The 55,439-nt window shown below is 72.2% G+C and carries 51 protein-coding genes (1 of these 51 running past the window's edge); 26 read left to right on the top strand and 25 right to left on the bottom strand.

The window, feature by feature from the left end:
• Positions 1-130: 130 nt before the first annotated feature.
• Together ACFY6U_RS21320 and ACFY6U_RS21315 are read right to left on the bottom strand one after the other, a co-directional pair.
• Complete coding sequence (locus ACFY6U_RS21320; RefSeq protein WP_390040334.1) at positions 131-1,405, bottom strand: deoxyguanosinetriphosphate triphosphohydrolase; 1,275 nt, start codon at positions 1,403-1,405, stop codon at positions 131-133.
• A gap of 211 nt (positions 1,406-1,616) precedes the next feature.
• On the bottom strand, positions 1,617-2,351 hold the full coding sequence (locus ACFY6U_RS21315; protein ID WP_390040332.1) for a sirohydrochlorin chelatase: 735 nt from the start codon (positions 2,349-2,351) through the stop codon (positions 1,617-1,619).
• A gap of 164 nt (positions 2,352-2,515) precedes the next feature.
• Between ACFY6U_RS21315 and ACFY6U_RS21310 the strand changes: the two genes are divergently transcribed.
• Positions 2,516-3,196: a vancomycin high temperature exclusion protein gene (locus ACFY6U_RS21310; RefSeq protein ID WP_390040330.1), complete on the top strand. Its 681-nt coding sequence runs from the start codon at positions 2,516-2,518 to the stop codon at positions 3,194-3,196.
• A 195-nt stretch (positions 3,197-3,391) separates the two neighbouring features.
• Here the strand turns inward: ACFY6U_RS21310 and ACFY6U_RS21305 are convergent, their stop codons facing one another.
• Both ACFY6U_RS21305 and ACFY6U_RS21300 read right to left on the bottom strand, forming a co-directional pair.
• Positions 3,392-4,687 carry an AMP-binding protein gene (locus ACFY6U_RS21305; RefSeq protein WP_390040328.1) on the bottom strand — a complete coding sequence of 432 codons (1,296 nt, stop codon included), beginning with the start codon at positions 4,685-4,687 and terminating at the stop codon, positions 3,392-3,394.
• A gap of 502 nt (positions 4,688-5,189) precedes the next feature.
• Complete coding sequence (locus ACFY6U_RS21300) at positions 5,190-5,624, bottom strand: gamma-glutamylcyclotransferase family protein (protein ID WP_390040326.1); 435 nt, start codon at positions 5,622-5,624, stop codon at positions 5,190-5,192.
• A 138-nt stretch (positions 5,625-5,762) separates the two neighbouring features.
• On the opposite strand from ACFY6U_RS21300, the gene ACFY6U_RS21295 reads away from it, so the two are divergent.
• The 7 genes from ACFY6U_RS21295 (at position 5,763) to nirD (ending at position 13,585) form a co-directional block, all read left to right on the top strand.
• On the top strand, positions 5,763-7,406 hold the full coding sequence (locus ACFY6U_RS21295; RefSeq protein ID WP_390040325.1) for a M4 family metallopeptidase: 1,644 nt from the start codon (positions 5,763-5,765) through the stop codon (positions 7,404-7,406).
• A gap of 254 nt (positions 7,407-7,660) precedes the next feature.
• Positions 7,661-8,326, top strand: a complete 666-nt coding sequence (locus ACFY6U_RS21290) for a YceI family protein (protein WP_390040323.1) — start codon at positions 7,661-7,663, stop codon at positions 8,324-8,326.
• Positions 8,327-8,642: 316 nt separating this feature from the next.
• A complete protein-coding gene (locus tag ACFY6U_RS21285; protein WP_390040321.1) occupies positions 8,643-9,167 on the top strand; it encodes a hypothetical protein in 525 nt (174 codons plus the stop codon).
• Between the two features lie 118 nt (positions 9,168-9,285).
• Positions 9,286-9,909, top strand: coding sequence for a class F sortase (locus ACFY6U_RS21280; RefSeq protein WP_390040319.1), 624 nt, complete (start codon positions 9,286-9,288; stop codon positions 9,907-9,909).
• A gap of 372 nt (positions 9,910-10,281) precedes the next feature.
• Positions 10,282-10,611, top strand: a complete 330-nt coding sequence (locus tag ACFY6U_RS21275) for a hypothetical protein (protein ID WP_390040317.1) — start codon at positions 10,282-10,284, stop codon at positions 10,609-10,611.
• A complete protein-coding gene (gene nirB, locus ACFY6U_RS21270; protein ID WP_390040315.1) occupies positions 10,611-13,238 on the top strand; it encodes a nitrite reductase large subunit NirB in 2,628 nt (875 codons plus the stop codon). Before ACFY6U_RS21275 ends, nirB begins: the two co-directional genes overlap by 1 nt.
• Entirely contained in the window at positions 13,235-13,585 is a 351-nt protein-coding gene (nirD, locus tag ACFY6U_RS21265; protein WP_390040313.1) for a nitrite reductase small subunit NirD, read from the top strand. Before nirB ends, nirD begins: the two co-directional genes overlap by 4 nt.
• A gap of 12 nt (positions 13,586-13,597) precedes the next feature.
• Here nirD and ACFY6U_RS21260 read toward each other — a convergent pair whose 3' ends face one another.
• Positions 13,598-14,536 carry an oxidoreductase gene (locus tag ACFY6U_RS21260; protein WP_390040311.1) on the bottom strand — a complete coding sequence of 313 codons (939 nt, stop codon included), beginning with the start codon at positions 14,534-14,536 and terminating at the stop codon, positions 13,598-13,600.
• Between the two features lie 120 nt (positions 14,537-14,656).
• Between ACFY6U_RS21260 and ACFY6U_RS21255 the strand changes: the two genes are divergently transcribed.
• Positions 14,657-15,589 carry an aminoglycoside phosphotransferase family protein gene (locus ACFY6U_RS21255; RefSeq protein WP_390040309.1) on the top strand — a complete coding sequence of 311 codons (933 nt, stop codon included), beginning with the start codon at positions 14,657-14,659 and terminating at the stop codon, positions 15,587-15,589.
• Positions 15,590-15,622: 33 nt separating this feature from the next.
• Here ACFY6U_RS21255 and ACFY6U_RS21250 read toward each other — a convergent pair whose 3' ends face one another.
• Entirely contained in the window at positions 15,623-16,198 is a 576-nt protein-coding gene (locus tag ACFY6U_RS21250) for a YciI family protein (protein WP_390040307.1), read from the bottom strand.
• 73 nt (positions 16,199-16,271) lie between these two features.
• Positions 16,272-16,856: a TetR/AcrR family transcriptional regulator gene (locus ACFY6U_RS21245; RefSeq protein ID WP_390040305.1), complete on the bottom strand. Its 585-nt coding sequence runs from the start codon at positions 16,854-16,856 to the stop codon at positions 16,272-16,274.
• Positions 16,857-17,021: 165 nt separating this feature from the next.
• Between ACFY6U_RS21245 and ACFY6U_RS21240 the strand changes: the two genes are divergently transcribed.
• Positions 17,022-17,978: an SDR family NAD(P)-dependent oxidoreductase gene (locus ACFY6U_RS21240; RefSeq protein WP_390040303.1), complete on the top strand. Its 957-nt coding sequence runs from the start codon at positions 17,022-17,024 to the stop codon at positions 17,976-17,978.
• 13 nt (positions 17,979-17,991) lie between these two features.
• Here ACFY6U_RS21240 and ACFY6U_RS21235 read toward each other — a convergent pair whose 3' ends face one another.
• Complete coding sequence (locus tag ACFY6U_RS21235) at positions 17,992-18,558, bottom strand: TetR/AcrR family transcriptional regulator (protein WP_390040301.1); 567 nt, start codon at positions 18,556-18,558, stop codon at positions 17,992-17,994.
• A gap of 99 nt (positions 18,559-18,657) precedes the next feature.
• Positions 18,658-19,818 carry a lactate 2-monooxygenase gene (locus ACFY6U_RS21230; RefSeq protein ID WP_390040466.1) on the bottom strand — a complete coding sequence of 387 codons (1,161 nt, stop codon included), beginning with the start codon at positions 19,816-19,818 and terminating at the stop codon, positions 18,658-18,660.
• 63 nt (positions 19,819-19,881) lie between these two features.
• On the opposite strand from ACFY6U_RS21230, the gene ACFY6U_RS21225 reads away from it, so the two are divergent.
• From ACFY6U_RS21225 to ACFY6U_RS21215, 3 genes are all read left to right on the top strand, one after another.
• The gene (locus ACFY6U_RS21225) at positions 19,882-20,988 is read left to right on the top strand and encodes an Lrp/AsnC family transcriptional regulator (RefSeq protein WP_390040299.1); all 1,107 of its coding nucleotides are present in this window, start codon (positions 19,882-19,884) and stop codon (positions 20,986-20,988) included.
• A gap of 81 nt (positions 20,989-21,069) precedes the next feature.
• A complete protein-coding gene (locus ACFY6U_RS21220) occupies positions 21,070-21,813 on the top strand; it encodes a rhomboid family intramembrane serine protease (RefSeq protein ID WP_390040297.1) in 744 nt (247 codons plus the stop codon).
• Between the two features lie 28 nt (positions 21,814-21,841).
• Positions 21,842-22,285, top strand: a complete 444-nt coding sequence (locus ACFY6U_RS21215; RefSeq protein WP_390040295.1) for a nuclear transport factor 2 family protein — start codon at positions 21,842-21,844, stop codon at positions 22,283-22,285.
• On the opposite strand, the gene ACFY6U_RS21210 is transcribed toward ACFY6U_RS21215, so the two are convergent.
• The 3 genes from ACFY6U_RS21210 to ACFY6U_RS21200 all read right to left on the bottom strand — a co-directional run bounded on the left by ACFY6U_RS21210 (position 22,262) and on the right by ACFY6U_RS21200 (position 27,341).
• On the bottom strand, positions 22,262-22,813 hold the full coding sequence (locus ACFY6U_RS21210; protein ID WP_390040293.1) for a GNAT family N-acetyltransferase: 552 nt from the start codon (positions 22,811-22,813) through the stop codon (positions 22,262-22,264). The genes ACFY6U_RS21215 and ACFY6U_RS21210 overlap by 24 nt on opposite strands.
• A 166-nt stretch (positions 22,814-22,979) precedes the next feature.
• A complete protein-coding gene (ppdK, locus tag ACFY6U_RS21205; protein ID WP_390040291.1) occupies positions 22,980-25,700 on the bottom strand; it encodes a pyruvate, phosphate dikinase in 2,721 nt (906 codons plus the stop codon).
• Between the two features lie 420 nt (positions 25,701-26,120).
• Positions 26,121-27,341 carry an ROK family protein gene (locus ACFY6U_RS21200; RefSeq protein WP_390040289.1) on the bottom strand — a complete coding sequence of 407 codons (1,221 nt, stop codon included), beginning with the start codon at positions 27,339-27,341 and terminating at the stop codon, positions 26,121-26,123.
• A 120-nt stretch (positions 27,342-27,461) separates the two neighbouring features.
• On the opposite strand from ACFY6U_RS21200, the gene ACFY6U_RS21195 reads away from it, so the two are divergent.
• The 3 genes from ACFY6U_RS21195 to ACFY6U_RS21185 all read left to right on the top strand — a co-directional run bounded on the left by ACFY6U_RS21195 (position 27,462) and on the right by ACFY6U_RS21185 (position 33,451).
• Positions 27,462-28,916, top strand: coding sequence for a hypothetical protein (locus ACFY6U_RS21195; protein ID WP_390040287.1), 1,455 nt, complete (start codon positions 27,462-27,464; stop codon positions 28,914-28,916).
• A gap of 64 nt (positions 28,917-28,980) precedes the next feature.
• On the top strand, positions 28,981-30,918 hold the full coding sequence (locus ACFY6U_RS21190; RefSeq protein ID WP_390040285.1) for a glycogen debranching N-terminal domain-containing protein: 1,938 nt from the start codon (positions 28,981-28,983) through the stop codon (positions 30,916-30,918).
• Between the two features lie 961 nt (positions 30,919-31,879).
• Positions 31,880-33,451 (top strand): sulfatase-like hydrolase/transferase, encoded by a 1,572-nt coding sequence (locus ACFY6U_RS21185; RefSeq protein WP_390040464.1) that lies wholly within the window; start codon positions 31,880-31,882, stop codon positions 33,449-33,451.
• A 52-nt stretch (positions 33,452-33,503) separates the two neighbouring features.
• On the opposite strand, the gene dusB is transcribed toward ACFY6U_RS21185, so the two are convergent.
• Positions 33,504-34,646 (bottom strand): tRNA dihydrouridine synthase DusB, encoded by a 1,143-nt coding sequence (gene dusB / locus ACFY6U_RS21180; RefSeq protein WP_390040283.1) that lies wholly within the window; start codon positions 34,644-34,646, stop codon positions 33,504-33,506.
• A gap of 132 nt (positions 34,647-34,778) precedes the next feature.
• On the opposite strand from dusB, the gene ACFY6U_RS21175 reads away from it, so the two are divergent.
• Entirely contained in the window at positions 34,779-36,230 is a 1,452-nt protein-coding gene (locus ACFY6U_RS21175) for an MFS transporter (protein WP_351495146.1), read from the top strand.
• 1 nt (position 36,231) lies between these two features.
• Here ACFY6U_RS21175 and ACFY6U_RS21170 read toward each other — a convergent pair whose 3' ends face one another.
• Positions 36,232-36,573 carry an SCO4225 family membrane protein gene (locus ACFY6U_RS21170; RefSeq protein WP_351495147.1) on the bottom strand — a complete coding sequence of 114 codons (342 nt, stop codon included), beginning with the start codon at positions 36,571-36,573 and terminating at the stop codon, positions 36,232-36,234.
• Positions 36,574-36,701: 128 nt separating this feature from the next.
• The gene (locus ACFY6U_RS21165) at positions 36,702-37,589 is read right to left on the bottom strand and encodes a helix-turn-helix transcriptional regulator (protein WP_390040280.1); all 888 of its coding nucleotides are present in this window, start codon (positions 37,587-37,589) and stop codon (positions 36,702-36,704) included.
• A gap of 100 nt (positions 37,590-37,689) precedes the next feature.
• Here ACFY6U_RS21165 and ACFY6U_RS21160 point away from each other — a divergent pair, with 100 nt between their 5' ends.
• Positions 37,690-39,117, top strand: a complete 1,428-nt coding sequence (locus ACFY6U_RS21160; RefSeq protein ID WP_390040278.1) for an MFS transporter — start codon at positions 37,690-37,692, stop codon at positions 39,115-39,117.
• Between the two features lie 129 nt (positions 39,118-39,246).
• Here ACFY6U_RS21160 and ACFY6U_RS21155 read toward each other — a convergent pair whose 3' ends face one another.
• On the bottom strand, positions 39,247-41,496 hold the full coding sequence (locus tag ACFY6U_RS21155; protein ID WP_390040276.1) for a SpoIIE family protein phosphatase: 2,250 nt from the start codon (positions 41,494-41,496) through the stop codon (positions 39,247-39,249).
• A 330-nt stretch (positions 41,497-41,826) separates the two neighbouring features.
• Here ACFY6U_RS21155 and ACFY6U_RS21150 point away from each other — a divergent pair, with 330 nt between their 5' ends.
• The 3 genes from ACFY6U_RS21150 (at position 41,827) to ACFY6U_RS21140 (ending at position 43,866) form a co-directional block, all read left to right on the top strand.
• A complete protein-coding gene (locus ACFY6U_RS21150; RefSeq protein ID WP_390040274.1) occupies positions 41,827-42,045 on the top strand; it encodes a hypothetical protein in 219 nt (72 codons plus the stop codon).
• Positions 42,046-42,103: 58 nt separating this feature from the next.
• Positions 42,104-43,252 carry a serine hydrolase domain-containing protein gene (locus ACFY6U_RS21145; protein ID WP_390040272.1) on the top strand — a complete coding sequence of 383 codons (1,149 nt, stop codon included), beginning with the start codon at positions 42,104-42,106 and terminating at the stop codon, positions 43,250-43,252.
• Between the two features lie 176 nt (positions 43,253-43,428).
• Positions 43,429-43,866 (top strand): hypothetical protein, encoded by a 438-nt coding sequence (locus ACFY6U_RS21140; RefSeq protein ID WP_390040270.1) that lies wholly within the window; start codon positions 43,429-43,431, stop codon positions 43,864-43,866.
• On the opposite strand, the gene ACFY6U_RS21135 is transcribed toward ACFY6U_RS21140, so the two are convergent.
• Together ACFY6U_RS21135 and ACFY6U_RS21130 are read right to left on the bottom strand one after the other, a co-directional pair.
• A complete protein-coding gene (locus ACFY6U_RS21135) occupies positions 43,853-44,455 on the bottom strand; it encodes a TetR family transcriptional regulator (protein WP_390040268.1) in 603 nt (200 codons plus the stop codon). The two genes, ACFY6U_RS21140 and ACFY6U_RS21135, sit on opposite strands and share 14 nt — an antisense overlap.
• A gap of 26 nt (positions 44,456-44,481) precedes the next feature.
• On the bottom strand, positions 44,482-45,492 hold the full coding sequence (locus tag ACFY6U_RS21130) for an aldo/keto reductase (protein ID WP_390040266.1): 1,011 nt from the start codon (positions 45,490-45,492) through the stop codon (positions 44,482-44,484).
• A 167-nt stretch (positions 45,493-45,659) separates the two neighbouring features.
• Between ACFY6U_RS21130 and ACFY6U_RS21125 the strand changes: the two genes are divergently transcribed.
• Positions 45,660-46,706 (top strand): chitinase, encoded by a 1,047-nt coding sequence (locus ACFY6U_RS21125; RefSeq protein ID WP_390040264.1) that lies wholly within the window; start codon positions 45,660-45,662, stop codon positions 46,704-46,706.
• A gap of 192 nt (positions 46,707-46,898) precedes the next feature.
• Here ACFY6U_RS21125 and ACFY6U_RS21120 read toward each other — a convergent pair whose 3' ends face one another.
• Complete coding sequence (locus ACFY6U_RS21120) at positions 46,899-48,281, bottom strand: glycine--tRNA ligase (protein ID WP_351490488.1); 1,383 nt, start codon at positions 48,279-48,281, stop codon at positions 46,899-46,901.
• A gap of 151 nt (positions 48,282-48,432) precedes the next feature.
• On the opposite strand from ACFY6U_RS21120, the gene ACFY6U_RS21115 reads away from it, so the two are divergent.
• From ACFY6U_RS21115 to ACFY6U_RS21100, 4 genes are all read left to right on the top strand, one after another.
• Entirely contained in the window at positions 48,433-49,389 is a 957-nt protein-coding gene (locus ACFY6U_RS21115; RefSeq protein WP_390040262.1) for a metal ABC transporter substrate-binding protein, read from the top strand.
• A 26-nt stretch (positions 49,390-49,415) separates the two neighbouring features.
• The gene (locus ACFY6U_RS21110; protein ID WP_390040260.1) at positions 49,416-50,180 is read left to right on the top strand and encodes a metal ABC transporter ATP-binding protein; all 765 of its coding nucleotides are present in this window, start codon (positions 49,416-49,418) and stop codon (positions 50,178-50,180) included.
• A complete protein-coding gene (locus ACFY6U_RS21105) occupies positions 50,180-51,082 on the top strand; it encodes a metal ABC transporter permease (protein WP_390040258.1) in 903 nt (300 codons plus the stop codon). The genes ACFY6U_RS21110 and ACFY6U_RS21105 overlap by 1 nt, the downstream gene beginning before the upstream one ends.
• Before the next feature lie 61 nt (positions 51,083-51,143).
• Positions 51,144-51,569, top strand: coding sequence for a Fur family transcriptional regulator (locus ACFY6U_RS21100; RefSeq protein WP_390040256.1), 426 nt, complete (start codon positions 51,144-51,146; stop codon positions 51,567-51,569).
• Between the two features lies 1 nt (position 51,570).
• On the opposite strand, the gene ACFY6U_RS21095 is transcribed toward ACFY6U_RS21100, so the two are convergent.
• From ACFY6U_RS21095 to ACFY6U_RS21070, 6 genes are all read right to left on the bottom strand, one after another.
• Positions 51,571-52,107 (bottom strand): YcxB family protein, encoded by a 537-nt coding sequence (locus ACFY6U_RS21095; RefSeq protein WP_390040254.1) that lies wholly within the window; start codon positions 52,105-52,107, stop codon positions 51,571-51,573.
• 23 nt (positions 52,108-52,130) lie between these two features.
• Entirely contained in the window at positions 52,131-53,483 is a 1,353-nt protein-coding gene (locus tag ACFY6U_RS21090) for a histidine-type phosphatase (RefSeq protein WP_390040252.1), read from the bottom strand.
• Between the two features lie 89 nt (positions 53,484-53,572).
• Entirely contained in the window at positions 53,573-54,424 is an 852-nt protein-coding gene (locus tag ACFY6U_RS21085) for an isoprenyl transferase (RefSeq protein WP_390040250.1), read from the bottom strand.
• Positions 54,425-54,467: 43 nt separating this feature from the next.
• On the bottom strand, positions 54,468-55,217 hold the full coding sequence (gene recO / locus ACFY6U_RS21080) for a DNA repair protein RecO (protein ID WP_390040248.1): 750 nt from the start codon (positions 55,215-55,217) through the stop codon (positions 54,468-54,470).
• Complete coding sequence (locus tag ACFY6U_RS21075) at positions 55,214-55,363, bottom strand: hypothetical protein (protein ID WP_390040246.1); 150 nt, start codon at positions 55,361-55,363, stop codon at positions 55,214-55,216. The genes recO and ACFY6U_RS21075 overlap by 4 nt, the downstream gene beginning before the upstream one ends.
• A 49-nt stretch (positions 55,364-55,412) precedes the next feature.
• Positions 55,413-55,439 carry the final stretch of a hypothetical protein gene (locus ACFY6U_RS21070; RefSeq protein WP_351490511.1) on the bottom strand. 189 nt of this gene lie beyond the right edge of the window, so only the last 27 of its 216 coding nucleotides appear in the window; its start codon lies beyond the right edge, outside the window; the stop codon is at positions 55,413-55,415.

Here is a 55,439-nt window from a genome sequence, read left to right as displayed (position 1 = left end):
CATATGCCACCCACATGCGCCGCACTGTGAGCCTCCCGCACGCAGCGTGATGCGGGAAGAGGGAGTGACCCCCGCTGACGCGATCTTGCCCCGATCAGGCCAGAGGGAGTCGCAGAGAGTCACAAAGTGTTCACATACGTCCCGTCAGTCGCGCGTGCAGCGACCGCGCGGAGGCGTCGGTGAGCGACGCGATCTGATCGACGATCACCCGCTTGCGGGCGTGGTCGTCGCCGGCCGCGTCGAACAGCGCCCGGAACTGCAGGTCGAGTCCGTCGGGCGCGCGGGCGGTGAGCGCCTCGGCGAGTTCCGCGACGACGACCCGCTGGTCGGCGCGGAGCCGCTCCTGCTCGGCGCGCTGCATGACGTACCGGTGGGCGATGGCCTTGAGCACCGCACACTCCATTCTGGTCTCGCGCGGTACGACGAGTTCCGCGCCGTACCGGGTGAGCCGCCCGCCGCCGTACGCCTCGCGGGTGGCGCCCTCCGCGGCCAGGCAGAACCGGCCGATGAGCTGGCTGGTGGCGTCCTTGAGGCGGGCCTGGGCGACCGCGGTGCCGTCGTAGCCGTGCGGCCACCACTCCTCGTCCTGGAGCCGGTCGAGGGCGGCGGCGAGTTCGGCGGGGTCGGTGCCGGCGGGCACGTACAGGCGGACGGCGACGGCGAACACCTCCTGCCGTTCCGGTTCCGCGTGCAGGCAGCCGGGGTCGACATGACCGGCGTGCAGGCCGTCCTCGACGTCGTGCACGGAGTAGGCGACGTCGTCCGACCAGTCCATGACCTGGGCCTCGAAGCAGGTGCGGGTGCCGGGGGCCTCCTTGCGGACCCAGTCGAAGACCGGCCGGTCGTCCTCGTACACGCCGAACTTGGGGGACGCCGGGTCGGTGGGGTGCGCGCCGCGCGGCCACGGGTACTTGGTGGCCGCGTCCAGGGCGGCGCGGGTGAGGTTGAGGCCGACGGAGCCCTCGGGGGTGAACCGCTTGGGCTCGATGCGGGTGAGGAGCCGCAGGGACTGGGCGTTGCCCTCGAAGCCGCCGCAGTCGTCCGCGAACTCGTTCAGCGCCTGCTCGCCGTTGTGCCCGAAGGGCGGGTGGCCGAGGTCGTGGGAGAGGCAGGCGGCCTCCACGAGGTCGGGGTCGCAGCCGAGGGCCGCGCCCAGCTCCCGGCCGACCTGGGCGCATTCGAGGGAGTGGGTGAGGCGGGTGCGGGGGCTGGCGTCCCACGCCTGGGTGGAGGTGCCGGGGGTGACGACCTGGGTCTTGCCGGCGAGCCTTCTGAGGGCGGCGGAGTGCAGGATGCGGGCGCGGTCGCGCTGGAAGGCGGTGCGGCCGGGGCGTTTGTCGGGTTCGGGAGCCCAGCGGTCGGCTGACGCCGGGTCGTAGGCCGAAGACGGTGCGGGGGCTGCCATGGTTCGACAGTACGGGTTGATGGTGACGAAACGGCGGTTGTGGGGCGCCTACTCGTCTGCCGGGTCGGGGTGCGTCTGCGGCTGCGGGTGCGTGGGGGCTCGTCGCGCAGTTCCCCGCGCCCCCAAGAAGGTGGGTCCGGTGGGCCGACCTGAAAGGGGCGCGGGGCACTGCGCGATCGACCACGACGCACCCGCAGCCGCAAGCGCACCCCTAGGCGGCTGCCGTCACCGGCGTTCCCTGGGCCCGCTCGTACCGGTGGAGGATCAGCTCGGCCATCGCGTCGTGGGCTCCCAGGGGGGCCGACGCGATCCACGGGGCGTTCGCCGCGCACTCCGTGGCGAAGCGGCCGGGGGCCGTGAAGTAGGAGGCGATGGCGATGTGGCGGCGGCCCCTCGCCCGCAGGGCGGTGATCGCCTCCGGGACCGTCGGGGCCGCTGCCGAGGCGTAGGCCGGGAGGACCGGGACGCCCAGGCGGGCGGCGAGCAGGTCGGCCATGCGGCTGGTGTCGACCCTGGCGTCGGGGTCACGGGAACCCGCCGCCGCCAGGACCACGGCGCTCGCGGGCCTCGGGCGCCAGCCCGCCTCCCGCAGGCGGGCCTGCAGCGTGTCGGCCAGCAGGGGGTGCGGGCCCAGCGGGGCGGCGACGCGCGTGCGGGCGCAGGCGGCGGCCGCCATCTCCGGGATGTCCTGCTTGACGTGGTAGCCGCGGCCGAGGAGGAGCGGGACGAGGACGGCCTCGGTCTCCCCGAGCGCGGCGAGGGTGTCCGGGAGCAGCGGCTCGTTCAGTTCGATGTGACCGAGGTGCACGGGCAGGCCGGGGCGCAGCGCGCGCACCCGGTCCATGAGCGCCCGCACGGTGCTGAGCGCGCGCGGGTCGCGGCTGCCGTGGGCCACCAGGACCAGGGCGGGCGGGCCGGAGCGCGGGGAGAGGTCGGTCACCGTCATGCGAAGATCCTCGCCGGGCGAGGTTGCACGCCCGTTGCCTGACCGTCACGAGTCTTTTCCGGCGCTTCACGGTAGGAACCCGCACGCTGTGAGCGAACCGGAACCTCCTGCGCTGCGTCCTCCATGGTCGAAGCCCACGGGGCGCCCAAGGGGGGAACGAGCGTATGAGGATCCGCCGACCGCGACTGCCGCAGACCCGCACCGGCCGGCGGCGCCTGCTGCAGGGCGTGATGGCCGCGTGCGTGCTGGCGCTGCTGCCCGCCACCTGGCTGTACGTCTCGACGGCCGGCCGGCTGCGCACGGTGGCGGACGTGCCGCGCGCCGACGTCGCGGTCGTCTTCGGTGCCGGCCTGTGGGACGGCGAGCCCTCGCCGTACCTCGCCAACCGCCTGAACGCGGCGGCGACGCTGTACAAGGAGGGCCGCGTCAAGGTCGTCCTCGTCACCGGCGACAACAGCCGGAAGGACTACGACGAGCCGGACGCCATGCGCACCTACCTGACCGCGCACGGTGTGCCCGGCAAACGCATCGTCAGCGACTACGCCGGGTTCGACACCTGGGACTCCTGCGTCCGGGCGAGGAAGATCTTCGGCGTGGACCGGGCCGTACTGATCAGCCAGGGCTTCCACATCCGGCGGGCGGTGGCGCTGTGCGAGGCCGCGGGGGTCGAGTCGTACGGGGTCGGGGTCGACGCCAAGCACGACGTGACCTGGTACTACGGCGGGACGCGGGAGGTCTTCGCGGCGGGGAAGGCGGCTCTCGACGTGCTCTTCGAGCCGAACCCCCGGTTCCTGGGGAAGAAGGAACCGGGGGTGGCCCGGGCCCTGGCCGCGGCGCCGCACTGAGCGCGTCCGTCGACGGCAGCGCCCCGTAAGGGGGCGCTGGGGGTCCCCCCGCCGAAGGCCGGGGGAGGAACTGCGCGACCAGCCACGACGGCGCCGCAGACGGCAGACGGCAGACGGCAGACGGCAGACGGCAGACGGCAGACGGCAGATCGCGGCACTTCCGGCGGAGCTCTCGGGAGCATCCCGCCGTCGTCCTCAGCGGGTGACCGCGACCGTGCCCGCCGTGCGTTCCCCGGCGAGCCGCAGCAGTGGCCGTTCGCCGGGCGGGCCGAGCCGGTCGGCGGGGCGGCCGAGGTGTTCGAGGTCGCCGTCGGCTGTCCAGCGGCCGAGGTCGCGGGTGCGGAACATGGCCCGGCCCGCGCCGAGGAACGGGTCGGGGGCGTACCGCTCGGCGTTCAGGGTGTCGTCGCCCAGGTAGCCGGCCGAGACGCAGTCGCCGCCCGCCCACACCTCGCCGGTCTCGCCGATGGGCAGCGCACGGCGGTCGGCGCCGAGGACGTACAGCGTGCTGTTGGGAAGGGGCCGCCCGGCGCTCCGGGTGTGGCGGCTCACGGTGGTGGCGAGGGTCGCCTCGGCCGGGCCGCGGCAGTGGAAGAAGGCGGCCCGGCGCGACCAGCGGTCGGCGAGCGGGCGCGGGCAGGGTTCCCCGGCGACGGCGACCGTGCGCAGGCGCGGGCAGTCGGCCGGGTCGATGCCGGACAGCACCGCAGCGGTGGCGATCAGGACGGTCGCGGTGCGGGCCGCGGCACCGGGGTCCTCGCCGCGGACGGCCAGGGTGGCGCCGTGGGTGAGGCAGCCGAGGATCTCCCAGGCGGCCGGGCCGGAGGCGATGCCGAGGAGTTGGGCGACCCGGTCGCCGGGGCGGATGCCGAGCCCGCCGGGTTCGGTGAGCAGCAGGTTGGCGATGTTGCGGTGGGTGAGCTTCACGGCGTGGGTGCGGCGGCCGGCGGTCCCGGGGACGAAGAGGACGCAGCAGCCGTCGTCGGGATGCGGCGGCAGCAGCGGCACGGGCCCGGGATCGTACGGCGCCGGGTCGTCGAGGGCGATCAGCCGGTGGCCGCCGGGGAGGGGGACGCGCGGGACGTGTTCCTTCTGGGTGAGGATCACCCGGGTGCCGGCGGTGCGGATGACGTCGGCGAGCTGGGCCGGGGAGGTGCGGCCGATGTCCTGGGGGACGTAGGCGGCGCCCGCCTTGAGGACGGCGAACAGGCCGACCAGCATCGGAATGGAGCGCCTGGCGAACAGGCCGACGTGGTCACCGGGTCGGACACCCTCGCGGGCCAGCCGGGCGGCGAGGGCACCGGCGTAGCGGTCGAGTTCGCCGTAGGTGAGGGTCGCGCCGTGGTGTTCGGCGGCGACGGCGTGGGGGTGGACGATGGCATGCCGTTCGATGGCCCGGTGGACGAGCGGTTCGTGGACGGGTGTGTCGGCGCCGCGGCCGTACTGCCAGAAGAGGTGCTGGTCGCGGGGGGTGAGGTGACGCAGAGGCATGGCTCGGAGACCTCCTGGCTGGCTCTTTCGAGTGGGGGAGGCCGAGTCCGGGAGCGGCGGGGGCCCGGTCAGGGCGGGGGTCGAGCGCCGTGCGGGTCTTACGCGGGGTGGGGGACGGCGGTGGCAGACGACGACTGTAGTCGGGTCCCTTGGAGACTCAACGGGGTGGGACCGGCCAACAGGGGTGGGGAACGAGCCACTTGCGGGGGCTCCGTGCCCCAGGGACGGCGGCGGACCAGGCACCCGTCGGCCCCGGGTGGGGCGGTGCCGACGCCGGCGGCCCGGTATCGGTTCTCACGATGGCAGGGATACCGGGGGGAGTTGACCGTTTCGGCGTGGCAACACGGGTCCGTCACGGGACGTAACACACCGGACGCACGCTGGTCGACGTGGAGGCCGCCTCGACGCCCGCCCGCCGCCCGTACCGCGCCCCGCGGTTCGGGGTGGCCCTGTCGCCCCTGCCAACCGGGCGGGCGTCGAGGTCTCCGGGGGCAGCCCCCGGTCAGCCGTGGCCCAGCCAGTCGCCGCCGTCGATGCGCCGCCCGTCGGTGCGCAGTCTCTCGGCCACGGCGGGCCCGGCGACGTACACCCAGGCCCGGACCGCGGCCCCGTCCCGCAGCCGTACGACGTCCCGCGCGACGCGTACGTACAGGCTCGCCGGGTCCTGCGGCACGCACTCCTCCAACTCGTCGAGTTCGAGAAGGAGCCGGTCGTACGACTCCGGGCGCGCGGTGACGAGTTCGCCGCGCACCGCCGCCGGTCCGGGCTCCTCGACGACGTAGGGGTAGCCGGGCCCGTCGTAGAGCACCGCGCCGTCGAGGCGGCCGGGTTCCTCGGTCCTTGTCCGTCCCCGCAGGTACGCGTCGTGGTTGACCTCGCCCGGGCGGAGCGTGCCGTAGACGAAGAACGGGAGGCGGTGGGGGTTCCGGGCGGTCACAGAAAGGATTCTGCACCCTCCCGACCTCCACACACATCTCCATGGAGGCGCTATGGACATGACATGTCATGGCCTCTTGAATCTCAGTCGTCATCAGCGCCACCCCCACGCCTTCGAGGCGCATCTCCAAGGAGACCGATGAGCCGGACACGGAACACCCGAGCCTCCCGTCTCGCCACGGCCGGCGTCGCCGCCACCACCGCGACCCTGCTGGCCGCCGCGCTCTCCCCCGCCGCCCACGCGGACGCCAGACCGACCCGGGCCACCGCGCTCGCCAACGCGGCACAGGCACTCGTCCAGCACGCCGCCGCCCTCGGCCTCACGTCCGCCGAGGGCACCTCGGTCCGCGACGTGATCGTGGACGGGAACGGCACACAGCACGTCCGTTACGACCGCACGTACCGCCGACTCCCCGTCCTGGGCGGCGACTTCGTCGTCCACCTCAAGTCGGACGGCGCCTACCGCAGCGCCGACCGGGCGACCCGGAGCCGGATATCCCTGGCGTCGATCGTCCCGGACGTCTCCGCCCCGAAGGCCGCCGACCTCGCGGTGAACGCGCTGCGGGCGGCGAACCTCGGCGACGCGCTGAAGCAGGTGCAGGCCAAGCCGCAGCTGGTCGTCGACGCCCTGCACGGCACCCCGAGGCTGGCCTGGCGCACCAACGCCGTCGGCAAGGACTCGCTCGGCAACCCGGTCGCCCGCACGGTGCTGACGGACGCCCGCACCGGCGCCCAGATCGACGCCTGGGACAGCATCGAGACGGCGACCGGCGACGGCAAGTCGCTGTACAGCGGCACGGTCCCGCTGGAGACGACGCAGTCCGGCTCGACGTACAACCTCACGGACCCGACGCGCGGCAACACGTACACGGGCGACGCGGCGAACAAGACGGACCTGTGCATCTTCGGCATCTGCATCAGCCGGGCGCCGTCGACGGTGTTCACGGACGCCGACAACCACTGGGGCACGGGCGCCACGTCGGACCGCTCCTCGGCCGCGGTCGACGCCCAGTACGGCACCAACGAGACCTGGGACTACTACAAGAACGTCCACGGCCGCAACGGCATCGCCGGCGACGGCAAGGGCTCGTACAACCGCGTCCACTACGGCAACAGCTACAACAACGCCTTCTGGGACGACAGTTGCTTCTGCATGACGTACGGCGACGGTGACGGGACGACCTTCGGCCCGCTGGTGGCGCTGGACGTGGCGGGCCACGAGATGACGCACGGCGTCACCAGCAAGACGGCCGCGCTGACGTACTCCGGCGAGTCCGGCGGCCTGAACGAGGCGACCTCCGACATCCTCGGCACGCTGGTGGAGTGGTACGCCGACAACTCCTCCGACCCCGGCGACTACCTGATCGGCGAGAAGATCGTCCGCTCCGGCTTCGGGAAGACGGCACTGCGGTACATGGACCAGCCGTCGAAGGACGGGAGTTCGGCGGACTACTGGAGTTCGTCGGTGGGCAATCTGGACGTCCACTACTCCTCCGGTGTCGCGAACCACTTCGCCTACCTGCTCGCAGAGGGCAGCGGCGCGAAGACCATCAACGGCGTGAGCTACAACTCCCCGACGTACAACGGCTCGACGGTGACGGGGATCGGGAGGGACAAGCTGGGGGCCATCTGGTACCGCGCCCTGACGGTCTACATGACGTCCTCGACGAACTACGCGGGCGCCCGCACGGCAACCCTCAACGCGGCGAAGGACCTGTACGGCAACGGCAGCACGGAGTACAACGCGGTGGCGGCGGCGTGGAGCGCGGTGAACGTGAACTGAGGCACGGCGCATCGAGGTGAGGCGTCCGCCCCGGCGAACGAACCGGGGCGGCCGTCACATACACCCCAGACAACGGGGAACAGCGCAATTCAAGGAATCACGGAATTCCGGAATGCCGGACCCTCTCACAATGCTCCCCGAGTGGATCCGATGGCGATGATGTGCAGTTTCGGTGACGCACCGCCGGTTTTCCGAACTCCATTGCCCGGAAGGCCACTTGCGGCAATTCCCCGAGTCGACTAACTAGATAAATCATGAACTTGTTCAGCCGCCCCCACACCTCCCGGCGCACCCCCACGCTCCCCCCACGTCCGGCTGCGACCCCCACCGCGGCCCCCACCCTCCTGGACCCCGCCCTCGCCGCCCTCACCGGCGAGTGGATCATCGACCCGGCCCACAGCAGAATCGGTTTCTCGGTCCGGCACGCGATGGTGACGACGGTCCGCGGGGCCTTCACCGAGTACAAGAGCCGCCTCTACTTCGACGGCCGCGACCCCTCCCGCTCCCAGGCGGAGATCATCCTGTCCACGGCGAGCGTCGACACGGGCGTGGAGCAACGGGACGCCCATTTGGTCGGCCGCGACTTCCTGGACGCCGCGACCCACCCGCGGATGCGTTTCCAGAGCACGGCGGTACGCCTGAAAGCGCCGGACGTCTACGTCATGACCGGCGACCTGACCATCAAGAGCACGACCCGCCCGGTGGACCTGGAACTCACCTACATCGGCAACGTCACGGACCCCTTCGGCTACCAGCGCGTCGGCTTCGACGGCACCACCACCATCAACCGCATGGACTGGGGACTGGCCTACAACTCCCGCCTGGCGGAGGGCGGGGCGATGGTGAGCGAGACGGTGCGGCTGCAGTTCGACATCGCGGCGATCCGGACGGTGCCGGAGGGCGGGCAGGGGATGCCGTAGCGCCGCGGATACGGCCCGGACGTCAGACTCACTCGCCTTCGGGCATGCATCCGACATTCGGGCGCCCGGCCCGGCCGCCCGCCCCCGGAGAGGGTCACCCGTTCACTCCCCCCACCCCCCACCATTCGTGTGTTCTTCATACCGGCACCCGCTCAACCCCCTTGACCTGCCCGAATTCCCCCTCAACGGGGCTCCCGACCCCCCGCCGTGACACCCGTTCATCCCAAAACTGACGGCGCCTCAGGGAGCGCGGCCGGGCGGTTGGCTTTTACCTCGGTAGAGCAAGGGAGTGGACGACCTCGACCGAGGGAGCACCATGCGACGCACCGCCCGTCTGGTGACCGGGACCGCGCTGGCCGCGGCCACGGCCGGACTCGCCGTCGCGCCGGCGTACGGTGGCGGCACCGGCAGCCTCGACGTGTACCCGTCGACCGCGGCGGCAGGCGCCCAGGTCACCGTGAACACGGCTGCCTGCGGTGAGAAGGGAACGGCGGTCGGGGACGCCGGCTCGGTCGGCGCCGGCACGTTCACCCTTGCGCCGAGCACGCACGAAGGCGAGGCGATCGGGCAGTTCCAGGTGCCGCCGAGCGCGCAACCGGGGACGTACGAGATCGTCGCGAAGTGCGCCGAGGGGAACCGGCAGGTGACCGGGGACCTGGTGGTGGCACTGGCGCCGGCCGCGGGGCAGCAGGTGCAGCCCCACGGCAGTGTGAAGACGGGGGTCGGTGGTGCCCTTGGCTCCGACCCCGTGCAGACCGCGGCAGGCGTGGCGGCTCTGGCCGTCGCCGCCGCGGGCGGTACCTGGCTCCTGCATCGCCGGGCGAGAGGCGATGTGATCTGACGGACACCCTCCGCTGTCCGTCCGCCGGTACCGCACATCCCACCCCCTCCGGGTCCGACGCCCCTCGCGGCCCGGAGGGGGAGGGGGTCACGTTCGTCCCTCAGGGAGAGGGGTTCGCATGCGCAGGATCGGGGACACCGCGATAGCCGCCGTGACCGTCATAGCCCTCGGCTCCGGCGTCTGGCTGATGGGCCCCGGCATCGGACCGCACACCGCGCCGCCCCAGCCGTCCGCCGCCGAGGGCCGCCCCGACCCCGGCGAGGAAGCCCTCGAAGCCCCCGCGCTGCCGCCCTCCCCGGCCACCCGCATCCGCATCCCCGCCATCCGTGTGAACGCCCCCCTCATGGGCCTCGCCCTCACCCCCTCGGGCAGCCTCGACGTCCCGCCCGCCGGGAACAAGAACCTCGCCGGCTGGTACGAGGCCGGAACCACCCCCGGCGAGACCGGCACCGCCATCGTCGCCGGGCACGTCGACAACACCGAGGGCCCCGCCGTCTTCTACGACCTCGGCGCCCTCAGGCGCGGCGCGACCATCGAGGTGGACCGGCAGGACAGGAGCGTCGCCGTGTTCAGCGTCGACGCGGTCGAGGTCTACCAGGCCCGCGACTTCCCCGACGAGAAGGTGTACGGCGCCGCGAAACGCCCCGAACTCCGGGTCATCACCTGCGGCGGCGGCTACTCGCGCACCACCGGGTACCAGGGGAACGTCGTCGTCTTCGCCCACCTGACGAGCAGCCGGTGACGGGCAGCCGATGACGGGCAACCGCTGACCGGCAGCCGTTCACCTGCAGTCGGTGACGGACAGCCGCCGGCCGGCAGTCGGTGACGGGCGGGCGGTGACCGACCGCGGTCCGGGGACGACGTACACAACCTCTGCCCCGCGAAACCGGCCCCGTCGCCACCCCACCGCCCCACCAGCGCACCGCCGCCGCCCCCACCACCGCCCACCTGCGGCGCAGGCCGACCGCCGCCCCGCGTTTCCGCCACCTCACAGTCCCCGCCGTCCCTCCCCCGGACCCCTCACACCCACCTCCCGCCCCCGAAGAGGGCAGCGTTCCTCACGGGAAACAGCGGTGATGCGGCCGGGTAACGTCGGCGCCGCACGCTCCTGGGTATGACCTCGAATACGCGTGTGGTGGTGATCGGCGCCGGCCGCACGGGCGCCCGTCCCGCCCGGTGGCCCGGCGAGCTCGGCGCCCCCGTGACGCCCGGGTCGCCCCGCCGCGCTTCCGAGGTGACCGCCCGCCCCACCTGCGGCGGCCCGGCCGAGGCCCAGGTGCCCGGCTCCGTCCGCGCCGCCCGGACCGCCGGCCGCGCGGACGGCACCGCGATCGCATACGACATGTCGGACCACGTGCAGCCGGAAGGCGTGCTGCGGACGGGCGTGCCCTCCGAGCGCGGTCGCCCCCTGCTCCACCCGCTCCCCAACGACGGAGGCTCCTGATGACCACCACCCCCGGGGCCACCCCCACGATCGTGCTCGTCGGCCACGGCATGGTCGGTCAGCGTTTCCTCGAGGCGCTCGCCGAGCGCGGCCTGACCGCCACGCACCGCGTGGTCGTGCTGTGCGAGGAGCCGCGCCCCGCCTACGACCGCGTCGCCCTCACCTCGTACTTCTCGGGCCGGACCCCCGACGAACTCTCCATGACCGACATGGAGTTCATCGACGCACACGGCATCGAGCTGTACGTGGGCGACCCGGCGGAGACGATCGACCGCACGGCGAGGACCGTGACGGCCGGGTCCGGCAGGACCTTTACGTACGACACGCTCGTACTCGCCACCGGCTCCTACCCGTTCGTGCCTCCTGTCCCCCACAAGGACGCGACGGGCTGCTTCGTCTACCGCACCATCGAGGACCTGCTCGCGATCGAGGAGTACGCGAAGTCGAGGGCGACCGTGGGCGCGGTGGTCGGCGGCGGGCTGCTGGGGCTGGAGGCGGCCGGGGCGCTGAAGGGGCTCGGACTCACCTCCCACATCGTGGAGTTCGCGCCGCGGCTGATGCCGGTGCAGGTGGACGAGGGCGGTGGCGCGGCCCTGCTGCGCACCATCGAGGAGATGGGTCTGACGGTCCACACCGGCGTCGGCACGCAGGAGATCGTGGTCGACTCCGCGGGTGCCGTGACCGGGATGAGGCTGTCCGACGGTTCCGAACTCGCCACCGACCTGGTGGTGTTCAGCGCCGGTGTCCGGCCGCGGGACCAACTCGCCCGCGACTGCGGTCTGACGGTCGGCGAGCGCGGCGGCATCACGGTCGACGAGCAGTGCCGTACCGTCGGCGACCCGCACGTGTTCGCGATCGGCGAGTGCGCGCTGGCGGCGGACGGCCGGGTGTACGGGCTGGTGGCGCCGGGCTACGAGCAGGCCGAGACCGCGGCGGCGGCCCTCGCCGCCGACGAGGCCGAGCAGCTGACCTTCACCGGCGCCGACCTGTCCACCAAGCTGAAGCTGCTCGGCGTGGACGTGGCCTCCTTCGGCGACGCGCACGGCACGGCCGAGGACTGCCTGGACGTCGTGTACTCCGACTCCCGTTCGGGCCTGTACAAGAAGCTGGTCATCGGCCGGGACGGCACCCTGCTCGGCGGCATCCTGGTCGGAGACGCGGACGCGTACGGCACCCTGAAGGCCTTCACCGGTTCGGTACCGCCGGTCCCGCCCGAGTCCCTGGTGCTGCCGGCCGGTGCCGGTGAGTCCGTCCGGCTCGGCCCGGCCGCGCTGCCCGACGACGCGGTCATCTGCTCCTGCAACAACGTCCGCAAGGTCACGATCCGCGGCGCGGTCACGGAGCACGGCTGCAGCACCGTGCCCGAGGTGAAGAAGTGCACCAAGGCCGGTACGACGTGCGGCAGTTGCGTCAAGGTCCTCGGTCAGCTGGTCACCGCCGAGCTGGAGGCGTCCGGCGTCGAGGTCGACAAGGGCCTGTGCGGCTGTTTCGCGCAGACCCGCGAGGAGCTGTACGAGATCGTCCTGGCACTGCGCATCAACACCTACCAGGACCTGCTCGACCGGTACGGCCGGGAGGGTGCCCGGGGCGGCGACGGCTGCGAGGTCTGCAAGCCGGCGGTGGCGTCGGTCATCGCGTCCCTCGCCCCGACGATCGGTGCGAGCGGTTACGTCCTGGACGGCGAGCAGGCGGCGCTCCAGGACAGCAACGACCACTTCCTCGCCAACCTCCAGAAGAACGGGTCCTATTCGGTCGTCCCGCGCATCCCCGGCGGCGAGATCACCCCCGAGGGCCTGATCACGATCGGCGAGATCGCCCGCGACTTCGGCCTCTACACGAAGATCACCGGCGGCCAGCGGATCGACATGTTCGGCGCGCGCGTTGAGCAACTCCCGCTGATCTGGACGCGGTTGGTGGACGCCGGTTTCGAGTCGGGCCACGCGTACGGAAAGGCGCTGCGGACCGTCAAGTCCTGTGTGGGGTCGACCTGGTGCCGTTACGGCGTCCAGGACTCGGTCCGGATGGCGATCGACCTGGAGCTGCGCTACCGGGGGCTCAGGTCGCCGCACAAGCTCAAGTCCGCCGTCTCCGGCTGCGCCCGCGAGTGCGCGGAGGCCCAGTCGAAGGACTTCGGCGTCATCGCCACCGCCAACGGCTGGAACCTGTACGTCGGCGGCAACGGCGGCGCCACCCCACGCCACGCGGACCTGCTCGCCCAGGACCTCACCGACGCCGAACTGGTCCGGCTGATCGACCGTTTCCTGATGTTCTACATCCGTACGGCCGACCGCCTGGAGCGCACGTCGACCTGGCTGGAGCGGATCCCGGGCGGCCTGGACCACGTCCGTGACGTGGTGGTCGAGGACTCCCTGGGCATCTGCGAGGAGCTGGAGTCCCTGATGGCGGCACACGTGTCCGGCTACGCGGACGAGTGGGCGACCACCATCGACAACCCGGAGAAGCTCGCCCGGTTCGTGTCCTTCGTCAACGCCCCCGACACCCCCGACCCGGTCGTCGGCTTCGTGCCCGAGCGGGACCAGATGAAGCCCGACCTGCCCCTGCTGTCCATCGGCCTGCGCCGCGCGGACGGCACGGCGACCGTTCTGGAAGGAAGCGCCCAGCGATGACCCTGGCCCCCGAGACCACCGACCTGAAGGTCCAGCTCCAGCTGGCCGACGCCTGGCTCACGGTCTGCGACCTGAGCCTGCTCACGCCCGGCCGGGGCGTGGCCGTACTCCTCCCGGACGGCCACCAGGCCGCCGTCTTCCGCGACCGCGCCGGCCGCCTCTACGCCATCGACAACCGCGACCCGTTCGGCGGCGCGGCGGTCCTCTCCCGCGGCCTGACCGGCACCCACCAGGGCCGCCCGTTCGTGGCCTCCCCGCTCCTCAAGCAGCGGTTCGACCTGGAGACCGGCGCGTGCCTGGACGACGAGACGGTACGGGTGACGGCGTACGAGGTACGGGCCGCGTAGGTCCCGCCCCGCTCACGCCCCCTTCAGGACGGCGTCGTAGGACACCCCGGTGAGCCGCTCCGAGGCGTCCCAGAGCCGCCTGGCCATGGTGTCGTCGCGGGTCCAGGGCGCCCGCCAGGAGGGGGCCGGCGCCCCGCGCCACATCGCGACGGCCGGACCGGTGAAGGAGTCGGACCGTACGCCGGGGGCGGTGGCCGCGTACAGCGTGGGCAGGGCCCCGGCCTCGGCGGACTGGGCGAACACGAGGTTCGCGGCCGTCATCGCCCGCTCGGCGGCGCGCCGCCCCTCGGCGCGGGGTCCGGCGGTCTGCAGGTTGGTGGCGGCGTAGCCGGGGTGCGCGGCGGCGGCGACCAGGCCGGGGCCGCGGGCGGCGTCGGCGCGCCGGGCGAGTTCGTGGACGAAGAGCAGGTTGGCGCTCTTGGACCGCCCGTACGCGACCCAGCGCCGGTAGCGCCGCCGGCTGTCGAGGTCGCCGAGGTCCACGTTGGCCAGGACGTGCATCATGCTGGAGACGGTGACGACACGGGCGCCGGGGGTGCGCAGCAGGACGGGCAGGAGCAGTCCGGTGAGCGCGAAGTGCCCGAGGTGGTTGACGCCGAACTGCGTCTCGAACCCGTCCGCGGTGGTCCCGTACGGCGGTGCCATCACCCCGGCGTTGTTGACGAGGAGATCGAGCCGGTCGTACCGGAACGAGGCGGCGAAGTCCCGTACGGACGCCAGATCCCCGAGATCGAGCCGCCCGAACTCGATGTGGGCGTCGGGTACTTCGGTGGCCATCCGGTCCCCCGCCGCGTTCCCCCGCCGCTCGTTCCGGCAGGCGAGCACGACCCGCGCGCCCTTGCGCGCCAGCTCCCGGGCGGTGACGTACCCGAGCCCGCTGTTGGCCCCGGTGACGACGGCGACGCGCCCGGCGAGGTCCGGGATGTCGCCGCTGCTCCAGCCGCTGCTCATGGGGGCGCCCTTCACAGGTGGGGTCCGTGGTGCTGCCAGCCTACGAGCGCGGGGCGCGGGACGGCACCGGACGCGGCCGTACGCCGCACGCCGTACCCCTGGGCCGCGTAGGGTGCCAGGATGATCGGCATTCCGGAGGCACTGGTACGGGGCACGATCGACCGCGAGGGTGACCGCGGAGCGGCCTGGATCGCCGGACTCCCGGAGACGGTCGAGGACCTGCTGCGGCGCTGGGACTGCGTGCCCGACGGCGAGGTGACGCACGGCGGTGTGGGCGTGATCGTCCCGGTCCGCCTGCGGTCCTCGGGCCGCCCCTGCGTCGTCAAGGTGTCCTTCCCCCACCCCGGCAACGTCCACGAGCCGGACGCGTTCGAGGCGTGGGCGGGCCGTGGCGCGGTCCTCCTCCACCGGCGCGACGACGCCCGCTTCGCCCTCCTCCTGGAGCGGGCCCACGTGTCGACGCTGGCGGCGCTGGAGCCCGACGACGAGACGGTGATGACGATCGCGGGCCGCCTGAACCACCGCCTCGCCGTCCCGGCACCACCGGGCCTGCCCCGGCTGCGGGACCGCGCCGACGGATGGGCGGCGGAGCTGCGCGAGAACGCCGCCGAACTGCCCCACGCACTGCCGCCCCGCGCGCTGGAGGCGGCCGTCGCCACCACCCGCGAACTGGGCCGGGCCCAGCCGGACACCCTCGTCCACGGCGACCTGCACGCACGCAACATCCTGCGGGCGGACCGGGAACCGTGGCTGGCGGTCGACCCGAAGGGCTGTGCGGGGGACCCGGCGTACGACGGCGGCACCCTCCTCAAGTCCCGCGCGCTGAACCTCATGCAGTCCGACGACCTCCCGAAGACCGCGCGCCGCCTCCTGGACGTGTTCGCCGAGGCCGCGGAGCTCGACCGCGAACGCGTGCGCCGCTGGGCCCAGTTGCACGCCGTCCAGGCGGCGTTCTGGGGCCGCCGGCACGGCTTCCGCATCGCACGGTCGGGCCCCCGGCTCGACCGCATCACCCAGTGCGCCGACAGACTGGCGGAGGCACTGGCCGTCTAGCCGGAGGCGGTCGCCCCTCGGCTCGCTCTCCCGTCACCGCCGCCCGCCGAACTCCCAGTCGTGCACCTCGACGTCCGCGTACCGCACCGGCGCCAGCACCCCCAGCGCCTCGTCCCGGTCCGTGGCCCGGACCAGCGCCGCCGTGCCGATCCAGGTGGTGCCGTCGTCGGACAGCAGCGGGCCGAAGGCGATCAGGTCGTCGTGGCCGGTGCCGGCCGGCAGGCCGCCGGGGCCGGGGAGGGTGCCGTCGGTGCCGTCGTGCGCCGGGCCCAGGCCGAGCACCAGGTACCGGTTGCCGTCGCTCCGGCCGCCGGGGAACTCCCACATGGTGCGCCCCAGCAGGTTGCGCCACCGCCGCAGCAGCACGTCCCGGTACACGCCGGCCTGGTAGTTGGGCTCGTCGAAGGCGAACGCGCGGGCGGCGGCGGGTCCGGGCAGGTCGACGACGTGCACACTCCCGCTCGGCACCTCGGCGTCGGCCGCGAACGTCGGCCCCCGGGCGATCAGCCCGGCCGCGTAGCCGTCCATGTACGCCCAGTGGTCCTCCACCAGCTCCGTACGCAACGCGACAGAGCCGGCACGGTCACGGTGGTAACAGAAGAACTCCATGACCGCGGAGCCTTCCGCAGGACGGCCCGGCCCCTCAACACGGTTTCCCCGGCCTTGCCCGAGGCGGGCGCCGTCAACCCCTCACGACCCCGCGCAACAGCAGGTCGATGAGCCGGAGGGCCAGTTCGCGCTGTCCCTCGTGCGCCGCCATCAGGCTGATACCCCCGAGCGCCATCAGCACATCACGCGCGTCCACCCCCGGCCGCGCCACCGGCGTCCCCTCCGCCGCGCCCAGCAGGCGGGCGATCGCATCGACCAGGAGCGTCCGGGTGTGCAGTTTCTCGCTCTCGTCGGTCAGGATCACCCGCAACGCGTCGGCCATCCCCTGCTTCGCCGCCATGAAGTCGATGAAGCGCTCCATCCACGTCCGCAGCGCCTCCACCGCCGGCAGCGCGGCCGCCAGTTCGTCCGCCGCCTCGCACAGGCGCTGCACCTCGTGCCGGTAGACCGCCTCGATGAGCAGCTCCTTCGACGGGAACCGGCGATAGAGCGTGCCGACGCCGACGCCCGCCCGGCCGGCGATGTCCTTGACCGAGGCGCCCGCCCCCTCCCGGGCGAACGCCGCTGCCGCCGCCTCCAGCAGCCGGTCCTCGTTGCGCTGCGCGTCCGCGCGCAACGGCCTGCGGGACGCCGCCGCGACCCCGTCGGTGCCGCTCAACCCAGACCCCTCCTCGTCACCGCCGCTTGCAACCGGAACCAGTTCCGCTTACCGTCGAAGCGCGAACCGGAACCAGTTCCGGATACGAGGGTACGACGGCCCCTGCCCACACGCCACCGGCCGCGCCCGCACGAGTCCCCTCCCACCACCCGCCTGGAGAACCTCATGTCCCGCCCCCTCTTCACCACCCCCTTCGGAGCCCTGAGCACCGCCGCCGAGGTGCTCTCGGGCGTCGACCTCAGCGGCAGGCGTGCCGTCGTCACCGGCGGCGCCTCCGGCATCGGACGCGAGACCGCCCGCGTCCTCGGTGCCGCCGGCGCCGAGGTCACCATCGGCGTCCGCGACCTGGCGGCAGGCATCCGGGCCGCCGAGGAGATCGCCCCTGCGAGCGGACCGGGCAGCGTACGCGCCGCCCTCCTCGACCTCGCCGACCAGCGCTCCGTGCGCGCCTTCACCGACGCCTGGCAGGGCCCGCTGCACATCCTCGTGCTCAACGCCGGGGTCATGGCCACGCCGCTGCAGCGGACGCGGGAGGGCTGGGAGATGCAGTTCGCCACCAACCACCTCGGCCACTTCGCCCTCGCCACCGGCTTGCACGGGGCCCTCGCCTCGGCCCACGGCGCGCGCGTCGTCGCGGTCAGCTCGGTCGGCCACGTCAACGGCGACATCGACTTCGACGACATCGGCTTCGAGCGGCGCCCCTACGACCCGTGGGCGGCCTACAGCCAGTCCAAGACGGCGAACGTCCTGTTCACCGTCGAAGCGGCCCGCCGCTGGGCCCCGGACCTGATCACCGTCAACGCCCTCAACCCCGGCCGTATCACCAGCACCCGGCTCGGCCGCCACATCGGGGACATCTCCAACAGCCCGGCCTCGTTCGGCGCCACCAGCACCGACGTGTCGTGGAAGGACATCGAGCAGGGCGCCGCCACGTCGGTGCTGCTCGCCGCCTCCCCCCTGGTCGAGGGCGTGACCGGCCGGTACTTCGAGGACTGCGACGAGGCCGGCCCCCACCGGCCCGGCGTCCGCCGGGGGGTCGCCGCCCACGCCCTGGATCCCGACCACGCGGCCCTCCTGTGGCGGCTCTCCGCCGACCTGCTCACCGCTCCGGCCGCCGCCTGAGGCCCAGGCGGCCCTACGGCCGCAACGCCACCCCCACCGCCACGCCCAGCCTGCGCACGAACTCCGTGCGGTCGGCGACCCGGTGTTTCCAGCCCTCTCCGGCCGCCTGCAGGACCTCGGCGATCTGCCGCGGTGTGACGGTGCCGGGGACGGGCCGGCCGGAGTCGGCGATCGCCTTCGCGAGCGTGTCGAGGAAGGCGTCCCGGTGGTCGTCGTAGAGGTCGTGGAGCTGCGCGGTCCCGTGCTCCAGCAGGTCGTCGACGCCCTCGTTGAGGTGCGTGCCGACGTACCGGCCGAGGCTCGCGTCGAGCGCGGCCACCAGACGGGTGTCGAGGTCGGCGCCGGGTGCGTCCAGTGCCGTGCGGACGTCCGCCAGCGCCCGGTCCAGCTCCTGCCGCACGGTCTCGCGGAACAGCTCCTCCTTGCCGGAGAAGAGGAAGTACAGGCCGGGGCGGGAGATGTCGGCGGCCCGGGCCACCGCGTCCATCGACGTCCTGCGATAGCCGAACGTGGCGAAAACGGTCAGCGCCGCCGCGAGCACCTGCTCGCGGCGGCGGGTGTCCCCTCGGGGCGCGGTCATCTGCGCACCCTACCTAAGGGGCATGGTGTACACGTTTCATTGATTCTGTTCATCGCAGGGCCGGCTGCCGACGGCCTGTCGTAGCGGCCGCGGTGCCGGTCAGACGACGCGCCGCAGCGCCTTGGGGGTGAGGTCGGCGAGGGTCGGGTAGCCGTCGACGGCCATGATCAGGTCGGCCTCGGCGAGCAGCGCCCGCAGGACGTGGACGAGGCCGGGCTCACCGCCGCCTGCGAGGCCGTACGCGTAGGGACGGCCGACGCCCACGGCGGTGGCGCCCAGCGCGACCGCCTTGACGATGTCGGCACCCGTGCGGACACCGGAGTCGAACAGGACGGGCAGGCCGTCGGCGGCCTCGACCACCTCCGGCAGCACGTCGAGGGCGGGCAGGCCGCCGTTGGCCTGGCGGCCGCCGTGGTTGGAGCAGTAGACGCCGTCCACGCCGGCGTCCCTGGCCCGGCGGACGTCCTCGGGATGGCAGAGGCCCTTGAGGATCAGCGGCAGATCGGTGATCGACCGCAGCCAGGGCAGGTCGTCCCAGGTGAGCGGGTTGCCGAAGATCCCCGCCCAGAGCGCGACGGCGGCCTGCGGGTCGTCCTCGGGGTTCTTGCCGAGGCGGGCGCGGAAGACGGGGTCGCCCGTGTAGTTGGCCAGGCAGTTCCCGCGCAGCTGCGGGAAGTTGCTGGTGCTCAGGTCGCGGGGCCGCCAGCCCGTGATCCAGGTGTCGAGGGTGACCACGATCCCCTTGAAGCCGGCCTTCTCGGCCCGGTGCACCAGACTCTCGGCCAGTTCGCGGTCGGTGGGGGTGTAGAGCTGGAAGAACCCCGGGGTGTCACCGAACTCGGCGGCCACCTGCTCCATCGGGTCGACGGTCAGCGTGGAGGCGACCATCGGTACGCCGGTACGGGCCGCGGCGCGGGCGACGGCGAGGTCACCGTGACCGTCCTGCGCGCACAGCCCGATCACCCCGACCGGGGCCATGAACAGCGGCGAGGGCAGCCGCATCCCGAACAGCTCGACGGACAGGTCCCGCTCCGTGGCCCCCACCAGCATGCGCGGCACCAGCCCCCAGCGGTCGAACGCGCCGACGTTGGCCCGCTGCGTCCGCTCGTCACCGGCGCCGCCTGCGACGTACGACCGCACCGCAGGGGGCATCGCGGCCAGGGCCAGCGGCTCCAGATCGTCGTACGACATCGGGAACCGCGGCACCACTCCGCGCAGCCCGTCGAGGTAGATCTCGTTCTGGTAGTCGGCGAACGCCATGTTCCCGCCCTTCTTCACGACTGCGCCCGCGGGGTACGGGTCCCTGGGGTCCATCATGGGAGAGTGGCGCACACCGGCTTCGAAACGCAGGATTCCGGCTCGGACGACGAGAGAGCGCAGGATACTGCCACCAGTGCGGGCGTACCGGCCCTGCTGAGCGAGGACGAGCTGGCGCTGATCAACGCGCTGCAGCTGAGCCCGCGCGCCTCCTGGACCGAACTGGGACACGCCCTGGGCGTCGACCCGGTCACGGTGGCCCGCCGCTTCCACCGCCTGTCCGCGCAGGGCACGGCCTGGGTCGGGTTCTCGCCCGGCCCGCGCCTGCTGGAGCAGATCTGTGTGGCGTACGTCGTGATCGACTGCGCTCCGGGAACCACGGCGCGGGTCGCCGGGGCCCTGGGCGCCCACCCGCACATGGTGACGATCGAGCGGACGGCTTCGGGCCACGACATCCTCGCCACGGTCGCCACCCGCGACCTGCCGGCCCTGTCCCGCTACACCCTCGACCTGCTGCCCCGGCTGCCGGGCATCACCGCCGTACGGTCCCGGATCGTCACCCACATGTTCACCGAGGGCGGCCACTGGCGCATCGCCGCCCTGGCCCCGGCCCAGCGCGCCCGGCTGACGGCGCGGACACCCGCTCCCGCCGCGCGGCAGACAGCCCACCGGCAGCTCACCTCCTTCGACCGCGCCCTCGCCCTCCGCCTCGCCCACGACGGCCGCGCGCCCTACCAGTCCCTGGCACGGGACCTCGGCGTCAGTCTCTCCACCGCCAAACGCCGCGTCGAGGCCCTCATCCGCCGCGGCCTGCTCCGCTTCCGCTGCGACTTCGCCCGCCCCCTCGGCGGCTGGCCGGTCGCCGTCACCTTCTGGGCCAGGGTGCCGCCCGCCGACCTCCCCGGGGTCGGCCAGTCCCTCATCCGCCTCCCCGAGACCCGCAACTGCGCCGCCGTCAGCGGCCCGCAGAACCTCGTCCTCCAGGCCAGCCTGCACTCGGTCAGCGACATCCTCCGCCTGGAGACCCAGTTGGCGACGGCCCACCCGACCCTCGACATCGCGGACCGGGTCGTCACCCTGCGCCAGGACAAGCTCCTCGGCCGCCTCCTGGACGCGCACGGCCGCTCCGTGGGCGTGGTACCGGCGGACCTGTGGGCGGAACCGCCCGGGTAGCCGGGCCTCGGCGCCCGTCGGCGGGCTGTCGTAGAGTTCGCCGTGGTGGGGACGCGACGGCGTTCGAGGGGGGAGCCTGCCGTGGGCACGCCGAAGAAGGACCCGAAGAGGGACCGGCCGGTACCGGTACCGATGAGCCCCGAGCAGATGATCGCGGAGGCGCGGAAGGCGTTCTTCGTGATGTTCGGCCTGCTCGCGGTCGTCTGGCTGGTGCAACTGGCCAACTTCTCCGACCACTACGCCCTCTCCCGGGACTACGCGGTGGTCTCCGGCGACGTCGGCACCCTGCCCGACATCCTGGTCGCGCCGCTGCTGCACTGGAGCTGGGCGCACATCGAGAGCAACTCCGGCCCCCTGTTCGTCTTCGGCTTCCTCGCCGCCTACCGGGGAGTGGCGCGGTTCCTCGGCCTCACCCTGCTGATCGCGCTGAGCAGCGGCCTGGTGGTCTGGTTCTTCGAGCACGGGGACGTGGCGACGGTCGGCGCCAGCGGCCTGATCTTCGGGTACTTCGGCTACGTCGTCGTACGGGGACTCTTCGACCGGCACCTGATCGACACGCTGGTCGGGATCGTCATGGGCGCGTCCTTCGCCTACCTCCTCACCGTGGCCGTACCCGGCACCCCCGGCGTGAGCTGGCTCGGCCACCTCGGCGGGCTGCTCGGGGGCCTGCTGGGAGCCTGGCTCTTCCGCGACCGCCGCGCACCACGGGCGGCCACCGGCGGCATCACGCCCCGGACGCCGGCCGGCGGCAACGCCCCACAACCCGGCCCCGGTTCCCCGCGCTCCGACCTGTACAAGGAACTCGACGACCTCGGGCTGCTCTGACCGCCCGCGCATTCCTCACGGAGGTCCTGTGACACCGAGTCCGCGCGACGTCTTCCTCCGGCTTGTCCACGGCGTCGCCGACGGGAACGTCGAAGAGCTGCCCGGCCTGTACGCCGAGGCCACCGACGTCCGGCATCCGATGGCGACGCCGGAGTCCGAGCCGTTGTCGAGCCGGCGTGCGCTCCAGGAGCACTTCACGCCGCCGCCGGGGGGCCGGGAGTCGCTGCCGAGGCGACGGGTCGTCGACGTCGTCGTCCACGAGACCGCCGATCCCGAGGTGATCGTGGCGGAGTTCGCCTACGAGTTCACCAGGCCGGACGGCGCCACGAGCAAGGTGCCCTGCGTCTTCGTCATGCGGGTCCGGGACGGCCGGATCGTCGAGTCACGCGACTGCATCGACCCGATCCGTACGTACACGGCACGCGGGGACCTCGGCCTCCTCATCACGTCACTGCGAAAGGACGCCTCCTGACGCGACCGGGGACCGCATGCCGAGCCACTGCTCGGCGCCCCAGGCCTCGAACCGCTCCACCTCGGTGAATCCGAGCCTCGCCGCGAGACGCATCGAGGCGACGTTGGCGGTCTGGGTGTGGAGCACCACCGGCTCTCCGGGAAGCGCGCCGGCGAGCCAGCCGAGGGCCGCCGCGCACGCCTCCGCGGCGTACCCGCGTCCCCACGCCCGCGGCAGGAACAGGTAGCCGAGATCGGCCTTGCCCGCGGCAGCCGGGCGGCCGTGTCCCGGCACCCTCCTGAGCAGGATCTGGCCGATCATCGCCCCGTCGAGCTCGACGACGAAGCTCCCGGACCGCCGCTCGGGCACCCCGGACATCTCGCGCTCGACCTCGTCCCGCGGCCGCGGCCCGCCGAGGTAGGTGTGCACCTCGGGCGAGGCGAACAGCTCGACGAACGCCGCACGGTCCCGGGCCTCGGACTCACGAAGCACCAGCCGCTCGGTCCGGATCGGCTCGGGCGGCCACGCCACGGGGTTCAGATCTTCCATCCGCGCACGCTAACAGGTCGTCAAACCCCCTTGCCACACGCCCGAAGGGGCGGCACCCCCGCACAGGGTGCCGCCCCTCTTCTTGCGTGCCGGGGCCGCCGTCCATCGGTCTCGAGGGTCGGGGACGGACGGCGGACCCGGGGTTCGCGGGAGGCCTGTGAGGGCCTCAGCGGTGGTCGCTGCCCGCCGACTCGGTCGCCGCGCGGCCCGCCTCCAGGCGGGCCACCGGGATGCGGAAGGGGCTGCAGGAGACGTAGTCCAGGCCCACCTCGTGGAAGAAGTGGACGGACTCCGGGTCGCCGCCGTGCTCGCCGCAGACGCCGAGTTTCAGGTCGGGGCGGGTGGCGCGGCCGGCCTTCGCCGCGGCTGCCACCAGGGAGCCGACGCCGTCCCGGTCGATCGTCTCGAAGGGGGAGACGCCGAAGATGCCCTTCTCCAGGTAGGCCGTGAAGAAGGAGGCCTCGACGTCGTCGCGGCTGAAGCCCCAGACGGTCTGGGTCAGGTCGTTCGTGCCGAAGGAGAAGAACTCCGCCGCCTCCGCGATCTGGGCCGCCGTCAGGGCGGCCCGCGGGAGTTCGATCATCGTGCCGATCGACAGCTTCAGGCTGGTGCCCGTCGCCGCCTCGACCTCCGCGATGACCTGGTCGGCCTCCTCGCGGACGATCTCCAGCTCCTGGACCGTGCCGACCAGCGGGATCATGATCTCGGCCCGCGGGTCGCCCTTGGCGTTCTTGCGTTCCGCGGCGGCCTCGGCGATGGCACGGACCTGCATCGTGAACAGGCCGGGGATGACCAGGCCGAGGCGTACGCCGCGCAGGCCCAGCATCGGGTTCTGCTCGTGCAGGCGGTGGACCGCCTGGAGGAGGCGGAGCTCGTTCTCGTGGGGTTCCTGGCGGGACTCCGCGAGGGCCACGCGGACCGAGAGCTCCGTGATGTCCGGGAGGAACTCGTGCAGCGGCGGGTCGAGGAGGCGGACCGTGACCGGAAGGCCGTCCATCGCCGAGAAGAGCTCGACGAAGTCCTTCTTCTGGAGCGGGAGAAGGGCGTTCAGGGCCTCCTCTCGGTCCTCCTGGGTGTCCGCCAGGATCAGGCGTTCCACCAGTTCGCGGCGGTCGCCGAGGAACATGTGCTCGGTGCGGCACAGGCCGATGCCCTGGGCACCGAAGCGGCGCGCGCGCAGGGCGTCCTCGGCGTTGTCGGCGTTGGCGCGCACCCGCAGCCGGCGCTTGCGGTCCGCGAAGGCCATGATGCGGTGGACCGCCTCGACCAGCTCGTCGGCGTCCTGGGCGCCCGCGTGCATCCGGCCCTCGAAGTACTCGACGACCGGGGAGGGTACGACGGGTACCTCGCCCAGGTAGACCTTGCCGGAGGAGCCGTCGATGGAGATGACGTCGCCCTCCTCGACCACGTGGCCGCCGGGGACGGTCATGCGGCGGCGCTTGGTGTCGACCTCGAGATCCTCGGCGCCGCACACACACGTCTTGCCCATGCCGCGGGCGACCACGGCCGCGTGGGAGGTCTTGCCGCCCCGCGAGGTGAGGATGCCCTCCGCCGCGATCATGCCGTCCAGGTCGTCGGGGTTGGTCTCGCGGCGGACCAGGATGACCTTCTCGCCCGAGCGGGACCACTTCACCGCGGTGTACGAGTCGAAGACCGCCTTGCCGACCGCCGCGCCCGGCGAGGCGGCGATGCCCCGGCCGACCTGCTGGGCCTTGGCCTGCTCGTCGAAGCGGGGGAACATCAGCTGGGCGAGCTGGGCGCCCGTGACGCGCTGGAGGGCCTCGGTCTCGTCGATCAGGCCCTGGTCGACCAGCTGGGTCGCGATCCGGAAGGCCGCGCCCGCCGTGCGCTTGCCGACCCGGGTCTGGAGCATCCACAGCTGACCGCGCTCGATCGTGAACTCGATGTCGCAGAGGTCCTTGTAGTGGTTCTCCAGCGTCTCCATGATCTGCATCAGCTGGTCGTACGACTTCTTGTCGATGTTCTCCAGCTCGGCCAGCGGGACCGTGTTGCGGATGCCCGCGACCACGTCCTCGCCCTGGGCGTTCTGGAGGTAGTCGCCGTAGACGCCCTGGTGGCCGGAGGCGGGGTCCCTCGTGAACGCCACGCCGGTACCCGAATCCGGGCCGAGGTTGCCGAAGACCATGGAGCAGACGTTGACGGCCGTGCCGAGGTCGCCGGGGATGCGCTCCTGGCGGCGGTAGAGCTTGGCGCGGTCGGTGTTCCAGGAGTCGAAGACCGCGCGGATGGCGAGGTCCATTTGCTCGCGCGGGTCCTGCGGGAAGTCCCGCCCGGCCTCCGCCTTGACGATCTTCTTGAACCTGGTGACGAGCTTCTTGAGGTCGGCCGCCTCCAGCTCCGTGTCGACGGTGACCTGCTTGGCCTCCTTCGCCGCGTCCAGCGCCTCCTCGAAGAGCTCGCCGTCGACGCCGAGGACCGTCTTGCCGAACATCTGGATGAGGCGGCGGTAGGAGTCCCACGCGAAGCGGTCGTCGCCGGCCTGCTTGGCCAGGCCCTGCACGGACTTGTCGGAGAGGCCGATGTTCAGGACCGTGTCCATCATGCCGGGCATGGAGAACTTGGCGCCGGAGCGGACCGAGACCAGGAGCGGGTCGTCGGCCTGGCCGAGCTTCTTGCCCATCCGCTCTTCGAGGGCGTCGAGGTGCGCACTCACCTCGTCACGCAGTGCCGTCGGCTCCTCGCCGCTGTCGAGGTAGACCTTGCAGGCTTCCGTCGTGATGGTGAAGCCCGGGGGAACGGGGAGCCCCAGGTTGGTCATCTCGGCGAGGTTCGCGCCCTTGCCGCCCAGGAGGTCCTTGAGGTCCTTGTTTCCCTCGGTGAAGTCGTAAACGAACTTCGCCGCGTGGGGTTCTTTGTTTTCCGACACGGGTCTCGACTCCCTGGAAGACTCGGTGGCTGCCCTGACGGCCAGGAACATACCCAGATCGAAGGCGCCTGGGTACGTCTACTTGTGTGTCATGCGCCCGTAACCAGTCGTCCGCCACCGGATCGAAAGTCAAAGCTTGGCAAGCGGAGACCGGCTCGTGTTTTCACTTCTTGAACACATGACCGCTCAGCACCGCACCTTTCCGCTCACTTGAGCATCCATACCGCACACCTGATTTCGATCGATGAACGATCAAGGGGTGGCACCCAGTGCCACCCCTTGGAGAAGTGCAGTCGCCCATGATCCGCTCATCTGAGCGTGACCCTTATCAAGGGTGGCGAGAATCACGCTGCCACAGACCGCCGGAGTTCACCATGCGGACGCGGGGGCGGACACCAGAACGCGCCGGAAACGCGCCGGTCACACGCCCAGCGCGAGCAACCGCTCCTCGACCCGCTCCGGCGCGTACAGGTACTCCACGACCATTGCCCCGGCCCCGACCAGCCCGGCCCGCTCCCCCAGCCGCGACGTCACGACGTCCAGATGAGCGGTGGAGCGCGGCAGTGCCCGCTGGTAGAGCAGTTCGCGCACGCCGGTGAGGAACGGGGTGCCCGCGAGATCGCCCGCGATCATCAGGACGCCCGGGTTGAGGAGGGTCACGACCGTCGCCAGCACGTCTCCGACCATGCGGCCGGCCTCCCGCGCCAGCGCGGCCGCCTCCGGGTGGCCCGAGGCGAGCAGGTCGCGCACGTCCGAGCCGGAGGAGGCCGGAATCCCCGCCTCCGTCAGCCGCCGCGCCACGGCACCGCCGCTGGCGACCGCGGCGAGGCAGCCGTACGAACCGCACCGGCACTGCGCCTCCGCGCCCACCCGGATGTGGCCGATGTCCCCGGCGCCGCCGTCGACGCCCCGGTAGATCGCGCCGTCCACCACGACCCCGGCGCCGATACCCGTCGAGACCTTGACCAGGACGAACGCGGAGCAGTCCGGGTATGCCGTGCACTGCTCCCCGTACGCCATCAGGTTCGCGTCGTTGTCCACCAGGACCGGGACGGCCGGCCCGCCCGTGTGCTCCGTGAACGCCCTGGCCAGCCGGCCCCTTATGTCGTAGCCGTCCCAGCCCGGCATGATCGGCGGCTGGACCACCCGGCCGGTGTCCATGTCGACCGGCCCCGGCACCGCGAGGCCGATCCCGCACACCTCCGTCGCGCGGTGGCCGGCCTTCTCCAGCAACTCGGCGAACCAGCGCCCGAGTTCGCCGAGCACGGCGTCCGGACCGTCCTGGATGACCAGCGTGCCGGAGTGCTCGGCGAGGATCTCGCCGGTGAGCGTGAGCACGGCGGCGCGGGCGTGCCGGGTCTCCAGGTCGGCGGCGAGGACGACCGCGTGGGAGTCGTCGAACTCGAGGGTGATGGAGGGGCGTCCGCCCAGCGGGGAGTCGACCGGGCCGCCGGCGCCCTCGCGCAGCCAGCCGGCGCGGAACAGCCGGTCCAGGCGGTGACCGACGGTCGCACGGGAGAGCCCGGTGGCCTGCTGGAGCGCTCCGCGTGTCACGGCCCGCCCGTTGCGCACCAGTTCGAGCAGATCTCCGGCGCTCGCCTGCCCGCCGCCCTTGCCGGTCCTGCCGGGACGTCCGGTCATGCGCACCCCCTTGTGTTTCTCAAGCTTGCATTACATATTGAGTTTTGCGTGTTAAATAGACGTAACCCTACGGTAGCCACCGCCAAACCCGGCCGGCCGGACGTCTTCGGGGAGTCCCGAGTGGATCGCACTGCCCAGCTCACCACCCATGCGCTCGATCGCGGTATTGCATACGATCCGCCGTCCGCCCGCGCCGTACCCAGCGCCGGCGCACGACGGTCGCTGCACGTCAGAGCCGCACAGGTGCTCGACGACAACTGGACCGGCAGTTCGACCGTGCCCTCCCGGAGCCTGTATCCGCACCAGTGGTCGTGGGACTCGGCGTTCATCGCGATCGGTCTCAGGCACCTCTCGCCGCTGCGCGCGCAGACGGAGCTGGAGACGCTGCTGGCCGCCCAGTGGGGCGACGGGCGGATCCCGCACATTGTGTTCAACCCCTCCGTGCCCCTCGACGCGTACTTCCCGAGCCCCGACTTCTGGCGCTCCTCGACCGCGGGGCGCGCTGCGGGCGCCCCGCGCACCGTACAGACCTCCGGGATCGTGCAGCCGCCGGTGCACGCGCTGGCGGCCTGGCTGGTGCACCTCGCCGACCCGGGCCTGTCGCGTGCACGGGGCTTCCTGGCCGGCGTCTACCCGCGGCTCGCCGCCTGGCACCGCTACCTGCTGCACCGGCGCGACCTGGGCGGAGGCGGGCTGGCGTCCGTCGTGCACCCCTGGGAACAGGGTATGGACAACAGCCCCTGCTGGGACGCCCCGCTCGCCCGGGTCGCGCCCGCCCCGGCCCGCTCCTTCCGGCGCGCCGACCTGGACCACGGCGCCGCCGAGGACCGGCCGACGGACCTGGACTACGGGCGGTACGTGCGGCTGGCGGCCGACTACCGGGACGCCGGATACGCCGACCGGACCAGGGACTTCGCCGTCGAGGACCCCGCCTTCAACGCGCTGCTCATCGCCTCCGAGCACGCCCTCGCCCGCATCGCGCGGGAACTGGGCGCGCCCGGCACGGCCCGGCACGCGCGGGCGGAACGGCTGACGGAGGCGCTGGTGGACCGGCTGTGGGACCCGGAGAAGGAGATCTTCCTCTGCCGGGACCTGCGGGACGGCACGGGCGGTTCGCTCATCCCCGAACGCGGGGTCTCCGGGCTGGTCCCGCTGCTCCTGCCCGGCCTGCCCCCGGAGATCGCCGCCGCGCTCGTCCGCACACTGGACGGCCCGCACTTCGGCACCGGCTCCGGCCTGGTCCCCAGCTACGACCTGCTCGGCGAGGCCTTCGACCCGCACCGCTACTGGCGCGGCCCCGCCTGGTTCAACACCGGCTGGCTGCTGGAGCGGGGGCTGCGCGAGCAGGGCGAGCGGGAGCGGGCGGACGCGCTCGCCGGGGCGGTCGTACGGACGGCCGACGCGAGCGGGTTCGCCGAGTACGTCGACCCGTACACCGGCGAGGCGTGCGGCGCGACCGGGTTCGGCTGGACCGCGGCGCTCGCGCTGGACCTGCACCACCGGCGGCGCGCGGCCCCGCACGCCGCACCGCGCGAAGAGCCGCATGACGAACGTCAAAACCTGCACAAGAGCTGACAAAACGGGGTGTCTTCGGCGGACACCGCACGTTCGACCAGAGGGACGAAGGAGGGGACCGGGGATGACGGACCGGCATCATCTGCTCGTGCACGGCACGACGTTCGCGGCAGTGGACGACCGCGGCGACATCAGCGGCGTGCGGGGCGGCGGCTCCCCGGACGGGTTATTCGTACGGGACGCCCGGCATCTCAGCCGCTGGCAGCTGACGGTCGACGGGGCGCTGCCCGAGGTGCTCACCCCGGTCGCCGACGGGGACGGCACGCGCTGTGTGCTGGTCCCGCGCGGCGGCCGCCAGGAACCGCCGGCGCACACGCTCTTCCGGGAACAGGCCGTCGGCGACGGCTCGTTCGCCGAGTCCCTGCGGGTCACCAGCAACCGCCCGGTGCCGACCACGATCCGGCTCGCGATCACCGCCGACGCCGACTTCACCGACCAGTTCGAGCTCCGCGCCGACCACCGCACCTACACCAAGTCCGGCGCCGTCCGCTCCCGCCAGGTCCTCGACGACGGGCTGGAGTTCGGCTACCGCCGGGGCGAGTGGCGGTCCTGTACGACGATCACCGCCGAGCCGGCCCCGGACGGCGTGGAGGAGACTGGGACCGGCGCCCGGCGGATGGTGTGGACGCTGGAGCTGGAACCGCACGGCACCACCGAGCTGCTGGTCCGGGTGATGGCGCGCCCGCACGGCGACCGGCGGGCGCTGCGGGTGCCCCGCGACCCGGCCGCACTGAACGAACAGCTTCTCGCTCTGGAGGGCGAGTTCGTGGAGGGCGTGGCCTTCCCGACGGGCTGGCCGGAGCTGGCGGCGGCGTGCGCCCGCGGCCTCTCCGACCTCGCCGCGCTCCAGGTGCCGGCCACCGGACCGGACGGCGAGGAGCTCAGGGTCCCGGCGGCCGGGGCCCCCTGGTTCCTCACCCTGCTCGGCCGCGACGCCCTCCTCACCTCCCTCTTCGCCCTCCCCTACCGCCCGCGCCTGGCCGCCGCCACCCTGCCGGCCCTCGCCGCCACCCAGGCCACCGAGACCGGCGCACACTCCGTGGCCCAGCCCGGGAAGATCGTCCACGAGGTGCGCCACGGCGAACTCGCCCACTTCGGGCAGGTGCCGTACGGGCGTTACTACGGATCGGTGGACGCGACACCGCTGTTCCTGATCCTGCTCGGCGCGTACGTGGAGCAGACCGGGGACGCGGAGACGGCCCGGCGGCTCGAACGCAACGCCCGCGCGGCCGTCGGCTGGATGCTCGACCACGGCGGGCTGACCTCGCGCGGCTACCTGGTCTACCGCGCGGACAAGGGCGGCCTCGCCAACCAGAACTGGAAGGACTCCCCCGGCGCGATCTGCTCCGCCGACGGCACCCGGCCGATGGGGACCGTGATGGCGGCGGGCGCCCAGGGGTACGCGTACGACGCGCTGCGCCGGACGGCGTGGCTGGCGCGGACGGCGTGGGCCGACGAGACGTACGCGGCGCTCCTGGAGCAGGCCGCCGCCGATCTGCGGGACCGGTTCCAGCAGGACTTCTGGATGCGGGAGGCGTCCTTCCCCGCGCTGGCCCTTGACGGGGAGGGCCGGCAGGTCGACGCGCTCGCCTCGGACGCCGGGCATCTGCTGTGGTCCGGGCTGCTGGACAAGGAGTACGGGGAGGTGGTCGGGCGGCGGTTGCTGGAGCCGGACTTCTTCTCCGGGTGGGGGGTGCGGACGCTGGCCGCGGGGCAGGCGGCGTACCACCCGCTGTCGTACCACCGCGGGTCGGTGTGGCCGCACGACAACGCGCTGATCGCGCTGGGGCTGGCCCGGTACGGGCTGCACGACGAGGCGCGGGCGGTGGCGCACGGGCTGGTGGACGCGGCGACGGCGGGCGGGCACCGGTTGCCGGAGGTGCTGGCCGGGTACGGGAGGGATTCGCATCCGGAGCCGGTGCCGTATCCGCATGCGTGCGTGCGGGAGTCCCGGTCGGCGGCGGCTCCGCTGGCGCTGCTGACCGCGGTGGGCGGGGCGTAGGAGGGGAGCCGGGGGGTCGTGGGTCGGGTGCGGGTGCGTGGGGGCTGGTCGCGCAGTTCCCCGCGCCCCTGAAGTGGCGCCTCCCGCAGCCGCATGCTGAAAAGGCCGCGCCTCTGACGGGGCTTTGTGTTTGCCCGGTGTTTGCCGAATGGCCTGAACACGGACCTAAAGAGGGCCGTACGGAAATGTGGCGGGTTCGGCCTCCGAGCGTGGGCCCGCTTCCGTTTCACGGGTCGCGCACGGAAGGACCTCCGGGTTGTCTCAGCACACGAGCATTCGCCAGCCATCGGACACGCCGTCCGGGCCGTCCGAACGCGAAGCCCCGCCGGAGGAGTCCGAGGTACTGAAGTCCGAGCGGGAAGCGGCGCCCGGGACTCCCGAGCCCGATGCTGAGCCCGTTGCCGAGGCAGCGCCCGAGGCCGGAGCCACCTCTGAGGCCGAACCCGAGTCCATAGCCGTCTCCGAGACCGGCTCCGGATCCAAGGCCGACACCACCACCGAGGCCGATTCCGGATCCGAAGCCGACGCCACCACCGAGTCCGAAGCCGCCGTCGAAACCGAGTCCGAAGCCGCCGTCGAAACCGGTCCCGAGGCCGCGGCCGAAGCCGGCACCGAGCCCGAAGCAGCTCCCGAGGCCGAAGCCGCTCCCCAGACCGGAGCCGGATCCGAGGCCGAAGCAGCCTCCGAGGCCGAAGCAACCTCCGAGGCCGAAGCCGGATCCGAGGCCGAAGCAGCCGGCGAGACCGGAGCCGAGGCCGTCGCCGGAGTCGGGCCGGAATCCGGATCCGAACCCACTCCCGCCACCGACACCCCCCGACCCCGGCGGCGCGGCTGGGCCGCCTGGAGTGGGCGGGTTCGGGAGCGGCGGGAGGTGTGGCGCAACGCGCATCCCACCGCTGCCTCCGTGCTGTCGATCGGTGTCACCGTGCTCTGCGCGGCGCTCGTGATCGGGGCGCTGGTGATGCCGAACACCGTCGTCGAGCTCGGGCCCGCGAAGTTCGTGCGGCTGCCCTCCGAGGGGATCATCGCGGCCGCCGTCGCGCTGGCGCTGCCCCGGCGGCCCCGGATCGTGCTGGCCGCGGTGTTCGGCGTCGTACTCGGCGCGCTGACCCTGGTCAACGCCCTCGACATGGGGTTCAAGCAGTACCTGGGCCGGAGCTTCAACGCCATCCTGGATTGGAGCCTGCTCGGTGACGCGGAGTCGTATCTCGAGGACACGATGGGCCGGACGGCCACCCTCGCCATCAGCGTCGGCGCCGTCGTCCTCGTGCTGCTCGTGTGCGCGCTGCTCGCGCTGGCGACGGTCCGGCTGAGCAATCTGCTCGCCCGGCATCCCGGGCGGGCCACCCGCGGCACGCTGATAGCCGGTGTCGTCTGGATCACCTGCTCCTCCTTCGGCGTCCAGCTCGCCGGCGGTGTGCCGCTCGCCGCCGACAGCACCGCGACCGCGCTGGAGATCAAGGCCCGGCAGGTGAAGGACACCCTGCACGACGAGGCGGAGTTCCGGAAGGTCGCCAAGGTGGACGCCTTCGGGAACACCCCGCCCGACCAACTGCTGACCAGCCTGCGCGGCAAGGACGTCGTCTTCACGTTCATCGAGAGCTACGGCCGCAGCGCCATCGAGGACCCGATCGAGGCACCCGGCGTCGACAACACCCTCGCCGTCCGGACCGCGGCGCTCGCCAAGGCCGGTTACCACGCGAAGAGCGGCTGGCTGACCTCGGCGACCTACGGCGGCAGCAGCTGGCTCGGGCACTCCACGACGATGTCGGGGCTGTGGGTGAGCAACCAGCAGCGCTACCGCACCGTCATGGCGAGCAACCACCTCAGCATCACCAAGGCGTTCCAGAAGACCGGCGACTTCGACACCGTCGGCGTGATGCCCGGTATCCAGAAGGGCTGGCCCGAGCAGAGCTACTACGGCCTCGACAAGGTCTACAACGCCTTCCAGCTCGGCTACAAGGGACCGAAGTTCAGCTGGTCGACGATGCCCGACCAGTACGCGCTGCAGCAGTTCCAGGACCGGGTGCACAGCAAGAAGCCGGCCGACGGCAAGTCCCGGATGTCGTTCCTGATCCTGACCTCCAGCCACCAGCCGTGGGCGCCGATCCCGAAGATGGTGCCGTGGGACCAGCTGGGCGACGGCTCGATCTTCAACGCCATCCAGAAGGCCGGCAACAAGGCGTCCGACGTCATCGCCGACACCACCAAGTCCCGCCAGGAGTACGGCAAGTCGGTCCAGTACTCGGTGACCGCGCTCACCGAGTGGCTGGAGCGCTACGGCAACGACAACACGGTGCTCGTCTTCCTCGGCGACCACCAGCCGATCGCCCGGGTCAGCGGCAACCACGCCAGCCGTGACGTGCCGATCTCGATCGTCGCCAAGGACCCGAAGGTGCTGGACGCGATCGACTCCTGGAACTGGACCGACGGACTGCGTCCGGCGCACAACGCCCCGGTGTGGAAGATGAGCGCGTTCCGCGACAAGTTCCTGACGGCGTACGGCTCCACCCCGCACCCGAAGACGAACTGAGCGGCCGAGCCGCCCGCGGACACGGCGCCGCGCCTCTTGCGGGGCGCGGCGCTCAGCCCCCGGACGTGTCCAGTTCCGCGTCCTCGCCGATGCCCGCGCAGTCGTACGGGTCCTTCAGCCAGCCGTCCGGCAGCACCACCCGGTTGTTGCCGGACGTCCGGCCGCGGGGGCCGTCGGCGCCGGTGGGCCAGGCCTGGTCGAGGTCCAGTTCGTCCAGGCCGGCGCGGAGGTCGGCCAGCGAGGACGTGATGGCGAGCTTCTTGCGCATCTCGCTTCCGACCGCGAAGCCCTTGAGGTACCAGGCGACGTGCTTGCGGAAGTCGACCACGCCCTTGGACTCGTCGCCGAGCCACTCGCCGAGCAGGGTCGCGTGCCGGACCATGACGTCGGCGACCTCGCGCAGGGACGGCTTCAGGACGTCCTCCGGGCGCACCTCGAAGGCGGCGACCAGGTCCGCGAAGAGCCACGGCCGGCCCAGGCAGCCGCGGCCGACGACCACTCCGTCGCAGCCCGTCTCCCGGACCATCCTGAGCGCGTCCTGCGCCGACCAGATGTCGCCGTTGCCGAGGACGGGGATCTCCGGGACGTGCTCCTTGAGGCGGGCGACGGCCTCCCAGTCGGCGGTGCCGCCGTAGTGCTGGGCGGCGGTGCGGCCGTGCAGGGCGATGGAGGTGACGCCCTCCTCGACGGCGATCCGGCCCGCGTCGAGGTAGGTGATGTGGTCGTCGTCGATGCCCTTGCGCATCTTCATGGTGACGGGGAGGTCGCCGGCGCCGGAGACCGCCTCACGGAGGATGGCGCGGAGCAGGTTCCGCTTGTACGGGAGGGCCGATCCGCCGCCCTTCCTCGTCACCTTCGGGACCGGGCAGCCGAAGTTCAGGTCGATGTGGTCGGCCAGTCCCTCCTCCGCGATCATGCGGACGGCCTTGCCCACGGTGGCCGGGTCGACGCCGTACAGCTGGATGGACCGGGGCTTCTCGCTCTCGTCGAAGCGGATCAGCTGCATGGTCTTCTCGTTGCGCTCGACCAGCGCCCGGGTCGTGATCATCTCGCTGACGAACAGCCCCTTGCCCCCGCTGAACTCCCTGCACAGGGTCCGGAAAGGTGCGTTGGTGATTCCCGCCATGGGGGCGAGGACGACCGGCGGCCGGACGGTGTGCGGGCCGACCTGGAGGGGGGACGTGGGCTCGGGCATTCCCCCATTGTCCCGTACGCCGCGCGGTGCTCGTCCGGCCTGTGGACAACGGCCGCTCCCGTCACCCTCCGCGCTGATCATGTATGACTCATTAGTTAGACGCACTATCGAAATGGGCGTACGATGGTCCCCATGCCCGAGCTCAGCCCCCGCCGTCGCATGCTCGTCCTCGCCATCTGCTGTATGAGCCTGCTGATCGTCAGCCTCGACACGACCGCGCTCAACGTCGGCCTGCCGTCCATGCAGCGCGAGCTGCACGCCTCGACGGCCGGCCTGCAGTGGACGATCGACGCGTACACCCTCGTCCTGGCCTCGCTGCTGATGCTCGCCGGTTCCACGGGCGACCGGGTCGGCCGCAAGAAGGTCTTCATGACCGGCCTGGTCGTCTTCTCGATCGGCTCCCTGCTCTGCTCCCTCGCGCCGAACCTGGACTCGCTGATCGCGTTCCGCATGGTCCAGGCGGTGGGTGGCTCCATGCTCAACCCGGTCGCCATGTCGATCATCACCAACACCTTCACCGACCCGCGCGAGCGGGCCCGGGCGATCGGCGTGTGGGGTGCGGTGGTCGGCATATCCATGGCCGCCGGACCGCTGGTCGGCGGCCTGCTCGTGGAGTCGGTCGGCTGGCGGGCGATCTTCTGGGTCAACATCCCGGTGGGCCTGGCGGCCGTCCTGCTGACGCTGCGCTTCGTGCCGGAGTCCCGGGCGCCGAAGGCCCGCCGCCCCGACCCGGTCGGCCAGGTGCTGGTCATCGCCCTGTTCGGCTCGCTGACGTACGCGATCATCGAGGCGCCGACGGCGGGCGCGGGCACGGTCCTGCCCTTCGCCGCGGTGGCCCTCGTCGCCCTGGCCGGCCTCCTCTGGTTCGAACCACGGCGCGAGGAGCCCCTGATCGACCTGCGCTTCTTCCGCTCGGCGCCGTTCAGCGGCGCGACGGTGATCGCGATCAGCGCGTTCGCGTCGCTGGGCGGTTTCCTGTTCCTCTCCACGCTGTACCTGCAGAACGTACGCGGCCTGGACGCCCTGCACGCGGGCCTGTGGATGCTGCCGATGGCGGTCCCGATGTTCCTGTGCGCCCCGCTGGCCGGCCGTCTGGTCGGCAGCCGGGGCCCGCGTCTGCCGCTGGTGATCGCCGGCGTCGCGATGACCGCGAGCGCGGTGCTGTTCGCCGCGTTCGAGGCGGAGACCTCGGACACCACCCTCTTCCTCGGCTACGTCCTGTTCGGCATCGGCTTCGGCTTCGTGAACGCGCCGATCACCAACACGGCGGTCTCCGGAATGCCGAGGTCCCAGGCGGGCGTCGCGGCCGCGGTCGCCTCCACCAGCCGCCAGCTGGGCCAGACCCTGGGCGTCGCGGTGATCGGCGCGGTGCTGGCCTCCGGGATCGGTTCGTCGTCGTACGCCGGCAGGTTCGTGGGCGCCGCCCGCCCCGGCTGGTGGATCCTGGCCGGCTGCGGGCTGGCGGTCCTGCTGCTGGGCGCCGTGACGAACGGCAGCTGGGCCCGCGCGACGGCCGACCGCACGGCGGCCCGGCTGGAGTCGCCCGAGGTACGGCAGGCCGTGGGGGCGGCGGGGCGGGCCTGACTCAGCAGGAGCGGACCGAGCGGCGGTGGCGGGCCAGGACCGCGTGGCGCAGGGCGCCCAGGGCCAGGGACTGGAGCAGCGCCGAGACGACGACGGTGCCGATGAAGAACCAGTTCGGGGTGTCCGTGCGCCAGGCGGTCCTGCCGAGCGCCGAGAGCAGCGGGAAGACCGGGAAGGTGACCAGGGGCGGCCAGAGCCAGGCGTAGTCGGAGCCGTGCTCGTCCGCGTGGACCGAGTCGACGGCGGCCTTGGCGATGACGACGGCGACCAGGACCAGGTAGGCCGCCGAAAGGCGGTTGGTCAGCATCAGCCGGACAACGGTGCGGGCCGGGCCGGATTCCATCGTCTTCTCCCCCGTGGCCGGTCGTCGGTTCGTCGTCGTTTCGTCTCCCCTCCCGCATCCTCGGGGAGGACGGCGCCCGGGTCCTGAGTACGCGTACTCAGTTGCGCGAACGAATTGCCGTGAGTCGGTCAGGAGTTCGGCGACACCGCCCGCGCCAGGTCGTACAGCTGTGCCAGGCGTTCCCGCGACTCCTCGTCCGTCGGTACGTACGTGACCATCCGCGCCCCGGTCTCGGGCTTCAGCCACAGGTCCGTGTGGTCCAGGGAGAGGAAGCCCACGTGCTGGTTGACGAACTGCTTGGTCCTGGTGCGGATGCCCACCACCTCATACCGCTCCCAGTTCGCGCGGAACTCCGGGGACTGAGCCGTCAGACGCTTGACCAGCATCTTCCAGGCCGGCTCGCCGAGGTGACCGGCCATGGAGGCGCGGAGTTTCGCGGCCATCAGGCGGCGGGTCTCCTCCAGGTGCACGATGGAACGCTGCCACTCGGGGTGGGTGTAGACGAGGATCATGCAGTTGCGGTCCTCGGGCGGCACCGCGTCGAGGTCGCACAGCAGGCGGGCGTAGGTGCGGTTGTAGGCGAGGATGTCGTAACGGCTGTTCTGGACGCAGGCCGGGAGGGGCTCCAGGGCCCGGAGCATCTCGTACATCGCCGGGGTGACGCCGGTGCAGCTCGCGGCCGGGGTCGGGTCGACGGCTCCGGCCAGCTGGAAGAGATGGGCGCGCTCGCTGGCGTCGAGCAGGAGCGTACGGGCGAGGGCGTCCAGGACCTGGACGGAGACCTGGATGTCCCTGGCCTGTTCGAGCCAGGTGTACCAGGTGACGCCGACAGCGGAGAGCTGGGCGACCTCCTCGCGGCGCAGGCCGGGGGTGCGGCGGCGGGTGCCGCGTGGCAGGCCCACCTCCTCCGGGGTGATCCGCTCCCGACGGCTGCGCAGGAACGCGGCCAGCTCCTGCCGCCGGATGCACGCGCTCCGTACCGGCGAAGCCTTCGTCTCACTCGCGGTGCTCGTCATCCCTCCAGCGTGCCGCCCCGCGGATCCTGTTGCCAGGTACTTCTGCTACCAGGATGAAGAGACTCTGGTACCAGCCTGAGTGACGGCGCAGGCTCGGTGCATGACCGAAACCGTCACCACCGCGACCGTACGGTCCCCGTCCGCGCCACCGGCGCTCGGCGGCCCCGGGCTGTTCACCGTCCTGCTGGCCGCCGCACTTCCTCTCATCGACTTCTTCATCGTCAACGTCGCCCTGCCCACCATCGGCGCCGACCTGCACGCGGGCGAGGCGGTCCTGGAACTCGTCGTCGCCGGGTACGGCGTCGCCTACGCCGTGCTGCTGGTGCTCGGCGGGCGGCTCGGCGACCTGTTCGGGCGCCGCCGGCTCTTCCTCGGCGGCATGGCCGCGTTCGGACTGACCTCGCTGGCCTGCGGACTCGCGCCCAGCGCCTGGACGCTGGTGGCCGCCCGGGTCGCCCAGGGCGCCGCGTCCGCCGCGATGCTCCCGCAGGTCCTCGCCACCATCCAGGCCGCCACCAGCGGCGGCCGCCGGGCCCGGGCCATGAGCCTGTACGGCGCCACCGCCGGCCTCTCCATGGTGGCCGGGCAGATCCTCGGCGGGGTGCTGGTCGCCGCCGACATCGCGGGGACGGGATGGCGGTCCGTGTTCCTGGTCAACGTGCCGGTCGTGCTCGTCGGACTGGTGCTCGGGGCGCGGTTCGTGCCGGAGACGCGGTCGCAGCGGCCGGAGCCGGTCGACGGACCCGGGACCGTGCTGCTCGCCGTCTCCCTGCTCGCCCTCCTCGCCCCGCTCACCGAGGGCCGGGCGGCGGGCTGGCCGCTGTGGACCTGGCTGGCGCTGGCCGCGTTCCCGGGCGTGGCCGTCGCCTTCTACGCCGTGGAGCGCCGGGCCGACCGCGCGGGCCGTACGCCGCTGGTCCCGCCGAGCCTGTTCGAACTCGCCTCGCTGCGCCGGGGGCTGGTGCTGATGCTGCCGTTCTCGATCGGGTTCAGCGGGTTCATGTTCGTGATCGCCGTGGCCCTGCAGAGCGGGGAGCACCTCGGTCCGGTCCCGGCCGGGATGGCGCTCGCCCCGATGGCGGTCGTCTTCCTGTTCGTCTCGCTGGCCGGGCCGCGGCTGATCGCCCGGTACGGCAGCCGGGTGGTGACCGCCGGGTCCGTGATCCAGGCGGTCGGGCTGGTCCTCATCGTGCTCGCCGCCCGGCGGGACTGGCCGCACCTGGACTTCGCCGGGCTGCTGCCCGGGGTCGCGGTCGCCGGTGCCGGCCAGGCCCTGCAACTGCCCAACGTGCTGCGCCTTGTGATGTCGGAGATACCGCCGTCGCGGGCCGGGGTGGGCAGCGGCGTGATGGTCACCACCCAGCAGTCGGCGCTCGCCCTCGGCGTGGCCACCCTGGGCACCCTGTTCCTCTCCCTGGTCCCGCACCAGGGCATGCGGGACGCCCTGGTCACCACCCTGCTGGTGCAGCTGGCCCTGGTGGTCCTGACCGGCCTCCTCAGCCTGCGCCTGCCCCGCACGGTGAACTAACGGTCCCGTAAAGCGCCCCGTAGGGACGCTGGGGGTCCCCCGGCCGAAGGCCGGGGGAGGAACTGCGCGACCGGCCACGACGGCGCCGCAGTCGCCAGACGGCATGTCGCGGCACCCCCAGCGGCGCACTCAGCCGGCGCTGCCGCCCAGCTCGAACCACACGATCTTGCCCGTGCCCAGCCGGGTGGTACCCCACCTCCGTGCCAGCCGGTGCACCAGGTACAGCCCGCGGCCGTGCTCGTCGGTGGCCTTGGCCTGCCGCAGCCTCGGCAGCTGCGGCACGTCGTCGCCGACCTCGCAGCGCAGCACGTCCGTGCGCAGCAGCCGCAGGCTGATCGGGCGGGAGGCGTGCCGTACGGCGTTGGTGACGATCTCGCTGACCAGCAGCTCCGCGGTGTCCGTGAGGTCCTCCAGGCCCCAGCCGGCCAGGGCCTGCCGGGTCAGTCGGCGGGCCCGGCCGGGGGCGCCGACCTCCGGCTCCAGGGTCCAGTACGCCACGTCGCTCGGCGCGATGCCGTCGAAGCGGGCGGCGAGCAGCGCGATGTCGTCGTCCCGGTCGCCCGGGCCGAGCATGTCGAGCACCTCGTCGCACAGGGCTTCGAGCGGCGGCGGCCGGTCGGGCCCGGTCAGCTGGGCGGTGGCGGCGAGCTTCTCGCGCAGCTGCTCGATGCCGGTCCACACGTCGCGCAGCCGGGACTCGACCAGGCCGTCGGTGTAGAGGAGCAGGGTGGCCCCGGTGGGGGCGTCCAGCTCGACCGCCTCGAAGTCGATGCCGCCGACGCCGATCGGGGCGCCCGGCGGCACCGTGAGGACCTCCGTCTTGCCGCCCGGGTGCAGCAGGATGGGCGGCGGGTGGCCGGCGTTGGCGACGGTCATGCGGTGCGAGACGGGGTCGTAGACGACGTAGAGGCAGGTGGCCATGCGGTCGGTGCCGAGCCGCTGGGCCTGCTCGTCGAGGTGGTGCAGGACCTCCTGCGGGGGCAGGTCGAGGCCGGCCAGGGTCAGCGCGGTGGTGCGCAGCTGACCCATGACGGCGGCCGAGGTCATGGAGTGGCCCATGACGTCGCCGACGACCAGCGCCACCCGGCTGCCGGGCAGCGGGATCGCGTCGTACCAGTCGCCGCCGACCCGCGCGGTCTCGGCGGCGGGCAGGTAGCGGGAGGCGAGCCGGACGCCGGTGGGCCGGGGCAGCGTCTGCGGGAGCATGGCGCGCTGCAGCCGGTCGGCGATGAAGGCCTCCCTGCTGTACAGGACGGCCTTGTCGACGCCGAGCGCGGTGTGGGTGGCCAGTTGGGCGGCGACCAGCAGGTCGGCGGGCTCGAACGCCGGGCGCTCGGGACGGCGCAGGAAGACGACGGCGCCGGTGACCCGCCGGCGGCCGCGCAGCGGGGCGAGGATCGCGTGCGAGCCGACCCAGTCGTTCAACGCGCTGTCCGTGCCGACGAGTTCGCCCAGTGCGGCGCGGTTCGGCGGGGTGTCGGCGAAGACCGGCCGGACTCCGCGCAGCACCTCGGCGAGGGCGCCGCCGGGCACCACCTCGCTCCAGTCGGAGGCGTCCAGGTCGTCCTGCTCGTCGTCCACCGTCTCCACGGGCCAGACCAGCTCGGCGCCGGGGCCCTTGAGCCGGTCGGTGCGACGCAGCCGCAGCACGGCCGGGCCGTTGGGGCGTTCGTCACCGACCGGGAGCGGGTCGCGCAGGTAGACGAGGGCCGCGTCGGAGTACGTCGGTACGGCGGCCCGGCACAGGCCGAGCACGATCTCGTCGGTGTCGAAGCCGCGGGCGATCCGCCGGGTGGCGGCGCCGACGTAGCGCAGGCGGTCCTCGTCCGGGGCCTTGGGCGCGGCGGGCGGCGCGGCGGCGAGGGCGTCCTCGCGCACGCCGAGCGCGGTCTGCGCCGACAGCGCGTCGGCCAGGGCGATGTCGTCGTCCACGAAGTCCTCCCGGTCCGGGCGCCGCAGGAACACCGCCACGCCCACGACGGCGTCGGGGGCGCGCAGCGGGGCGAGCAGGACCCGGTTCCCCTGCGGGAGCCGCGGTGCCGTCCCCAGGAGTTCGCGCAGGGCCTCGTCCACGTCGTGGCCGCGGCCGCGTGCCCGGCCGCAGCGCAGCAGCGCGGCCAGCGCGCCGTCGGGCGCCACCGGTCTCGACGGTGGCGGCGATCCGCCCATGGCGCCGCCGAGTTCGGCGGACGCCCCGTCCAACTCCAGGCGCTCCGGCTCCGATCCGTCCGCCGGGTGGTCGCCGAGGTAGACGAACATCCCGTCCGCCAGGTCCGGGACCGTCACCCGGTACAGCTCACGGACGGCCTGGGCCGCGCCCTCGGCGCGCGCGATCCGGCGGCCGGCAACGGCCAGGAAACGTTGAGGATCCGGCAGCATCGCCTCTCCGTGCCGGTGGCCGCTTCACAAGGTCGCTTTCATCTTGAGCCAGGGTCAATTCCCTGTCCAGGGTTTCCGCCGGTAGACCAAGTCCGGCTCTTGATCCGGAGGTTGGGCCGGGGACGTTCCGGAAGGCACCCCCGGTCCGCCCTGACCTCCTCCTCGGCGCGCGCGGCCGGGCCTCGTCCGCCGTGTGAACTCCGGGGGCGCCCTCGACAAAACCCGGTGAAGAAATCCCCGTTGATGTTGGTCTTGCTGCACACTCCTTGCCGTCGGCCCGCCGTCGACACGTGCCGGACAGCAGACCGGGCACAGACTCCGGAGGCGTCAATGTCGCAGATCGACGAGAGCAAGGTCAGCCGCTGGGACCAGCACGGCCGGGAACACGTGGTCCGGGTGCAGCGCACGGGTGTGCAGCGCACGATCAAATGCGACACCTGCGGCTGGCGGAAGGGCGCCCAGTTCCTGCCCTGGCTGAAGGCGGAGGAGCATCTGGCCGAGGCCCACCAGGCCACCGTGGACCCCGCGGGCACCCAGCCCTCGCGATGACTTTCCGCGGGCGTGGGAGTCGTACCACCCGACACCGCGCCCGCCGGAAGGACGACCGATGACCGTCTCCCCGCTGCACGCCACCCTGCGCCGCCACGTCGAGGCCGGGACCGTCCCCGGAGCCGTGGGCCTCGTGGCCCGCGGCGACGACGTCGAGGTGGTCGCCGTCGGGCACACCGACGTCGAGGGGTCCGCCCCGATGGCCCGGGACTCGGTCTTCCGCATCGCGTCGGTCACCAAGCCGGTCACCGCCGCCGCGCTGCTGATGCTGGTGGACGAGGGCCGGATCGGACTCGGCGACCCGGTGGCCGACTGGCTCCCGGAGCTGGCGAAGCCGATGGTGGTCCGTACGCCCACGGGTCCCGTCGACGACGTGGTGCCGGCGGTCCGCCAGGTCACCGTCGAGGACCTGCTCAGCTTCCGCGCCGGCTGGGGTCTGCCCGCCGACTTCTCCCTGCCCGCCGCGCAGGCCTTGTTCGCGGTGCAGGACCACGGCCGCCCCTTCCGGGACTGGCCGGACCCGGACACCTGGCTGGGCCTGCTCGCCCAGGTGCCGATGCTGCACCAGCCGGGCGAGGCCTGGCTGTACGGCACCTCGTCCGCCCTCCAGGGCATCCTGGTAGCCCGGGTGTCCGGCAGCGCCTTCCCCGACTTCCTGGCGGAGCGGATCTTCGAGCCGCTGGGCATGCGGGACACGGCGTTCGAGGTGCCCGCGCCGAAACGGCACCGCTTCACCTCCGCCTACGCCCCCGCCTCGGACGGCACCCTGCACCTGACGGACACCCCGGACGGCGCGTACAGCAGCCTGCCGCGCTTCCCCTCGGGCGGCGGCGGCCTCGTCTCCACGGCCGACGACTGGCTGGCGTTCGGCCGGCTGCTGCTGAACGCCGGTGCCGCCCCGGACGGCCGCCGTCTGCTGACCGCCACGTCGGTGAGCCGGATGACCACCAACCACCTGACGGCGGCCCAGCGCGAGAGCGCCGCGCTCTTCCTGGAGGGCCAGGGCTGGGGGTACGGCGGCTCGGTCGACGTCGCCCCCACGGACCCCTGGTCGGTGCCCGGCCGCTACGGCTGGGTCGGCGGCACCGGCACCACCGCGCACGTCGTCCCGGCCACCGGCACGGTCACGGTCCTGTTGACACAGACGGCCATGACGGGCCCGACGCCGAACGCGCTGATGCGGGACTTCTGGCGGGTCGCCGCCTAGCTCGCGCGTTACGCCGTTCGGGTGAGCTTCCGGGGAGGAATCACAAGGTCAGGGCACCCGTTACCACCTGCGGTCTTTACCGAATGCGAAGGCGGTGCGCACCGCTTCCCGGGGCCGCCCGGGACGACCCGGCCAAGCCTTGAGAGGTCCCCCCGTCCCTCGACAGGAGTACTTCCATGCACACCAAGCGCCAGATCTTCCGGGCCCTCGCCGCCGGTGCGCTCTCCGTGGCCCTGCTGTCGGCCGGTTCCGCCGGGGCTTTCGGCACCGAGGCCAAACCGGCCCCGTCGCCCACCATGAGCGGCATGCCGAAGCCGAAGCCCAGCCCGACCACCATGGCCTCGATCTCGATCAAGGCGAGCACGGCCTCGGTCAAGGCCGGTGACTCGGTGACCTTCACCGGCCGCACCTCCGGCCTGAAGGTCGGCTGGCCGCTGGTGCTCCAGCACCAGAAGGGCGGCAAGTGGATCCCGCTCAAGGCGACCGCGAAGGTCAGGAACGGCAGCTCCTACTCGCTGACCGGGAAGCTCAACAACCCGGGCACCGAGCACCTGCGGGTCTCGGCGGTCGGCAAGAAGGTCTACTCCCCGACCGTGACGGTCAACGTGGGCTGAGACCCCGCAGCAGCAGCTCCACCAGCGACCCGAAGTCCGCCTCGGCCTCCGGCCGCACCCACTCCCGCGCGTAGCCCGGGTCGTGGAAGCGGCCGGTGGCCTGGAAGACGGTCCGGGCCGCGGCGGCGGGGTCGGGCACGGTGAAGACACCGGACCCGGCCCCGTCCGCGATGATCGCGGTCAGCTGTCCGGTCAGGTCGGCGATGTGCTCGGTGACCGCCGGGCCGTTCTCGTCGACCAGCACCATGTAGGTGGCGAACAGCTCCGGATCGGCGCCCGCCTTGCGGCGCTTCGCCTCGAACAGGGCCCGCAGCCAGTCCCGCAGCCGGGCCTGAGGGTCCCGGTCGCCGGCCGCGATGCCGGACAGCTGCTCCGAGGTGCGGTCCAGCCAGCGCTTCGTCACCGCTTCGCGCAGCGCCGCCTTGGTGCGGAAGTGCCGGTAGACACTGCCGTGGCTGACGCCGAGCGCACGGGCCACGTCCACCACGGTGGCCTTGGCCGGGCCGTGCCGGCGCAGCACCTCCTCGGTCGCCTCGAGGATGCGTTCGGCGGTCAGGGCCGGGGGCGGGGTCGGGGACGTCGCTGCCATGGCCTAGACGGTACCTGGCGCCGCGGTCAGTGCTCGGTGCCGAGATGGCTCATCTGCGCGGCGGGGTAGCGGGTGCCCGCCGCCGCGTCCGCCGGTACGGCCTCCTCGATCGCCGCCAGGTCGGCCGCGTCCAGGGTGACGTCCAGCGCGCCCAGCGACTCGGCGAGCCGCTCGCGGGTGCGGGCGCCGACGAGCGGCACGATGTCGTCGCCGCGGGAGAGCACCCAGGCGATGGCGATCTGCGCGACCGTCACGCCCTTCTCGTCGGCGACCTTGCGCAGCGCCTCGACGAGGTCGAGGTTGTGCTGGAGGTTGTCGCCCTGGAAGCGAGGCGAGAAGGCCCGGAAGTCGCCCGCGCCGAACTGCCGGTCACGGGTGAAGTGGCCGGAGATCAGGCCCCGGGAGAGCACGCCGTACGCGGTGATGCCGATGCCCAGCTCACGGGTGGTCGGCAGGATCTCCCGCTCGATGTCGCGGGTGATGATCGCGTACTCGATCTGGAGGTCGGAGATGGGCGCGGTGGCGGCGGCCCGCCGGATGTCGACGGCGCCCGCCTCGCTGAGGCCGATGTGCCGGACGTGCCCCTTCTCGACCAGTTCGGCGATGGCGCCGACCGTCTCCTCGATCGGCACGTCCGGGTCGACGCGGGCGATCCGGTAGACGTCGATGTGGTCGACGCCGAGGCGCTGGAGGGAGTAGGCGGCGAAGTTCTTCACGGCGGCCGGGCGGCCGTCGTAGGCGTTCCAGCCGCCGTCCGGGTCGCGCAGGGCGCCGAACTTGACGCTGGTCAGCGCCTTTTCGCGGAGTTCGGCGGGGGCGGTGCGCAGGGCCTCGCCGATCAGCATCTCGTTGTGGCCCATGGCGTAGAAGTCGCCGGTGTCGAGCAGGGTCACGCCGGCGTCGAGGGCGGCGTGGATGGTGGCGATCGACTCGGTTCGGTCGGCCTCGCCGTACAGCGCGGACATGCCCATGCAGCCGAGGCCGAGGGCGGAGACCCGGGGGCCGGTGGACCCGAGGGAGCGGGTGTGCGTCGTCATGACTCCACCTTGGCATGACAGCTGACAGATTTCAATATCTGTCATTCCATACCCGCCGCACCTCCCGTCGGATTGGTCCAGACCTATTGACGGAAGGACTGGTCCGCGAGCACTGTCATGTCTACGACATTCGCGCGCCGCGCCCCGACCCCACCGGGAGGCCCCGCATGATCCGCCGCACCCTCGCCCTGCTCGCCGCCGCGCTCGCGACCGCGGCGCTCACCCAGCTCCCCGCCGCCGCCCCCGCCTCGGCCGCCGACACCTGCGCGGTCAAGTCCCGTCCCGCGGGCAAGGTGCTGCAGGGTTACTGGGAGAACTGGGACGGCTCCGCCAACGGCGTCCACCCGCCCTTCGGCTGGACCCCGATCACCGACTCCCGGATCGCCGCGCACGGCTACAACGTCGTCAACGCGGCCTTCCCCGTGATCCGTTCCGACGGAACCGCGCTCTGGGAGGACGGCATGGACACGGGCGTGAAGGTGGCCACGCCCGCGGAGATGTGCGCGGCCAAGGCGTCCGGCCAGACGATCCTGCTGTCGATCGGCGGCGCGGCGGCGGGCATCGACCTCAGCTCGGCCGGCGTGGCCGACAGGTTCGTCTCGACGATCGTCCCCATCCTGCAGAGGTACAACTTCGACGGCATCGACATCGACATCGAGACGGGCCTGGTGGGCAGCGGCTCGATCACCCAACTGTCCACGTCCCAGGCCAACCTGGTCCGCATCATCGACGGCATCCTCGCCCGGATGCCGTCCAACTTCGGCCTCACGATGGCCCCGGAGACGGCGTACGTCACCGGAGGCAGCATCACCTACGGCTCGATCTGGGGCGCCTACCTGCCGATCATCAAGAAGTACGCCGACAACGGCCGCCTGTGGTGGCTCAACATGCAGTACTACAACGGCAGCATGTACGGCTGCTCGGGCGACTCGTACGCGGCCGGCACGGTCGCCGGCTTCACCGCGCAGACCGACTGCCTCAACAAGGGGCTGGTCGTGCAGGGTACGACGGTCAAGGTGCCCTACGACAAACAGGTCCCGGGCCTGCCCGCGCAGTCCGGCGCGGGCGGCGGCTACCTGTCCCCGTCCCTGGTCTCCCAGGCCTGGAACCACTACGGCACGTCCCTCAAGGGCCTGATGACCTGGTCGATCAACTGGGACGGCTCGAAGAACTGGACGTTCGGCGACAACGTCAAGTCACTGCAACACCGCTGACCGCACGGGAGCGGCCGGTGGACCCCCCACAGGCCGGTGGGGGCCGGTCGCGCGGGTGCCTGTGCCCCTGAGGCCGGTCGCGCTCCCCGGCGCTCATGGCGCACCGCCGCGCCGTCCCGACCCAGAACGCCCACCCTCCAGCCGACCGAGTCGGGTGGGAGGGTGGGCGAGGAAGGCGGAAGGGGCGCGGACCTAGCAGCCCAGCAGGCGGCCCGCGAGGTAACCCTCGATCTGGTCCAGGGACACCCGCTCCTGCTTCATCGAGTCACGCTCGCGGACCGTGACCGCGTTGTCCTCGAGCGTGTCGAAGTCGACGGTCACGCAGTACGGCGTACCGATCTCGTCCTGGCGGCGGTAGCGGCGCCCGATCGCACCGGCGTCGTCGAACTCGATGTTCCAGTGGCCGCGCAGCGCCTGGGCGAGGCCCTTGGCCTTCGGGGACAGCTCGGGGTTGCGGGACAGCGGCAGGACCGCGACCTTGACCGGGGCCAGCCGGTGGTCCAGGCGGAGCACCGTCCGCTTCTCCAGCTTGCCCTTGGCGTTCGGCGCCTCGTCCTCGACGTACGCGTCCAGGAGGAAGGCCAGCATGGCGCGGCCGACGCCCGCCGCCGGCTCGATGACGTACGGCGTCCAGCGCTCCTGGGCCTCCTGGTCGAAGTAGGAGAGGTCCTGGCCGGAGGCCTTGGAGTGGGCGTTCAGGTCGTAGTCGGTGCGGTTGGCGACACCCTCCAGCTCGCCCCACTCGTTGCCGCCGAACTGGAAGCGGTACTCGATGTCAGCGGTGCGCTTGGAGTAGTGGGAGAGCTTCTCCTTCGGGTGCTCGTACCACCGCATGTTCTCCTCGCGCAGGCCCAGGCCGGTGTACCAGTTCCAGCGCTGCTCCATCCAGTACTCCTGCCACTTCTCGTCCTCGCCCGGCTTGACGAAGAACTCCATCTCCATCTGCTCGAACTCGCGGGTGCGGAAGATGAAGTTGCCGGGCGTGATCTCGTTGCGGAAGGACTTGCCCATCTGCGCGATGCCGAACGGCGGCTTGCGGCGCGAGGCGACCTGCACCTGGGCGAAGTTGGTGAAGATGCCCTGCGCGGTCTCCGGGCGCAGGTAGGCGACGGAGCCGCTGTCCTGGGTGGGGCCGAGGTGCGTGGAGAGCAGACCCGAGAACTGCTTGGGCTCGGTGAACTGGCCCTTGTTGCCGCAGTTCGGGCAGTTCACGTCCGCCAGGCCGTTCTCCGGGAGGCGGCCGTGCTTGGCCTCGTAGTGCTCCTCCAGGTGGTCCGCGCGGAACCGCTTGTGGCACGCGGTGCACTCGGTCAGCGGGTCCGTGAAGGTGGCGACGTGACCGGAGGCCACCCAGACCTCGGGGGCCAGGATGACGGACGAGTCGAGACCGACCACGTCCTCGCGCGACGTCACCATGTAGCGCCACCACTGGCGCTTCAGGTTCTCCTTGAGCTCGACACCCAGCGGTCCGTAGTCCCAGGCGGCCTTCTGGCCGCCGTAGATCTCACTGCACGGGAATACGAAGCCACGGCGCTTGCTCAGGCTGACGATGGTGTCGATCTTGTCGGCGGCCACGGTGCTCTCTTCATTACGACGACGGGCGACGAAGCAAAGACGCTTCAGAGCGAATGCTTCAGGGTACCGGCGGGGCCTCCCCCTCAACCAAATCGGTTCCCCTCGCCAGGCTTGTTGACAACGGTTTCCATGTTTGTTGAAAATGACTCTCATGAACGTACGACGAGGCCTCATACCCGCGGCCGCCGCGACCACCGTCACCGCACTCGGCATAGCGACCCTCACTGCCTGCGGCGGCGACGCCACGGCGGCCCAGACCGGGAAGTTCGACGTCGTCGCGTCGTTCTATCCGATGGCCTTCCTCGCCGACCGGATCGGCGGCAGCCACGTCCACGTCACCAGTCTCACCCAGCCCGGCCAGGAGCCGCACGACCTGGAGATCAGCCCCAAGCAGATCATCGGGATCGAGAAGTCCGACGCGGTCCTCTACCTGAAGAACCTCCAGCCCTCCGTCGACGACGCGGTCGCCCAGTCGTCGGTCGGGACGAAGATCGACGCGGCCTCCCTGACCACGCTGGAGAAGCACGGCAACGAGGTCGGCGGGCACGCGGCCTCGCACGACACCTCGAAGAACGAGGAGCTGTCCGGCCTCGACCCGCACATCTGGCTCGACCCGGTGCGCTACGCCCAGGTCGCCGAGGGCGTCGGCAAGGCCTTCGAGAAGGCCGACCCGGACCACGCGGCCGACTACCGGAAGAACACCGCGGCCCTGGTGAAGAAGCTGGACGACCTGGACACGCAGTTCAAGAACGGCCTCGCGCACACGAGGTCCAAGGTCTTCATCACCACCCACGCGGCCTTCGGCTACCTCGCCGAGCGCTACGGCCTGACCGAGGAGGCCATCAACGGCCTCGACCCCGAGTCGGAGCCGAGCGCGGCCCGCGTCCGGGACCTGGAGACCATGGCCAAGGCCGACGGCGTCACCACCGTGTTCTACGAGACGCTCGTCAGCGACAAGACCGCGAAGACCATCGCCGCCGACGCCGGACTGAAGACGGACGTCCTCGACCCGATCGAGGGCATCACCGCCAAGTCCCGCGGAAGGGACTACTTCGCGGTCCAGGAAGCCAACCTCAAGGCGCTCCAGCAGGCACTGGGCGCCGAGTGACACGCCACGGGACAGGAGACGACGAGATGAGCGGCGAGCCCGTCATATCCCTGCGCGGTGTGACCGCCGAGCTGGGCTCGCGCCCCGTCCTGCGCGGCATCGACCTCACCGTGCACCGCGGTGAGGTCGCCGCGCTGCTCGGCGCGAACGGCTCCGGCAAGTCGACCGCGATCCGCACGATCATCGGCCAGGTGCCGGCGAGCGGCGGCGAGATCGCCCTGTTCGGCACCCCCCGCCGTGCCTTCCGGGACTGGTCGCGGGTCGGCTACGTCCCGCAGCGCACCACCGCGGCGGGCGGCGTCCCGGCGACGGTCACCGAGGTCGTCTCCGCCGGCCGCCTCTCCCGCACCCGCTTCGGCCTCTTCCGCAGGGCCGACCACGCGGCCGTACGGCACGCCCTGGATCTCGTCGGCATGGCGGACCGGGCCAAGGACAACGTGGAGGCGCTCTCCGGCGGCCAGCACCAGCGGGTGCTGATCGCCCGCGCGCTGGTCGCCGAGCCCGAGCTGCTGATCATGGACGAGCCGATGGCGGGCGTCGACCTGGCCAGCCAGGAGATCCTCGCGGGGACCCTCCGCGAGCAGGTCGCGCAGGGCACCACGGTCCTCCTCGTCCTGCACGAACTGGGTCCGCTGGAGCCGCTGATCGACCGCGCGGTCGTCCTCCGCGACGGCTGCGTCCTGCACGACGGCCCGCCCCCGCGGGCCCTCGGCCAGCACGCGCTGCCCGGCCACGACCACGTCCACCCCCACGACGAGCACACGCCACTGCGCACGGGACTGCTGAGCTGATGGACTTCCTGAACTACGCCTTCATGCAGCGGGCCCTGCTCGCCGCCGTCCTGGTCGGCATCACCGCCCCCGCCGTCGGCATCTACCTGGTCCAGCGCCGCCAGGCCCTGATGGGCGACGGCATCGGCCACGTCGCGATGACCGGCGTCGGCCTCGGCTTCCTGCTCTCGACCTCCCCCGTCTGGATGGCGACCGCGGTCTCGGTGCTGGGCGCGATCGTGATGGAGCTGATCCGCTGGTACGGCCGCACCCGCGGCGACATCGCCCTCGCGATGCTCTTCTACGGCGGGATGGCCGGCGGGGTGATGCTGATCAACCTCGCGCCGGGAGGCTCCAACGCCAACCTGATGTCGTACCTCTTCGGCTCGCTGTCGACGGTGTCGGAGTCGGACGTGACCGCGATCTGCCTGCTGGCGGCCTTCGTCCTCCTGGTCACCCTCGGCCTGCGCCGGCAGCTGTTCGCGGTGAGCCAGGACGAGGAGTTCGCGCGGGTGACGGGCCTGCCGGTGCGGGCGCTCAACCTGCTCACCGCGATCACGGCGGCGGTGACCGTGACGGTCGCGATGCGCGTGGTGGGCCTGCTGCTGGTCTCCGCGCTCATGGTCGTCCCGGTGGCCGCGGCCCAGCAGCTGAGCCGCAGCTTCGCCGCCACGTTCGCGATCGCCGTCGCGATCGGTGTGACGGTGACGATCGGGGGCACGATCACGTCGTACTACCAGTACGTCCCGCCGGGTGCGACGATCGTCCTGCTGACCATCGCCGCCTTCATCGTGCTGAGCGTGCTGGCAGCGCCGCTGGCCAGGCGACGCGCCCGCGCGGCCGCCGCGCGACGGCCCGCCGGCGACCCGGCGGAGTGCGCGATTCCGGCCACCAGGGGGGCCGCGGACGAGGCCGGCGTCTGACCGCCCTCAGCCCGGGCTGGCACAATGGCCCGGCAGAAGCAGTGATGTGAGGAGGCAACCGGTGACGACCGCTGGACCGCCCGTGAAGGGCCGCTCGACCCGTCAGCGGGCAGCCGTGGCGGCGTGCCTGGACGAGGTCGAGGAGTTCCGCAGCGCGCAGGAACTGCACGACATGCTCAAGCACAAGGGCGACTCGGTCGGCCTCACCACGGTCTACCGCACGCTCCAGAACCTCGCCGACGCCGGCGAGGTCGACGTCCTGCGCACGTCCGACGGCGAGTCGGTGTACCGCCGCTGCTCCACCGGGGAACACCACCACCACCTGGTCTGCCGCGTGTGCGGCAAGGCGGTCGAGGTCGAGGGCCCGGCGGTGGAGAAGTGGGCCGAGGCCATCGCCGCCGAGCACGGGTACGTCAACGTCGCCCACACCGTCGAGATCTTCGGGACGTGCGCGGACTGCGCCGGAGCCGCGGCGCAGGGCTGCTGAGCTACGCGCGCGTGAGCTGCCGGTCGAGGATCGCGCGCAGCCGGTCGGCGTCGGCGGGGTCCGGAAGGGCGCGCTTGGGCAGCACTGTGAAGCACGAGGCGTTCTTGTCGTCGCTGTAGGTGATGAAGGCGTGCTTCGTCTCCCGATAACGGGGCTGCGCCGCCCAGTTGACAGACGTCGTGCTGTTGTCGGTGACCATCGTCAGCCCGGCGTCGGCGACGGTCGCGCGGAACCTGCCGTTGCGGGCGGCGACCCGGAGGCAGGCGTGGGCCTGGAACCAGGGCGCGAAGAACAGCAGGGCCGCGCCCAAGGGCGTCCAGACCAGCAGGAACCAGTTGGGCTTCTCGCTCCCCGCCGCCGTGAGCCAGGCGTTCAGCACGAACGCGAACACCATGGCACCGGTGGCCCAGTGCCGCCTCCACCTCTGCCGCCGGAACCGCTCGCGTTCCCGCAGCGCCCCCAGGAAATCTTCCACGACCGGCTGGTAAGCCAGCTCCACCACGCCCGGTCCGGCGTCCCGCCCCATGTCCATGGCCATGGGGCGGATCGTAGCGACGCGGGTCAGCTACGGTCGAAGCACTTCTCCAGCTCGTTCAGGTCGTAGAACCTGCTGCCCTTGGAAATGGGCTTGCAGCCCGCCTTGAAGGCGATCTCCTTCTCGTTGTAGAGCATCCGCACCAGGTAGTCGTCGCCCTTCTTGAAGACGTCCCACTGGATGTCGGAGGCCAGGGAGGCGACCTCGGCGCCGCGCCACGGGTTGTCGGCGTAGGTGTAGTCGGCGCCCGGAGTGGCGGCCTTCTCGCTGCCGGGCAGCCGCATCAGCGCGGCCAGCGGAATGATCTCCTCGGCGTGGGTGAAGCGGAGCTCCGCGCCCAGCGTGCTGGTGCCGTCCCGCTTGGCCTCGACCTGCTTGAAGAGGTCGTCGAGGAGGGGCTGGGCCATCTTGTAGGTGATGTCGCTGTCGGAGAAGCTCGGGCCCTTCTCGTAGAAGTCCTCGGCGTCGCCGAGGTAGCCGAACCAGGCCGCGTCGCGCGGGGCGATGTAGCGGTCGAAGTCCCAGCCCTTGCCGTCCGGGCTCTCCTCGCTCATGGCGGGCGCGATGGCGTAGAGGTCGTAGACCGCGGTGGCGGCGGTGATGTCGTCGGCGGTGGAGGCGAACTCGCCGTCGACGATGCGCTGGACGAACGCCGGCTTGAAGATCCTGCCGAGGACCCGGGCGGCCGCCCGGTGCGAGGCCGGCTGGTCGGTGATCGACTTCAGGGTCGAGGCGAGGCGCTCGTCGCTCGCCAGCCACTTCTGGTAGTCGGCGCCGCCGGAGGACTTGTGGAAGTAGAGGAGGTTCTTGTCGACGCGGGCGGCGCCGAGGGAGGACTTCAGCGCCGGGTCGGCGTCGGTGAGGGCGGTGGAGAAGACCGTACCGCTGTCGACCGCGCGGCCCTGGCCGGAGCTGACGACGTCGATCTTCTCGCCGTTCTCGGCGATCGAGGAGAAGAGGGACGGCAGGCGCTTCTCCAGGCGGACGGCGGTGGCGCGGAGTTCGTCCTTGCCGCGGCCGCTGAGGTTGCCGTACCCGACCGCGCTCATGGCCGCTTCGAGCGCCTGGACGTCCGGGCCGAACTTCTTGCCGCGCGCGGTGAGCTGGCCGTCGGCCTCGGCCTGGTTCCAGAGCGCGAGGACGATGTCGCCGTCCTCGCCGTCCGTCGCGGAGCGGGAGCCGTGCCGGGAGACGTTCTCGGTGAAGACGGCGGTGTAGCCGGCCGGCGGCTGCTGGTAGCTGCGCGGGCTCTGGCCAGGGACGTAGACGGCCTTGGTGCCGTAGCTGTCGCGGTGGGTGAGCCCGGTGTCCGCGGCGTGCGCGGGCAGCGCGGTCAGGAGCAGGGCGCCGAGGGAGAGGACGGGGATGACGCGCTTCATGAGGACCGTTCCAGAGGCGGGAGACCGGGGGTGGCCGACGACGGATCTTCCCCGCATCCTCGACGGCCCTCATGAACCAGGGGTGACCGTCAGATGCCCGACGGGTTCTCCTCCGTGCGGCCCTCCATCGCCAGCAGCTCCTCGTTGGGGATGGCCCCGCCGAACCGCCGGTCGCGGGAGGCGAATTCGACGCACGCCCGCCACAGGTCGCGGCGGTCGAAGTCGGGCCACAGCACGTCCTGGAAGACCATCTCGGCGTAAGCGCTCTGCCAGATCAGGTAGTTGGAGGTGCGCTGCTCGCCGCTGGGCCGCAGGAACATGTCCACGTCCGGCATGTCGGCGTAGTACATGTGCTTCTGGATGGTCTTCTCGGTGATCTTCGACGGGTCGAGCCGGCCCGCCTTCACCTCCTCGGCGATCGCCTGCACCGCGTCGGTGATCTCGGCCCGGCCGCCGTAGTTCATGCAGAAGTACAGGGTGAGCAGGTCGTTGTCCTTGGTCTGCTCCTGGGCGACCTGGAGCTCCTTGGCGACCGACTTCCACAGCCGGGGCATCCGGCCCGCCCAGCGCACCCGGACACCGAGCGAGTCGAGCTGGTCGCGGGACTTGCGGATGAAGTCGCGGTTGAAGTTCATCAGGAAGCGGACCTCTTCGGGCGAACGCTTCCAGTTCTCGGTGGAGAACGCGTACAGCGAGATGTTGCGCACGCCCATCTCGATCGCGCCCTGGAGCACGTCGAGGACCTGCTCGGCGCCGACCTTGTGGCCCTCGGTGCGCGGCAGGCCGCGTTCCTTCGCCCAGCGGCCGTTCCCGTCCATGACGATCGCCACATGGCCGGGGACCAGTTCGCCCGGGAGCTTCGGCGGGCGGGCACCGGACGGGTGCGGTTCCGGCGCCTGGTACTCGCGGCGCTGACGCCCCAGGATCCCGCGTACGACCATGTGCTTCTCGTCTCCCTCTGGCTTTTCCCGCTAGCTCTTCCCGCTAGCTTTTCTCTACGTACCTGAGCGAGCGCAGCCCGCGCTCGAGATGCCAGTGCAGATAGGCGGACACCAGCCCACTGCCCTCCCGGACGTGCCGGGCCTCGGCCGCGTCCGCAGTCTCCCAGTCTCCCGTAAGCAGCGCGCCGAGCAGAACCAGGGTCTGCGGCGAGGGTACGACGCTGCCGGGCACCCGGCAGTCGACGCAGACGCTGCCGCCGGAGGCGACCGAGAAGAAGCGGTTCGGTCCGGGCATGCCGCACTTGGCACAGGCCTCGAAGCTGGGCGCGTAGCCGTTGACGGCGAGGGAGCGCAGCAGGAAGGCGTCGAGGACGAGGTGCGGGGCGTGCTCCCCGCGGGCGAGCGTCCGCAGGCCCCCCACCAGCAGCAGGTACTGCTGCACGGCCGGCTCGCCCTCGTGGTCGGTGAACCGCTCGGCGGTCTCCAGCATCGCCGTCCCGGCGGTGTACCGCGCGTAGTCGGTGACGATCCCGCCGCCGTACGGCGCGATGGTCTCGCTCTGCGTGCACAGCGGCAGCCCGCGCCCCACCAGCTCGCTGCCGCGGGCGAAGAACTGCACGTCGACATGGGAGAAGGGCTCCAGGCGGGCCCCGAACTTCGACTTCGTCCGCCGAACCCCACGGGCCACCGCCCGGACCCGGCCGTGCCCACGGGTGAGCAGGGTGATGATGCGGTCCGCCTCACCGAGCTTCTGGGTGCGCAGCACGACGCCGTCGTCCCGGAAGAGACTCATGGCGCACCGACTCTCTGCCGGGGGTGCGGTCCGCGGGGCAGCGGCGAACGGACGCCATGTCCCCCGCGTCGCCGCAGCATGATCCGGTCCGCCTCACCCGGCTTCTGGGTGCGCAGCACGATGCCGTCGTCGCGGAACAGGCTCATGGGCCCATTCTGCCCTGCCGCCGGAAGGAGGCGTCGGGCAAGGCGGTCTTCAGGACGCCTCGCCGCGGCTGCGGGC

The sequence above is a fragment of the Streptomyces sp. NPDC013157 genome (assembly GCF_042899865.1).
Taxonomy (GTDB): domain Bacteria; phylum Actinomycetota; class Actinomycetes; order Streptomycetales; family Streptomycetaceae; genus Streptomyces.
This window is presented reverse-complemented; position numbering and strand designations above follow the sequence as displayed.

Bases quoted from the DNA above. Each gene is read 5' to 3' on its own strand.
- ACFY6U_RS21320 (WP_390040334.1), bottom strand. From the start codon at position 1,405: ATGGCAGCCCCCGCACCGTCTTCGGCCTACGACCCGGCGTCAGCCGAC.
- ACFY6U_RS21315 (WP_390040332.1), bottom strand. From the start codon at position 2,351: ATGACGGTGACCGACCTCTCCCCGCGCTCCGGCCCGCCCGCCCTGGTC.
- ACFY6U_RS21310 (WP_390040330.1), top strand. From the start codon at position 2,516: ATGAGGATCCGCCGACCGCGACTGCCGCAGACCCGCACCGGCCGGCGG.
- ACFY6U_RS21305 (WP_390040328.1), bottom strand. From the start codon at position 4,687: ATGCCTCTGCGTCACCTCACCCCCCGCGACCAGCACCTCTTCTGGCAG.
- ACFY6U_RS21295 (WP_390040325.1), top strand. From the start codon at position 5,763: ATGAGCCGGACACGGAACACCCGAGCCTCCCGTCTCGCCACGGCCGGC.
- ACFY6U_RS21290 (WP_390040323.1), top strand. From the start codon at position 7,661: ATGAACTTGTTCAGCCGCCCCCACACCTCCCGGCGCACCCCCACGCTC.
- ACFY6U_RS21285 (WP_390040321.1), top strand. From the start codon at position 8,643: ATGCGACGCACCGCCCGTCTGGTGACCGGGACCGCGCTGGCCGCGGCC.
- ACFY6U_RS21280 (WP_390040319.1), top strand. From the start codon at position 9,286: ATGCGCAGGATCGGGGACACCGCGATAGCCGCCGTGACCGTCATAGCC.
- ACFY6U_RS21275 (WP_390040317.1), top strand. From the start codon at position 10,282: ATGACCTCGAATACGCGTGTGGTGGTGATCGGCGCCGGCCGCACGGGC.
- nirB (WP_390040315.1), top strand. From the start codon at position 10,611: ATGACCACCACCCCCGGGGCCACCCCCACGATCGTGCTCGTCGGCCAC.
- nirD (WP_390040313.1), top strand. From the start codon at position 13,235: ATGACCCTGGCCCCCGAGACCACCGACCTGAAGGTCCAGCTCCAGCTG.
- ACFY6U_RS21260 (WP_390040311.1), bottom strand. From the start codon at position 14,536: ATGAGCAGCGGCTGGAGCAGCGGCGACATCCCGGACCTCGCCGGGCGC.
- ACFY6U_RS21255 (WP_390040309.1), top strand. From the start codon at position 14,657: ATGATCGGCATTCCGGAGGCACTGGTACGGGGCACGATCGACCGCGAG.
- ACFY6U_RS21250 (WP_390040307.1), bottom strand. From the start codon at position 16,198: ATGGAGTTCTTCTGTTACCACCGTGACCGTGCCGGCTCTGTCGCGTTG.
- ACFY6U_RS21240 (WP_390040303.1), top strand. From the start codon at position 17,022: ATGTCCCGCCCCCTCTTCACCACCCCCTTCGGAGCCCTGAGCACCGCC.
- ACFY6U_RS21235 (WP_390040301.1), bottom strand. From the start codon at position 18,558: ATGACCGCGCCCCGAGGGGACACCCGCCGCCGCGAGCAGGTGCTCGCG.
- ACFY6U_RS21230 (WP_390040466.1), bottom strand. From the start codon at position 19,818: ATGGCGTTCGCCGACTACCAGAACGAGATCTACCTCGACGGGCTGCGC.
- ACFY6U_RS21210 (WP_390040293.1), bottom strand. From the start codon at position 22,813: ATGGAAGATCTGAACCCCGTGGCGTGGCCGCCCGAGCCGATCCGGACC.
- ACFY6U_RS21200 (WP_390040289.1), bottom strand. From the start codon at position 27,341: ATGACCGGACGTCCCGGCAGGACCGGCAAGGGCGGCGGGCAGGCGAGC.
- ACFY6U_RS21190 (WP_390040285.1), top strand. From the start codon at position 28,981: ATGACGGACCGGCATCATCTGCTCGTGCACGGCACGACGTTCGCGGCA.
- ACFY6U_RS21185 (WP_390040464.1), top strand. From the start codon at position 31,880: ATGCCGAACACCGTCGTCGAGCTCGGGCCCGCGAAGTTCGTGCGGCTG.
- dusB (WP_390040283.1), bottom strand. From the start codon at position 34,646: ATGCCCGAGCCCACGTCCCCCCTCCAGGTCGGCCCGCACACCGTCCGG.
- ACFY6U_RS21175 (WP_351495146.1), top strand. From the start codon at position 34,779: ATGCCCGAGCTCAGCCCCCGCCGTCGCATGCTCGTCCTCGCCATCTGC.
- ACFY6U_RS21170 (WP_351495147.1), bottom strand. From the start codon at position 36,573: ATGGAATCCGGCCCGGCCCGCACCGTTGTCCGGCTGATGCTGACCAAC.
- ACFY6U_RS21165 (WP_390040280.1), bottom strand. From the start codon at position 37,589: ATGACGAGCACCGCGAGTGAGACGAAGGCTTCGCCGGTACGGAGCGCG.
- ACFY6U_RS21160 (WP_390040278.1), top strand. From the start codon at position 37,690: ATGACCGAAACCGTCACCACCGCGACCGTACGGTCCCCGTCCGCGCCA.
- ACFY6U_RS21155 (WP_390040276.1), bottom strand. From the start codon at position 41,496: ATGCTGCCGGATCCTCAACGTTTCCTGGCCGTTGCCGGCCGCCGGATC.
- ACFY6U_RS21150 (WP_390040274.1), top strand. From the start codon at position 41,827: ATGTCGCAGATCGACGAGAGCAAGGTCAGCCGCTGGGACCAGCACGGC.
- ACFY6U_RS21145 (WP_390040272.1), top strand. From the start codon at position 42,104: ATGACCGTCTCCCCGCTGCACGCCACCCTGCGCCGCCACGTCGAGGCC.
- ACFY6U_RS21140 (WP_390040270.1), top strand. From the start codon at position 43,429: ATGCACACCAAGCGCCAGATCTTCCGGGCCCTCGCCGCCGGTGCGCTC.
- ACFY6U_RS21135 (WP_390040268.1), bottom strand. From the start codon at position 44,455: ATGGCAGCGACGTCCCCGACCCCGCCCCCGGCCCTGACCGCCGAACGC.
- ACFY6U_RS21130 (WP_390040266.1), bottom strand. From the start codon at position 45,492: ATGACGACGCACACCCGCTCCCTCGGGTCCACCGGCCCCCGGGTCTCC.
- ACFY6U_RS21125 (WP_390040264.1), top strand. From the start codon at position 45,660: ATGATCCGCCGCACCCTCGCCCTGCTCGCCGCCGCGCTCGCGACCGCG.
- ACFY6U_RS21115 (WP_390040262.1), top strand. From the start codon at position 48,433: ATGAACGTACGACGAGGCCTCATACCCGCGGCCGCCGCGACCACCGTC.
- ACFY6U_RS21110 (WP_390040260.1), top strand. From the start codon at position 49,416: ATGAGCGGCGAGCCCGTCATATCCCTGCGCGGTGTGACCGCCGAGCTG.
- ACFY6U_RS21105 (WP_390040258.1), top strand. From the start codon at position 50,180: ATGGACTTCCTGAACTACGCCTTCATGCAGCGGGCCCTGCTCGCCGCC.
- ACFY6U_RS21095 (WP_390040254.1), bottom strand. From the start codon at position 52,107: ATGGCCATGGACATGGGGCGGGACGCCGGACCGGGCGTGGTGGAGCTG.
- ACFY6U_RS21090 (WP_390040252.1), bottom strand. From the start codon at position 53,483: ATGAAGCGCGTCATCCCCGTCCTCTCCCTCGGCGCCCTGCTCCTGACC.
- ACFY6U_RS21085 (WP_390040250.1), bottom strand. From the start codon at position 54,424: ATGGTCGTACGCGGGATCCTGGGGCGTCAGCGCCGCGAGTACCAGGCG.
- recO (WP_390040248.1), bottom strand. From the start codon at position 55,217: ATGAGTCTCTTCCGGGACGACGGCGTCGTGCTGCGCACCCAGAAGCTC.
- ACFY6U_RS21075 (WP_390040246.1), bottom strand. From the start codon at position 55,363: ATGAGCCTGTTCCGCGACGACGGCATCGTGCTGCGCACCCAGAAGCCG.